The following is a 57,671-nucleotide window of genomic DNA, read 5'->3' on the forward strand; positions in this document are numbered from 1 at the left end:
CTTAGAGAAACAGTATCCTGTACCTGGGAAGGGGGGGACAACGTGAATGATATAAAAAGAGAAATTTCTTATTTTACTGAGGAAATCTATGAAGAGATTATAAAAATTCGCCATGCTTTGCATGAACACCCAGAGTTAAGTTATGAAGAATTTGAAACGGCTGAACTTGTTGAAAGAACTTTAAGTAATTGGCAGATTCCTTCGCGGCGTCTCGCTGGATCTACAGCTGTTCTGGCTGAAATCAAAGGGGAACTTCATAGTGAGAAGTGTATTGGTCTACGGGCTGATATGGATGCCCTACCAATTGAAGAAGAAGCGTCTGTGCCTTATCGATCGAAACGACGCGGTGTCATGCATGCTTGTGGACACGATATTCATACAGCCAATTTATTGGGTACTGCCTATGTGCTAACAAAAATGAAACCATTCTTTGGCGGTACTGTAAAACTGGTATTTCAACCTGCTGAAGAAGTAGGTGGCGGGGCGAAGGAAATTTTGTCTTCGGGAGTACTCGAAAATCCCCCCGTTCAAGCTTTTCTAGCGGCTCATGTATTGGAAACCATACCGGTCGGTCAAATTCAGATTAAGGACCAAGAAGTTATGATGGCAGCTAGTTCGTTTACTATTACTTTAAGCGGGCGTGGCGGTCATGCTTCGGCGCCGCATGAGACCGAGGACATTATTTTAGCTTCAGCCAGAGTGATTCTTGATTTACAGTCGATAGCCGGTAAAAAAATTAACCATATTGAGCCGGCTTTAATTACGGTAGGTAGTATTCATGGTGGAACTCGCGGCAATATCATTCCCGAAAAAGTCGTGTTGCAAGGGACTATTCGTACACAAAAAGATGGTTTGCGGTTGGTGATCCACGAGGAAATCCGCAAGGTTCTTGCAGCGCAAAAACTGGTTAGCGGCGTAGAAGCTGAGGTCGATTTTCGTTTGGGCTCGGGAGCTGTTTATAATGATATTCCATTGACACAGCTATTTATTAAAGCCAGTGAACTGATGATTGGCGAAGAAAATGTATTACGAGCTAAGCTGCCGGAAAATGGTTCGGAAAATTTTTATCAGTTTTCCCGAACCGTACCATCCGTATTTTTCCGGCTGGGAATTCATGATGCAAGGTTAGGACCTAGTGCTGCAGCGCATAGTCCGCGGTTTACAGCAGCTGACGCTTCTTTAAAAACGGGGATTTCTGTAATGACAGCTGCCGTTCTTACCTTTTTAGCCGAGAAAGGAGCTTGTGATGGGTGATTTATTGGAGTTTTCTTTTATGGCGGAAACCTTTTTTGACATGCTGCATTTCGTGCCCGTAACTCTCTTTTTAACTTTTTCCAGTATGGTTTTAGCCATCGGAATGGGATTGTTCAGTGCTCTAGTCATTGTGAAGGAGATTCCGGTTTTGCGCCAGCTTGTAGCTATTTATATCCTGCTGGGCAGAGCGACGCCTACGATGGTTATGCTTTATCTTGTATATTTCGGGTTGCCTATTTTTCTGATGGCTTTTACAAACCAAACAGGAATTGATACAGGATTTCAGCATATTCCGCCGATGATTTTTGCGATTGTAGCTTTAACGCTTCATACAGGCGCCTACTTAGCAGAAATATTTCGCAGTGCTTTTTTATCGGTGGAAAAAGGTCAGATGGAAGCTGCTTTAGCTGTTGGCATGACGTGGTTTCAAGGGTTTTATCGTATTATTTTAAGGCAAGCGGCGTTGTTTGCCCTGCCGCTTATGGCTAATGAGTTTTTAGGGTTATTAAAAAATACGTCTGTTGTGTTTACGATTACCGTGATTGAGCTTTTGGGCGGAGCGAAAATTGCTTGTGCCGAAAATTATCGTTATCTGGAAACTTACTTGGTCGTCGCTCTTATTTATTGGGGAATTAGTCTTGGCTTTGAACGGTGTTTTTTATTGCTTGAAAAAAGAATTGGATTTTTTCGGAGAGGAGCCGAGTTATGATTGAATTTAAAGATATTCATAAAAGCTTTGGACAAAATGAGGTTCTAAAAGGTGTAAGCTGCGTAATTCCAACAGAATCGGTTACGGTTATTTTGGGGCAGAGCGGTTCAGGTAAAACAACTTTACTGCGTTCTTTGAACTTCTTAGAGCGGGCTGACAAGGGCGAAATTACGATAGATGACCTAACTGTCAATGTGGCTCAAGCGACGAAACAAGAAATCCAGGCGCTCCGCCGTAAGACAGCCATGGTTTTTCAGATGTATAATTTATTTAAAAATAAAACGGCCCTAGAAAACATTACGGAAGGGCTGCTTGTTGTCAAGAAAATGCCTAAAGGGGAAGCTGTGGCCCGTGGCGAAGCTTTTTTAGAAAAGGTTGGCCTCAAAGATAAAGCTAAAGCATTTCCCCATGAGTTATCAGGCGGTCAACAGCAGCGTATCGGCATTGCTAGGGCTCTTGCTTTAGAGCCTGATGTAATTCTGTTTGATGAACCGACATCGGCCCTCGATCCTGAAAGAGTTGGTGAAGTTTTGGAAGTCATGAAACAGGCGGTACGCGAAGTAAAGAGTACTTTTGTTGTTGTGACTCACGAAATCAATTTTGCCAGAGAAGTAGCCGATCAGATTATTTTCATGGATGGGGGGCGTATTCTCGAACAGGGATCGCCGCAGCAACTTTTAAACGAACCGAAGGAAGAAAGAACTAAGAGGTTTTTATCACGCTATATTTCTTTTACTGAATATAATATTTAATTTGATAGGAGAGAGCAACCAATGACGCAAAAGAAGAATATTGAATCTTTAAGCTGTACTGATTGCAGTGTTTATAACTGCCGCACACGGGACAGTCAGTTTCCGCAGTTTTGCTTAACAACAAAAGACAATGAAGACCATGCAATTGCGGCTGATATAGCTGAAATTAAAGAACGTCTGCAAGGTGATGAACAAGATGCGGTTATAGCTAGAGCTTCGGCTCAAGTCGAAGGACTTTTTTATGGCAAATTGACGCGGGTTGAGGAAATTATGGAGTTTGCCCGCCGGATTGGCGCACAAAAGATTGGTATTGCCACTTGCGCTGGTTTGATTGAAGAAGCTAAGATCTTTGCTAATATTTTGGAAGCCAAGGGCTTTGAACATTATAGCGCCATTTGTAAGGTCGGTTCTGTCGATAAAACGGAAATCGGGATTAAAGAAGAAGAGAAAATTCGCCCCGGCAGCCATGAATCCATGTGTAACCCCATTTTGCAAGCGCGAATTTTAAATTATCATAAAACGGATCTCAATGTGGTTGTCGGTTTATGTGTCGGTCACGATTCGTTATTTATCAAGTATTCCGAGGCGTCGGTTACGACGCTTGTGACGAAAGACCGTATTACCGGCCATAATCCGGTAGCTGCGTTATACACAGCGCATTCGTACTATAAAAAATTGCTACAGAAAAAAGAATAGGGGAGAAACAGGATGGAACTAACTACTGAATGCTTTGATTTTGATCAGCTATTGCAAAGAAAAGGGACTGGCAGTAGAAAGTGGGACGATATAGGTAGAGTGTTTGGCAGCGATGATATTTTGCCGCTATGGATTGCCGACATGGATTTTGCTACACCGCCGGGGATTGTTGCGGCTGTGGCCGAGCGGGCAAAACATCCTTTTTACGCTTACAATGGCTATGACGCTTCTTTTTATGAAGCGGTTGTCAAATGGGTACAAAAAAGGCATCAATGGAATATTTCCGCTGACTGGATTGTCCAGTCGCCTGGTGTTGTTCCAGCTATTGTTGTATCAATCTTGGCTCTGTCAGAGCCAGGGGATGGCGTGATTATTCAACCGCCGGTTTATCCACCATTTTTTGCTTCGATTCAAGATAATGACAGAAAAATTGTAGAAAATCCTTTGCAACTAAAAGCTGGGCGCTACGAAATGGATCTGGCTGATTTAGAAGTTAAGTTGGCCGATCCTAAGAATAAGCTTTTGTTATTGTGCAGCCCCCATAATCCAGTCGGGCGCGTGTGGACAGAGTCGGAACTACAGGCGGTATATGCGCTTAGTGAAAAATATGAGGTTACTGTACTCGCTGATGAAATTCATAATGATTTAGTGTATAAAGGACGTCGCCATTATTCTTTTGCTAATTTAGGCGAAAGTGTTAATAAAGCCAGTGTAACCTTTATGGCGGCAAGTAAAACCTTTAATATCGCCGGTCTCAATACGGCCTATATGATTGTTCCGTGTTCGCGGCGGCGGGCTTTGATTGAAAAAGAGTTAAATAACCTGCATTTAAGTAGAAATAATCTCTTTGGCGTTTTAGCTACAAGGGCTGCTTATGAAACAAGTGAAGGCTGGCTGGAAAGCGTTCTTTGCTACTTAGAGCAGAATGCTGATTATGTAGTAGCATATCTTGCTGAAAACTTGCCTAAAGTGAAGATCACAAAACCAGAAGGTACTTATCTTGCTTGGCTTGATTTTCGCGCCTATTTTACTGATCAAAAAGAGTTAGACCGCTTTTTGGTGTCAACAGCGAAGGTGGGGTTGAATTCTGGCAGCGCTTTTGGGACGCAAGGAATTGGTTTTGCTAGACTGAATCTTGCTACACAGCGCAGTGTGTTACAAGAAGCTTTGACAAGAATAAAAGCAGGTCTTGAAAGTCTGTGAAAATATCAAACGAGAAAAGGCCTGTCAAGAGAAAGACATTGACAACCTAGTTTGTCCAGTATATACTTTAAATAAAGATAATACATTACCCCAAAGGGGAGTAGCTTTCAGGGAAACCTGAAGTAAAGTCGTCATTACGTGGCGTTAGCCACCGGCTTTACTGACATGAGTATGTTTAGCCAGACCTTTGCCGTAAGGCAAAAGTCTGGCTTTTTGTATTGTTTAAATTTATTTTAGGAGGACATGGCTATGGATGTAATGTTTTTTTCAAGCGAATGGCTGCTGGCTCTTGGCGGCATTATTTTAATTGATGTGTTGCTTGGTGGCGATAATGCTGTTTTGATTGCTATGGCAAGTAAAAACTTGTCAGAGGAACAACGCAAGAAGGTTATTTTGTGGGGCAGTGTTGGCGCCATTTTTGCTCGTATTTTCCTTGTCTTTGTCGCTTCTTTTTTGCTGGAAATTCCCTATCTCCAGTTTTTAGGCGGTTTGGCTTTGCTGTGGATTGCGGTTCACTTAGCTGGGAAGACCGATAAAAAAGTACCAGAAGGTACGGCAAAAGTGCAAGGTGTTATAGCGGCGATTAAAGCTATACTGATCGCTGATGTGATTATGAGTCTTGATAACGTGCTGGCCTTGGCTGCAATGGCGCAGGCAGCGCCTCACGGCAAATATCTCTTAATCATTTTCGGCATTCTGGCCAGCATTCCGATGATTGTATTTGGATCTCAACTGCTTATGAAACTTATGGACCGCTACCCAGTTATTATTTATGTGGGTGCTGCGATTCTTGGCTATGCAGCGGCTGAAATGATTTTAGGCGATAAGCGGGTGGGCGTACTTTTAGCGCATTACCATATTATGCTCAAAGTAGGGCTGACGGCTTTTGTAGTTGCCTTTGGTTACTGGCGTAAGACGCAGAGCATGAAGCTAGCTGCTAGCGAAAGAGGCTGATTGTTTCGTTGAAGTATTGCTGTAGGTTAGGGAGCTCCGAGGGCGGAGCTCCTTTTCTTATACTCTTTTTTAGTATATAATGGGTAGACAAAGGAGCGGTGAGAGACAGAATGGATACAATGATACTAGGGCTGTTAGGGGCCAACTTGCTTCTCTTACTATTTCTTATTTTTCTCGTCATGACAAGCGGTTCGAGCCGAGCGCAGCGACAGATGCAGCAACGACTTCAAGAATTAGCCATGCGGTTTGAGACTTATAGTAAGCTGGAAAATGATGAGAAAGTTCTGTTGCGGCAGGAGCGGGAAGCTCAGCATAAGGGCCTGCGTGAAGAAGTTGGCAGTAATTTTGAGCGGATTAGCACTCTAATGAGTGCGCAGCTATCTGGTATTGCTGAGAGTCAGTCACGGCAGATGGAACGTGTTGTCGGAGGAATGAATGAACTGCTTAAAACAAACTATGAGCAGCAGGAGCGGATTCGCTCGACTTTAGAAATACAGATGAAGGAATTACAAAATTCCAACGAGCAAAAGCTGGATTTGATGCGTCAGACTGTGGATGAAAAGCTACAAGCTACTTTAGCAACCCGACTTGATGCTTCGTTTAAACAAGTTGGCGATCAATTGCAGCTTCTTTATAAAAGCATGGGGGAAATGCAGTCTTTAGCCAGTGGTGTCAATGATTTAAGCCGAGTATTGAATAATGTAAAGGCTCGAGGAACTTGGGGCGAGGTACAACTAGGCAATTTATTGGAACAGACTATGTCCGCCGAGCAGTATGCTAAAAATGTGGCAACGAAGAAAAATAGTGATGCTCGTGTGGAGTTTGCCATTAAACTTCCTGGTAAAGCTGACGGTGATGAAGCTATCTGGCTGCCCATTGATGCTAAATTTAGCCAAGAAGATTATTTAAAGCTGGTGGAGGCCTCAGAAAGAGCGGATGCAGTTGCTGTGGAAGAAGCCGCCAAAGCGTTGGAAAATCGTGTAAAGCTTGATGCTAAGACGATCCATGACAAGTACGTTTCGCCACCAGATACGACGGATTTTGCAATTATGTTTTTGCCAACGGAAGGGCTTTATGCGGAGGTCTTGCGTCGCCCCGGGCTTGCAGAATACTGCCAAACCCATTATCGGGTAATGCTGGCTGGTCCGACTACCTTGACGGCGCTTTTAAACAGTTTGCGTTTAGGTTTTGCTACTCTAGCGATAGAGAAAAAATCGAGCGAGGTCTGGAAGCTGCTAAGGGCGATTAAGTCTCAGTACGGAATCTTCAATGATTTGTTGAATAAATCGCTAAAGAAGTTAAATGAGGCGCAGACAACCGTGGAAAATGTCAAGAGCCGCTCGGAACTGATTAATCGTAAACTCAGTAAAATAGAGGAACTTGATACGAGAGACGGCGAATTATTACTAGGATTAGATGAGGCGCCCAAAGTAGAGGAGAGAAACCATGGCTAAACGAAAAGAGACGAAAGCGGTCGCCAGCGATATAAAAAGTACGGCTTTATCAGAAGAATCTTTAGATCGGATTGAAGCGGCCATTGAAGATATTGAATTTGGCTCGCTGACGTTGATTGTACAGGATGGCCGTGTAATTCAAATGGATAAACTAGATAAGATCCGCTTACACTCCTAAGGAGGGGCAGTAATATGAAAGAAGTAAAACCAAAGGTACGCAATGAGAAGCTTAGGGAGAAAATTTGCGAGGCTGTAGCGAGTATGCAGTTCGGACAGATTGTAATTGTCGTAAAGGCTGGCAAGGTTGTGCAGGTAGAACGGACAGAAAAGCAACGCTATGCTTCCTGGGAAAACCTTTATGGCGATGGAATTTAATTGACAAAGCGATTGTTTCATAGTATGATAAGTAAAAATACATAATAAGAATAGCTGATCAGAAGACTGAAGGCTAAGGAATTATCTACTTGATGAGTAGGTCTATCCTTAGCCTTTTATTTATTACGAAAGCCGTTGATCGCAAGCTGTTTTTCTTATGTAAACTCATGAAATGTAAAGTTTAAATTTTAGGAGGTTGTTTCTTATGTCAAAAATTGCTCAGAATATTACAGAACTGATTGGGAATACGCCCTTATTAGAATTGAAAAATTATGACGCTGAAAAAGGTCTTGCTGGACGGATTCTAGCTAAATTGGAATACTTTAATCCGCTAAGCAGCGTGAAAGACCGCATCGCTTTAGCCATGATTGAAACAGCGGAACAAAGCGGCAAATTAAAACCAGGCGCGACGATTGTAGAACCGACTAGCGGCAACACCGGAATTGGTTTAGCCTTCGTGGGTGCGGCAAAAGGGTATAAAGTGATTTTAACTATGCCTGATACCATGAGTGTGGAACGGCGCAACTTGTTAAAAGCATTAGGCGCGCAGCTTGTTTTAACTCCCGGCGCAGAAGGCATGAAAGGCGCTATTAATAAAGCTTTGGAATTGGGTGAATCCATTGAAGGCTCCTATATTCCGCAACAGTTTGAAAATCCGGCAAATCCAGAAATTCACCGCAAAACGACAGGCAAAGAAATTTTAGCTGATACAGATGGTCAGTTAGACTTTTTCGTGGCTGGTGTTGGTACGGGCGGTACAATTACCGGTGTAGGCGAAGTATTAAAAGAACAGAATCCCCAGATTAAAGTTGTTGCCGTAGAACCTTTTGACAGCCAAGTATTAGCAGGTAATAAACCGGGGCCGCATAAAATTCAAGGTATTGGCGCTGGCTTTGTGCCGAGTGTAATGAACCTCAAGATCGTAGATCAAATTGTTCCGATTAAAACGGAAGAGGCTTTCCAGGCAGCGCGTGACCTTGCTAAGACGGAAGGCGTTCTTGTTGGAATTTCTAGCGCCGCCGCTCTCTTTGCGGCAACCCAGTTGGCAAAAGAAGAAGCCAATCGCGGCAAAACGATTGTAGTTTTGTTGCCAGATACGGGCGAACGCTACTTGTCAACGCCGCTGTTTGGTACCGAAACTTTATAAGCTATGATTCAGTGAATTTTAATAGTTTTAATTTTAACCGCGCCTTGCTTTTTGAGGCGCGGTTTTCTAAAAACATGATTTGCATAATGTGGAACATAGATACATCGACGGCTCCAAGGAAAATCCTTGGAGTTTTTTTATCTTTGCTGCCCAAGTTGATATCAATGTGAGGATCATACTTTTTCTCATTAGTGCCGAATTAAGCAGCCTTTATTCTTATATTTCTAATGATATAATTTAATTATGTAGTTGGGGCGTTTTTTTACAGTGCTTCTCCTTGCAATATAAGACAAAAATGAAACAGCATTTTAAAGATAGTTTTCAAAAAGATAAGGGAGCTTTATATAGTTATGAAAAGTCATAATCATAATACTGAGGATACCATTATTGTTGTTCTCCATGAAGTTTACGGAGTCAATAAACATATAATTGATGTATGTGAAAAGCTGCAAAGTTATGGGGTTGATACTATTGCACCTAATCTTCTTAATGGTAGAGAAGCATATGCTACAGAGGAAGAGCAGGCAGCATATAATTACTTTATGAGCAGTATTGGTTTTGAAGAGGCATTTAAAGAAGTAAATAGGGTTCTTACTAGTGTTAGGCCTTATTATAAAAATGTATATGTGTTAGGCTATAGCATTGGTGCAACGCTTGCATGGCTGGCAGCGCAAACGGGTTTGTGCGATTTATGTATTGCTTTTTATGGTTCGAGAATTCGTGATTATCTTAGAGTGCAGCCTAAATGTGATATGGTATTATTTTTTCCTGAAATAGAGAAATCATTTGTTGTTGATGATCTGCTTGTATGTTTACGCACCATCAAAAATGTTCAAGCGGAAAAGCTAGCTGGTCAGCATGGTTTTGCTAATCCGTTTTCTAAAAGCTACCATAAAGAATCGGCAGATAAAGCATGGACGAGAATCGAACAAATTTTGGCGGATCTCGTAGCGGAAAAATAAATACAGGAGCGAATGGACAAACAGCGAAGCTTAGATGCCCATGGTTCCTAAAATTAGAAATTGGCAGATATGTAAAATAGAGAAAATGACAAATGGGAAAATGCTGATTTTATTAAACTTCAGTAAAAAGGTAGAGAGCAAATAGAAAAAAATCATACTTTCTAAACCGCGTCATGAGGGGGAGCGAGTCTCTCTGGTGCACCAACTATATACAAAAACGGCAAGGCTTTGGAGAATTCCGGCCTTGCCGTTTTGCGCGTTCAGCAGACCCTTACTGGCCTGGTTTTTTGCTAGTGAGTCTTACTTTACTTTGTAAAAGTCTAGAATATAATCAATAAATACTTTAATTGCCTTATGTTTAGGGTTATTCTTTTTATACAATAAATAACACTGCAGATTAAACGGCTCTGCCAATTCATAATAACCATTAAAAATCCCCATGGCATTCAATAATCGCTCGGATAAAAGGGCTCCCATTTCATTTTGTTCACAATAATTCATAATGGCATAAGGCGTTGACAGCCATGCTCTAACCATGGGGGAAAAGTGATGCATCTGAAAATAATTTTCTACAAATGAATTCATTAAATAGTGCGGTGAATACTGTACTAATGGGTATGACGCTATCGACTCTACGGAAATATTCTGGTGCGCAGTCTTAATGTTAGGTGCATAAAAGACCATTTTATCATTACAGAAGAAAACTTTTTCGAATTTCCCCATATTGTTTTCCGGCAAAAGAAAGGTCGATACAATATCAAGCTTACCTTCAGCTAAGTATCTAAACAGCTCATGCGCTTCTAAATTATATACATTCATTGTGATATTTAGATTATGCTGCTGAAAGTACGCCAAATGCTGATTCATTAAAACATCACCAAGTGCGATTAAGGCGCCAATTGCCAACGTGACCTTGGTACCGCTCAATTTTTTCATATCATACATACAGTCAAATAGTTCACCCATTATTTTCTGTACTTGTACTAAAAATAGTTCGCCAGCTTCGGTTAAATCACTGCCCTTGTTCGAGCGGGTGATAAGTTGAATGCCCACAAGCTCTTCCAGTTTTTTTATTTGGGAACTAAAGGCGGATTGGGTAATATTGGCCTGCTTTGCGGCAGCGGTAAAATTTCTAACTTTGCCGTAAATAATAAAATTCTCCAATTGTTGAATGCTAGGTAATTCTGCCATGATTTCCCCCTATTGGCACAAAGCTGCTAGTCGTGTCATCTGCTTATTGGTAATGAATTCGGCTTGTCTATGATAAATCCTTGCTGCGCGTTAAAACATCGGTAATAGCAAAAAAGGACTATCGCATGTATCGATCTGATCATGCGATAGTCCCTTAATCATCAAATAGAACTTTTTTGTTTTACCCTAAACGAGAATACGTTAATGGCAAATTATTATTTAACCCTTTAGAAAATAGAAATTGATGAATATCCAGTCCATCTACGCGAAATGCCGCTGCACAGCCTTTTAAATACAAGCGCCACATCCGGACAAACCGTTCACCAAATTGGTTTTGTATTTCTTCCGTGTGCTCAGAGAACCTAGCATACCAGTGATCTAACGTTAATGCGTAGTGTAGCCGCAAGCTTTCGGTATGCAGTAAGTGAAAATCTCTTTCTGGAAATTGCTGCAAAATTTCTCGTACAGATGGTACATAACCACCAGGAAAGATATATTTTTTTATCCAGCTATTTTCTTGTGATTCTTCAAAAGAAGTAATTGAGTGCAGTAAAGATAGGCCGCCGTCCACTAATAGACGATTGACTTTATTAAGATACAAGGGAATATTTTCTTTTCCTACATGTTCAAACATCCCAACACTAACGATTTTATCAAACTGGTATCTTGTTTCATCAAGATCTAAATAGTTCACCAGCTCCACTTTGACTAGTTTTTCCAGCCCAAGCTGGTTGATTCGTTCTTGTACTTTGCAGTATTGTTCTTCGCTAAGTGTAATACCGAGCGCATTCACTTGATACAGCTGCGCTGCCTTAATAATTAGCCAGCCCCAGCCACAACCAATATCTAAGAGTTTTTCACCGGGTTTTAAATTTATTTTTTTTAATATATGTTCGATTTTTTGCATTTGCGCCTGCTCTAAAGAATCCGTACTCTGTTTAAAATACGCGCACGAATAGCTCATGCTCTTATCAAGCCATAAAGAAAAAAAGTCATTGCCTAAATCATAGTGGTGTGCAATATTCTGTTTTGCCTGTGTACGCTCTACCATTTTTCCAGCCAGGCGTAAGCCCTTGGCCATGACCTTGTTCTTTGGAGTAAATAACGACGAATTTTTCAGCAAGCGTAATAATTCATCAAAATCCCCTTCATAATCCCAAACGCCATCCATGTAGGCCTCGCCAAACGTCATCGCTGGATCATGAAGCGAACTTAGATTATCAAGTGGCCGATTAAATTGTATGGTAACTTTCGGCAGGACATCACCATAAATCGTTTCTTCACCATCCCAAAACCGCAACCGTATCCCACCATGCTCTAACTTTTCAAATAAGTTTTTTATTGCATGCTTTTCAAAAAATGCAATGCCTGCTGCTTTCATTGCGAATCACCCCGAAACTTATAATCCTATCTTAACCAATTCGCCACAATACCTGCGAGCTTGTGGCGTTATTTGGTGCTTGTGTTTCCACATTATAGCTTTAAAAATTTACTTTGTATAACAGAATAAAACGATTACTATTATAAATTTATATTATAGCGACAAGCTAATGGTCTCTGTATTTAAAACTCAACATATACTTATGTGATTATGAGTGTTGATATGATACAATAAAAGGCGACTGGAGGGGAAAAGATGACTGAGGAAGTTGTTGACTGCCGTTATTGCTGTCACTATTATATTACTTACGATAAGCATTTTCCCTACGGCTGCCGGGCTTTTCGCTTTAAAACGCGCAATAAGCCTTGCATCGAAGTAAAGCTTTCTTCCGGCGAAGACTGTCTGCATTTTACGAAAAAATAACAACTATTTTTATCAAAAAGATAAAAAATACTTGCTTATAGCTAGACAAAATGCTTATTTGTGGTATAATCATTGATAAGAAAAATATTTTTTGGTCAATGGCGACCCCCTTGTATTGATGCAAGGGGGATTTCTGTCTTTTTAGTTTGATAAAATTTTGAAGAGGTGAAGGAAATGCTTAAAGATTTACTCTATGTAATCAAACCAAGCCAGTACAGTAATGAAGATTTAGTTGCACTTCTGAAGAATCATCCGGAAATTCAATTTGCATCTCTTGTTGGTGTCGACCTTGCCGGTAATGACACTGACGAAAAAATTCCTATGTCAACTTTCCAAAAAGATATTGCTGACTTTTTTGCAGGCACGGCTGTACAGACTGACGGTTCTTCCGTGGTACTTACAGGCATTGCTACTTTAAATAATGCGAAAGTTGATATGATCGCTGACCGTGATGTAAACTGGTTTGTTGATTACAACTTTGAACACATTGATGAAGAAACAGGCAAACCGATTGGTACGCTTCGCATTCCTTCCTTCTTAGTGCATGAAGGCAAACGTGTTGATTCTCGTTCTATTTTAGCTCTTTCCATGGAATACGTAAGAGAAGGCATGATGGATCTTTTCAAAAAATATCCTAATGTTGCAGGCTTAAGCCATGTTAACTTGGCTGATATTGAGGAAATTGTATTCACCGCTGGTACTGAACTTGAATTTTGGGTAAAAACTCCGGCTAACCGCGCTGATGTACAGGAAATGTCGGCTTCTCAGGTTATGCAGGAACAATATTGGCAGAGAACTCGTGGTGAAGTCCGCACTGCTTTAGAGCAAGCGATGGATATGTTGGCTAAATATGGTATGGAACCAGAAATGGGCCATAAAGAAGTTGGCGGCATTAAAGCTAAAATTGATGAAACGGGCCATCTGGCTTATGTTTTAGAACAGCTTGAAATCGACTGGAAATTCTCTACGGCGCTTCAGGCAGCTGACAATGAACTGCAAGCTCGTATTATTGTAAAAGAAGTATTCCGTGAAAACGGTTTGGAAGTTACATTCAAAGCAAAACCAATCATTGGCGTTGCTGGTAGTGGGGAACATACTCACCTTGGCATTGGTGCAAAACTGAAATCCGGTAAATTCGTAAATCTCTACGCTCCGGAAGATATGAAAAAAGACTTCCTCAGCGCAGTTGGTTATGGCGCTATCATGGGTATCTTGAAAAACTACGAAGTAATCAATCCTTTCGTTTCCTCCACAAACGATTCCTTGAACCGTTTGAAACCTGGTTTCGAAGCACCTGTTTGCATCGTAACTTCTTTGGGTCACAGCCCGGCTGTTCCTTCGCGTAACCGTACAATTCTTGCTGGTCTTGTTCGTACTGATAATCCGTTGGCAACTCGCTTTGAAGTTCGCGCCCCAAATCCTTACACGAACTCCTATGTAGCAATGGCTGCATTCTATCTGAGTATGTTTGACGGCATTAAAGCTTGTGTAACAAGTGGCAAAACGACAGAAGGAATTTTGGCGGAACTTTCCAAAGATGCTGGCACCGAAGGCTTCTATCTGGAAAAAGACCGTGCATATCGCAGCGAACATGACGTATTCGAAGATTATACGCCAGAAGAAAGAGATCGTCTCTTTAGCAAACCGCCTGCTACTGTATGGGAAAATCTCGAAGCTTTGAAACAGTATCCTGATAAAGTAGCTGTATTGAAACAAGGCGATATTTTATCTCAGGCAATTATTGATGCGTTTGTTGCTGGCGCATTGACTCGTTGGAAGACCGAAATTCTGAACCGCATTATTCCGGAATATTTGACGCTAATCCAATCCTTTACCTGTCTTCATACAGCTGAGACTGCAAATGATATGGACCTTTACTACTGGGAACAAATTAAAACGATGCGTACCAGCTTGGCGAAAGACAGCTTAGCTCAGAAATGCCTCTTTACTCGTATGAAAGAAGCTATGGCTGACGGCGATTATCAGACTGCTTCTGATTTGCAGATTGAGATTGGAGCTTTGATTGAAGAATTAAAAGATCTTTACGCTTCTTATAAAGCAAACCAACTGTAAGTTGACGCTTTTTAATTAAAAATGAGTAATAAAAAAGAAGCCTGCGGGCTTCTTTTTTTTGTATCTGTACGTTTTTTTAGGGAGGAATAAATAAGAATTTTAGACATAAAAAAACCTGATACATAAGTATCAGGCATTATTTTCATTGGAGCGGAAAACGAGATTCGAACTCGCGACCCTCGCCTTGGCAAGGCGATGCTCTACCACTGAGCTACTTCCGCATCACATCAACAAAAAGTATTATAACATAGTGAACTATAGATGGCAATAGTTTTTTTGATTTTTATTCTGTGTTTTTAAAAATTATAGAAGTTTTTTTGCTGCTGCCAAGGCGGCATCATAGTCAGGATGATTTGTCATTTCTGGTACGACTTCGCTATAGCGGACAACGCCGTCTTTATCAATGATCGTAACGGCACGAGCAAGCAGGCGCAGTTCTTCAACAACGAGGCCATATTGTAAGCCAAAGCTGAGATCACGGTGATCCGAGAGGGTTTTCACATTGTCGATGCCTTTATCGCCGCAATAGCGAGCTTGTGCGAAGGGAAGATCGTTGCTGATTGTGATGATAACTGCATCGGAAAGTTTTCCAGCTTCTTCATTAAAACGGCGGGTCTGCATATCGCAAACTGGCGTATCAATGGAAGGGACGCTGCTAATGATAACAACTTTGCCTTTAAAAGCACTCAACGAAACGGGGGAAAGATCTGGTGCTAAGGCCGTAAAGTCAGGTGCTTTTGCGCCGACAGCTACAGGCGTGCCAACAAGGGTTAAGGGATTTTTTGCAAATGTAATAATTCCTGTACGTTTTTCCATTATGAAAACCTCCAGAATTGTATTTTATATCCATATTTCATAGTTTAGCATAATAATAGGAATGTGTAAACGATAATTGTTATTAAGGCGAAGTTTTTGCTTGGAGACTATTTTGTAATCAAAGCAGTGTTTTTCTTAGGCGATAAAAGAGGATTCCTTTTAGAATCGCCTAATTGTTTTTATATGGATAAAAATATGAAATATACAAAAGCCTTTCATTTGCTGCAACCGTTCTATCGCTCTAAGTGGCTGCCTTATTCCTTTGGCTTACTACTGCTAATCGGTGTTGATATTTTGCAACTGGCTATACCGCGGTTTATTGGCAAAAGTATCGATACATTTCTTACGAACTCAGGGGAACTTTCAGTCTATATTATGTGGCTTACAGTGACAGCTCTACTGATGTTTGTGGGGCGTTATTGCTACAGGCAGCTGCTTTTAGGGACAACGCGGCGATTGGAGGCCTATCTGCGTCAGAGGATTTTCCTCCACGGACTGTGTTTGCCTTTAGCGTATTATGATCAAAAGGGTCCTGGCAATATTATGGCGCTTATGACGAATGATATTACAGCGATTCGTGTCGCTCTGGGACTTGGCAGTATCTTGTTTGTCGATGCCGTTATTATGGGGTTTGCTTCGTTTGTCGTAATGGCAAAAGTAATACATTTTGAACTTTCGCTATGGTCGATTTTACCTCTACCTGTGATTTTATGTATTGCTACGTATATGGGAAAGTCAGTGCATCAACGTTTTCGTCGTGTGCAAGAATCTTTTAGTGACATAACAGACTTTTCACAAGAAATTTTCGCAGGCTTTAAAGTCGTAAAAGGCTTTGCTGTTGAAAAAAATATGACCGAACGGTTTGCTGACAAGAATCGTTCGTTTGTTGCCGCCAGTATGAGCTTAACAAATATTCAGGCAGCCTATGTGCCTGTTACGCATGTTCTGCCTTTTGTCTGTTTTGCTATCGCCTTGTATTTTGGCGGACGTCTAATTATGGCGGGTGAGCTCACTGTCGGTGATTTGACAGCCTTTATTGGGTATCTTGGACTTATTATCTGGCCAGTTATGGGCTTGGGATTTTTGATTAATATGGCGCAACGCGGGTTGGCTTCCATGGAAAGAATTAGTGATTTTTTAGATCAGCCAGTCTATGAAGCAGAAGAAAAGTGCCTCTTAGAGGCTTTGGGCCAGATGGAAACGGAACCACCATTACCAACCAGTTCTGGCGCAAGTGAGAATCGTTCGGCGCCCATTCTTACCTTGCAAAATGTAAGCTTTGCCTATGAACAGTCGCCGCATCTTATTTTGAAAAATGTAAATCTTACGATCCTGCCTGGTGAGAAGGTAGGAATAGTTGGTCGGACTGGTGCGGGAAAGTCCACCTTATTTCGACTGCTGCTTCGCCTTTACGAGCCGCCAGCAGAAACCATATTTTTGGGCGACAAAGAAATTCATAGTTATTCCTTTAGTGATCTTAGAAATTTTTTTGCTTATGTACCACAAGACAATAGCCTCTTTTCTAAAACGATCGGCGAAAATATTGCTTTTGATCGAGAACATGGTAAAGCTGATATTTTGCGCGCTGCCGAGTTAGCTGTCGTTACGGAGGATATTGACAGCAAGCCAGAAGGCGTCGATACAGAGCTTGGTGAAAGAGGAAAGCAGCTTTCAGGCGGACAGCAGCAGCGAGTGGCAATTGCTAGAGCTATTATTAAGGATGCGCCTTTCTTACTTTTAGATGACGCTTTTTCAGCGCTTGACTATGAACACGAGGCCAGACTGCTGAAAAATATGAACTTGTTTACAGCGGGCAGGACTACATTGATTGTTTCGCAGCGGATTGCTGCTGTAAGACGCTGTGACCGTATTGTAGTTTTGGACCAAGGTGAAATTAAAGAGCAAGGAACGCACGAAGAACTTGTGGCGCGGCGCGGTCTTTACTATGAAATTTATGAGCAGCAGCTGTTAACGGAAGAACTCGCTGTCGGGGATGGTGAAAGTCTGTGAAGACCTTTAGCGATCGAAAAATGATTGCCATTTTGTCGCGTTTTGCCGCGCCCTTTACTGGCTGGATTATTTTAGCTGTTTTGTTGATTTTGGCGGGAACAGCCTTAGAACTTTACCGCCCTTACTTACTGAAATTAGCGATTGATAGTCAAATTACGAGTCTGAATTTGGCTGGTTTACAGGAAACCGCACTGCTTTATGGTTTGACAATTGTTGGTAGTGTGGTTCTTTCCTATGGTGAAAACTATATTTTGCAGTATATTGGTCAGCTTATTATTTATCAGATTAGGCAAAAAGTATTCTGTCATCTGATTTATGAGAAGTTTAGTGAACTAGAACGACAAAAGGTGGGGCAACTTGTAACACGAGTTACAAATGATACCGATGCCATTCGTGACCTCTATACGGATGTTATTGTTGCGTTTATCAGCGATATATTGATTTTAGCTGGTATCTTAATTGCTATGTTCTGGATGAATTGGCAGCTTGCTAGTGTAGCTGTGATTGCCCTGCCAATTATGGCTGTGTTGGCGCTAACTTATCAAAAGTATGCTAGGGCCGCCTATCGCCAGGTACGAGCGAAAACCGGAGCGTTAAATGGTTTTTTGCAGGAATATAGCGCCAATATTATGATCGTGAAGGCTTTTGCCCGCTTCCGACGCACGAAGCAGGAATTTGAGTCTGTTAGTGAAGACTATGTACAGGCTGGATTGCAGGAAGTTCGTACGTTTGCCTTGTTTCGTCCGCTAGTTGATCTCATTTATACGGCTGTTGTCTTATGTGTGTTGGCTTATGGCGGCTTCCTCCATAAGAAAGGTCCTCTGGAAGTGGGAGTTCTTGTTGCTTTTTTACGCTATGTGGAAATGTTTTTCTGGCCGATAAAAGATATTGCGGAAAAATATAATCTGTTGCAATCGGCGTTAGCGGCGGCAGAGCGAGTTGCGGCTTTGCTTGAAGGGGATAAACCGGCAGAAAATCATGAAGATGAGTCTCCGGATTGCTATTTTCAAGGACGCATTCGTTTTGAAAATGTATGGTTCGCTTATGAGGGCGAAGAGTGGGTGTTAAAAGATGTGAGCTTTTCACTGGAAGCAGGAGAGTTTGTCGGTATTGCCGGGTTTTCCGGTTCCGGCAAATCAACTTTAGTTAACTTGCTGGCTCGCTTTTATGAACCGCAGCGAGGCGCTATTTACTTGGATGAGGTGGATATTCGCCATATTCCCTTGGCAGTGCTCAGAAGAACGATTGGTATTGTCTTTCAAGAAGTTCGGTTATTTAAAGGAACTGTTTATGAAAATCTTGCGCTATATGATAATGCGATTTCCCGCGAGGCAGCTGTCGAAGCGGCGAAACAGGCCAATGCCCATGCCTTTATTGCACGACTGCCCGATTCTTATGAAACGTTGATTGGTTATCAAGGCGCGTTGTTATCAGCAGGCCAGCGACAGCTTATATCGCTAGCAAGGGTTTTATTGCGGCCAATTCAAATTTTAGCTCTTGATGAAGCGACATCAAGTATTGATAGTGAAACAGAAAAACTAGTCCAAGAAGCTTTTGCGCGGTTGTCTAAGGAACGGACGATGCTCGTAGTGGCGCATCGACTATCTACGATTGAACAAGCTGATAAAATCCTCGTTATGGACCAAGGGGAGATTGTAGAATCCGGCTCGCATCAAGAATTGTTGCAACTAGAAGGTTTTTATGCACGGCTCCATCAAAGTCAGCTTCATGCGCTTAAAGAAGCGCTTTAGCTATGGTAGAATAAATAAAAGTGGTAGAAAGGGGCGATAGGTATGAACCTAGGAAAATGGCATCAATATTATGTAAAAGAGAAACTGACAACGCTTATTGCTATTACTACCGTTATATTAGCCGTAGTAGCTACTCTGGCATCGTTCAAAGCGGCTGGGTATGGTAATAAAATGGTTCTCATGCAAAATCAAGCGTCAGATCAGTGGAATTTTTATCAAGCTAAGGGAATTAAAGAGACGGAATATCAGACACAACGTGATATGATGCTGTTAGTGTTGGGGCAATTTTCGAATGAAGCACTGCAGCAAAAAATAGCTGAATATGATAAGACAGTTCAGCGTTATTCAAAAGAAAAAGACGAGATCATGGCTGATGCCAAAAAGTTTGAACAAGAGCGCGATCAGGCCAAAGTTTTTAACAGTATGTTTGGACAAGCTTTGATTTTTTTGCAAGTCGGAATTTTATTAACATCACTGGCGTCCATCAATAAGACGGCTGCTTATTGGTATATGGGCGGCGCGTTTGGCTTAATCGGTATCTTTTATTTTGCTTATACTATGTTTCTCAGTTTATAATAAAAGAAAGGCATTAATGCAAGGAGGCGCTTATATGGATAAAGCTTGGGTAGAAGAACGCATAGAGGCTTTGGCTGGTTTTAGTGAACCGGGAGAAGGCGTGACTCGTCTGGCTTATACACAGCACGATCAAGCAGCTAGCGCGTATATTATAAAAGAAATGCAGAATTTAGGATTAACGATTCGCCGTGACGCTGCCGGTAATATTATTGGCCGGCTAGAAGGGAGCGATGCAACGGCTCCAGTCGTAGCTACAGGATCCCATATTGATACTGTCCCAGCAGGCGGAAAGTATGATGGCGTAGCGGGGGTTGTTGCTTCGCTGTTGGCCGTGAAGAAACTTCAGGCGAAAGGTCAACTTACCCATCCAGTAGAAGTGATTGTCTTTGCTTGTGAAGAAGCCGGACGCTTTGGGTTTGCCACAATTGGCAGTAAAGTAATGACTGGATCTCTGCCGATACATACTTGGAAAAAGGCTGTAGATAAGCAAGGTATTACTTTGCCAGAGGCTCTCGCTACACAAGGGCTTTCTATTGAGAATCTAGGCAGTGCTGCCCGAAGCCGTGATGAATTTAAATGCTTTTTAGAGCTTCACATTGAACAGGGCGCTATCTTAGAAACGGCCAAGGAAAAGATTGGTCTTGTTACGGCCATTGCAGCACCAACGCGTCTTAAAGTAACCATCGAGGGGCAAGCGGCCCATTCTGGGGCGACACCTATGGAATGTCGTCGTGATGCCTTAGTTAGTGCGGCGAAAATTATATTAGCTGTGCGGGAAATTGCGTTAGAACAGTCTTATTGCGGGACGGTTGGAACAGTAGGGATGGCAACGGTTTTACCTGGTGCAATGAATATTGTGCCAGGAAAAGTGGAACTGGGAATTGATATTCGCGGCGTTGATTCGGAAAGTATTCTTACTTCAATTCAGGATTTGAAAGATTTTATCAGCAACTTGGCAGAAGAAGAGGAGACGCCTGTGGCGATTGATGTGCTTACGTCTGATCGACCTGTACAGCTTGACAAAAAAATGATTGGTCTGTTAGAGGGAATCTGCCGCCGCAAAAAAGCGGCCTATCGTCAAATGCACAGCGGCGCTGGTCATGATGCCATGCATATGGCAAAACTTACGCCGACCGCTATGATTTTTATTCCCTGCAAAGAAGGGATCAGCCATAATCCGGCAGAATACGCCGCAACCGAAGATATCTTATATGGCGTAGAGATTTTGACAGAAGCGCTATATGAACAAGCGAAATAGTTTGAACAGCTAAAAAACAAGCACTCCTTTTACACATGAGAAATATTACCGTCTAGTATTTATGTAAACTCAATGGTATGATGGTATTAAATTTGTGTGAAAGGAGTGCCTGAATGAAACGAACTATACATGTTATTTTAGTTACTGCTATGGTCTATTGTTCTACTTCTGTGCTGGCCCTAGAGCAGGCTCAGGCAAGCGCTCCAGCGGATCAGCTTGTGGCTTTATTGGCTGGGCAGGCTTCCAATCAGACCGTGCAGAGCATTGAACAGATCCTAAATTTAAAACAAAAGCTGGAGCAAGGTAAAAAGGCAGATATTCTTACGACTCTCGCGCAAACTGTTGCGGCAAGTCAAATCCCGAGCGGCCAAGCGGCTGCTGCTTTACCTCAGGTAGTAAGCGGCAATAAAGTGAGCGAGGTCTTGCAGCAATCGGTCCAAACCGAACTTATTAAGGAAGTCAGTAGCGTTTTAGCTCCTTATAAAGATAGTATTCAAGCTTTGACACAGCTTTTTGGGCAAACCAAACTGGAGCCGTCTATTGCAACAGGATCGTCTACTTCAGCACCTGTTGGCGCGCCGAGCGATTACAGTAAGGTTCTTTCGGTGATGACTACGGCCTATGGTCCCGGTACGCTTGATAATGGGCATTGGGGAAATTATGATTATTTTGGCAATCCTTTGCATCAGGGAATCGTTGCTGTCGACCCTGCGGTCATTCCGATGGGAACCAAACTTTGGATTCCAGGCTATGGCTATGGAATTGCCAATGACCAGGGAAGTGCAATCAAGGGCAACCATATTGACTTATTTTTCCCGAATCGTCAGGATGCCTTAGATTATGGCATCAAAAATGTACAAATTTATGTATTGAAGTAGTCGGTATTTATACCGGCTTCTTTTTTTATGGGGATATGGCATTGTCTTTTGGCATATGATCTTTTGAATAGCAATTTCAAGGGGGCATCCAAGTGAGGGCAATGACAGTTCGTTTGACAAGACCGACTCTATTTTATGGAACGGTTTTATTACTGCTAGTAACCTTTGCGCTAGGGATTGTAAGCTATGACTATTTCGATGAGCTAGATTTTACCTTGGAAGATCAGACAGGGCCGATCGAACCAAGCGGTTCCGTCAGTTTAGTAATTAAAGTGGCGGAACGGATTTTAGAAGTTTATGATAATGGCCAGCTTATCAAAAAATACCGCATTGCTGTGGGGAAAAGCTCCACGCCGACGCCGATTGGCGAATGGGTTGTTGTTTGGAAGGATTATAATTGGGGCAGCGGTTTCGGGACACGTTGGATGGGACTGAATGTACCTTGGGGTACCTATGGCATTCACGGAACGAATCAACCCTGGTCTATCGGTCAATTCACGAGCCACGGCTGCATTCGTATGCGCAATAAAGATGTGGAAGAGCTTTTTGAAAAAGTCCCGATTGGCACAACTGTACGGATTGAAGATCGACGCAAAAAAGTCAACCGTGTTCTAAAATATCAAATGACAGGCCCTGATGTGGCAATTTTGCAACTTAAATTGCAAAGTATGGGCTATCTATTATCACGAGCCGACGGGATTTTTGGACGGTCTACAGAAGACGCTGTCAAACAATATCAAGAAGCTAACGGTTTTCTTTCTAATGGAATTGTGGATAAAAATTTAGCAGAAAAACTAGGTATTTAGGAAAAAAATGGGATTCCAATAGCGGGAAAATTGACTAATTTACAATTTTATAGTAAAATAATAAAAGCCGAATCTTATTTTAAAAAATAAGTACGGGGGAACCGATATAGATAGGGGTGAATCCGCGTATATGCGGTAGGGCGTTCTGACTATTCTCTTTTGCCCGAATCCGACAGCTAACCCCGGAGGCAGCAGCCCCAGTTAGTTTTTATGCATGGCAATGCACGACAGCTAACTTCGGAGGCTAGACGCTTTTGAAGTTTTTTCATTTTTTTAGATGGAAATACTTTGGAGGGCGCAAAAAGAGAGGTGAATCGATGAGAAACGCTTTAGTGGTACTATGGGTATTCCTGGTCCTTTTCGTTTCGTCGACAGTAACTTTCGCCGCTCCTGGCGATACGCCGCTTATACGGGGAATGCGGGGCAATGATGTGCATTATGCGCAAAAGTTACTTGCCGAAACCGGTTACTACACGGGAGAGATTGATGGGGTTTTTGGCGGCATGACGCTTCACGCAGTGATTGCTTTTCAGCGCAGTGTCAACTTACCGGCAAATGGAGTCATCAATCGTGATACGATTCTTTATTTACAACGTGCAGGTACAGATATTAGCCGATATAACCGATCGATAGTAATGAATGCTACAGGCTATTCAGCTTATGATCCCGGAAACGGAAGCTACACCTCGCAGGGGCATTTACTGCGGCGAGGCCTTGTAGCAGTGGATCCGAATGTGATTCCGCTGGGAACTCGTCTTTATATACCAGGATATGGTTTTGCTGTGGCTGATGATACAGGCGGCAGCATAAGAGGTAATTTTATTGATTTGGCTTTTGATAGTCATGGTGAAGCTCTTTCCTTTGGAAGGCAGATTGTGACTGTATACATTTGTGACTGACAGGCATTTTGCCTGTTTCTTTTTTTATCATTTCACCATTTTATAAGGAGGATTCCCTTTGAACGCGTATATGGACCGCTTGAAAGAAAACTTGGAATTTATTTATGATCGAAACCCCTTTGTACAGTTGTTAGAGATGCGGCTTGTTCAACTGGAAAGTGGTAAAGCGGTCTTGACCATGCCTGTCGTAATGGATAAACATACGAATCTGCATGGAATTGCTCATGGTGGAGCATTGGCGTCGCTAGCAGATACAGCAATGGGTGTTGCCTGCGGTACCCTTGGTAGTAAAGTCGTTACTGTCGATATGAATATTAACTTAATGCAGGGAGCTAGGCCAGGGGGGACTATTTCGGCAAAGGCGGAAGTGCTCCATCATGGGAAAAGCACCATTGTAGTAGACGCTGGTATTTTTAGCGAAGAAGGCAAGCTGTTAGCGAAAAGCCGCGGAACTTTTTTTGTCGTAGGCAGATTCATTGAGGAGGATGAACTGGATTGAAGGAAATTGTGATTCCTACCGACACTGGGGAACTCGCTGGAATTTGGCACGAAGCTTCGGCGAAAACTGAGAAAGTATTTATCATTTCTCACGGTTTTAACGGGTCGATTGATGGGACAAGTCGGGCTGAACTATTAGCGGAAGCCGTTGCTCAGCTCGGGTTTCATGTGCTTCGCTATAAATTCACGCCTTGTCAAAAGTTGTCTTGTCAAATTGAGGAACTCGGATATGCCGCTTTGTATGCACGGCAGAATCTTGGGTCTAAACTATATCTTTTAGGCCGCAGCATGGGCGGCAGCGCTTCGTTAGCTTTTGCTCATCAAGATCAAGCGATTGAAGCGTTGTGTCTGTGGGCAACGCCAGGCGATCTACCGGAAACCTTTCGCCTTGCTTTAGGTGATGACTACAATAAATTAGCAGCGGGTGAAAATATTACAGTAAGCGATGATACCGGCTCACTTACCTTGACGCCTGATTTTATACAGGATTTTGTCAATTATCCTTTATTTCGTTATGTGCAAGAATTGGGAGAGGTACCTGTACTTGTGCTGCATGGAGATCAAGATCAAGTCGTACCAGTCCAGCAGGCTCATAAAATGTACGAAACGGCCTTAGAGCCGAAAAAGTTGGTTATTATTCGCTCTGGTGATCATCAGTTTAAAGAAGTAGCCGACCAAGCTAGAGTTGCTGTGGTCCAGTGGTTGAAAGGGTTAGAATAAGCTGAATAGAAAGTTTACCAAGCTTCTATACTATTTCGTAAGAAATGGTAGGAGTGTGGACGCTTTATGATACTTGCGTTTTTATCAGGCATTCTAATGGCGGTGCAGGGATCGTTAAATGCAGCTTTAGGTAAAGTCGTTGGTCTGTTAGAGGCGGCTTTCATTGTTCATGCTACTGGTCTTATCGTGCTAAGTGTAGCTCTTTTTGGCCTTCGTCTTGGTAAGGGAGCTTTTTCTCTGCCTAATGTACCTTGGTACTTATACTTGGGTGGTTTGCTTGGGGTACTTATTGTTTATCTTGTGGCTGCAAGTATTCCGAACGTTGGTGTAGGAACGGCAACGACGGCGATTATAGTCGGGCAAGTTTTGACCGCTTTAGTGATCGATCATTTTGGACTATTTGGGTTAGAAGAAAATCACTTTGTGATCCGCCAAGGAGTCGGCCTGGTTTTACTTGCCATAGGCGGTAAACTTTTGTTACAATAAAGCATATTGGCTTATTTACATATTCCGTATGATTACGATTTAGGAGGTTTCCTATGAATTTTGAGCTTTCGTCAGATCAAACAGCCTTACTGCGTATGGTGCAGGATGTTGTTGCTCAAGAAATTATTCCTTACGCCCGGGAAATGGACGAAAAAGCAGAACTGAGACCTGAACTGATTCAGACACTGAATGACGCTGGTTTATTAAATTTAACAGTTCCAGAAGAGTTTGATGGACCTGGTCTTGATGCGCTTACGATTGCAATGCTTTATGAAGAACTCGGTCGGGGCGATGCTGGTGTGGCAACATCAATCGCTGCTAATGCCTTAGCGTCATATCCAGTTTTAATTCATGGTAATGATGAGCAGAAAAAATACTTCTTTGATTTTTTAAATTCGGGAAGACTTGCTGCTTTTGCTTTAACAGAACCTGGAGCAGGCTCTGACGCCGGTAGTGTAGCAACATCTGCTACCAAAGATGGCGATGATTATATTTTAAATGGTACGAAGTGTTTTATTACTAACGGCGGCATTGCTGATATTTTTGTTATTTTTGCGAATGCCCGTAAATCAGCAGGGATTCGTGGACTTACTGCTTTTATTGTTGACCGCGATACGCCTGGTTTTTCCGTTGGCAAGCACGAAGAAAAAATGGGAATTCGTTCTTCCAATACATGTGAACTGATTCTTGATAATGTTAGAGTACCTGCTTCCCGCCGTTTAGGTAAGGAAGGTCAGGGCTTTAAAATTGCGATGAAAACGTTAGATGCTGCTCGTCCGTTTGTAGGCGCTGTGTCTGTAGGGATTGCTCAAGCTGCTCTCGATTTTGCTGTGAAATATGCTAGAGAACGGCAACAGTTCGGTAAAGCTATTGCATCTTTTCAATTAGTACAAGCTATGGTTGCCGATATGGCTATGCAGCTTGAAGGCGCTAGATTAATGGTGTATAAAGCTTGCTGGTTAAAAGATCAAAATATGCCTTTTTCGAAAGAAGCGGCGATGGCAAAATGTTTTGCCGCCGATGCAGCGATGAAGATTACGACAGATGCCGTACAAATTGTTGGCGGGTATGGCTATTCTAAAGAATATCCTGTAGAACGCTATATGCGTGATGCTAAAATCATGCAGATTTATGAAGGCACAAACCAGATTCAACGTCTTGTTATTGCCAACCAAATTTTATACTAAGCTTATAAGAAACCCTTGCTGAGGCAGGGGTTTTTCTTTTATAAAATTTACATAAAAAATACTTGCTTTTTATGAGGTAGATCCTTTATAATATAAAAGTGTTCTGACACAAGTAAATATTATGGGATTATAGCTCAGTTGGTTAGAGTACCACGTTGACATCGTGGGGGTCACTGGTTCGAGTCCAGTTAATCCCACCAACAAAGAAGAGACTTTCAGATTTTTATCTGAAAGTCTCTTTGCTTTACACGACTATTTTCTATAAATTATATTTTTGTAAATTTTAGTAGTAAAGTAAAAATTAGTATACCTTTATGTTATAATAAAGGCAAAATTTATTACTTTGCGAGGTGCAAATATGGCAGGCATATCAGAGTTTGATGCATTAGTGAAATCAGCAGAAATGATACAAAAAATCATTCCTTTAGATTGCGGTCTTATGGTTTGTGATTCTGGTGGAATGATTGTTAAATTTGTTCCGGCAGAAACCTTTGATATGCAGGTAAAAGAAGGGACTAGCATTGCTAAAGGCGGATCTATGGGAGAGTGCATGAGCACAGGGAAGCCTATCACTAAGATTGTTCCGAAAGAACTTTATGGTGTGCCAATTAAGTCAATCTCTTTTCCCATTTTAGAAGCTGGAAAACTCGTCGGAGGCTTTGCTCTCGGCATTAGCTTAAAAACTCAACAAGGCTTAATGGAAGCGGCGGGAACAATTGCTGAGACGTCAGAACAAATGACAGCAACAACGGAAGAACTTGCTGCTACGGCTACTCATTTGTCGCAAGGCTTAGCCGCGATTGGACAGATTGGCGAAAAAGTAGTGACAGAAGTGAAAAATACCGATGAAATTTTGCGGTTTGTCAGTGAAGTAGCAGCAAATTCGAATTTACTTGGCTTAAATGCCGCCATTGAGGCTGCTAGAGCTGGCGAATATGGCCGTGGTTTTGCTGTCGTAGCGGAAGAAATTCGCAAGATGGCTGTAAATAGCGCAGATGCTGTTAAGGATATTAAAGTCATATTAAATAAAATTAAAGCAGAAGGCGAAAATTTGAAGCATACGGTCGATCAAAATGTGACGGTGGCGGAACGGCAGGCAGCGGCAACAGAGGAAATTGCCGCCTCCATGCAATCGCTAACCTCATCAGCTACTCAGGTCGAGCAGGTAGCTCGTCAGTTATAATTTATTCAAAGAAAAGGCTTCCGATCTTCGGAGGCCTTTTTATTTTGTTCTATATCTAGTCATTTTCCATAAGTTGTATTTCTGCAAATTTTAGCAGTAAAGTAAAATTTAGTATGCCTTTATGTTATAATGAAGTAGAAATCTATTACTCTATGAGGTGGAAAAATGGCAGGCATATCAGAGTTTGACGCATTAGTGGGAGCAGCGGAAATGATGCAAAAAATCATTCCTTTAGACTGCTGTGTTATGGTTTGTAATTCCGAAGGTGTTATTGTAAAATTTGTTCCAGCAGAAACCTTTGATATGCAGGTAAAAGAAGGGACTGGCGCTGCTAAAGGCGGAGCTTTGGGCGATTGCATGAATACAGGGAGACCTGTTAGCAAGATTGTTCCGAAAGACCTTTATGGAGTGCCGATTAAAGCAACGGCTTTTCCAATTCTTGAAGCCGGAAAGTTAGTTGGGGGCATTGCTCTTGGCATTAGCTTAAAAAATCAGCAAGGTTTAATGGAAGTAGCGGAAACCATTGCTTCGACGTCAGAACAAATGACAGCAACAACGCAAGAACTTGCTGCGACGGCCACTCATTTGTCGCAAGGCTTGGCAACGATTGGACAGATCGGTGAAAAAGTAGCGACAGAAGTAAAAAATACTGATGAAATTTTACGATTTGTTAGCGATGTAGCAGCAAATTCGAATTTACTTGGCTTAAATGCCGCCATTGAGGCTGCTAGAGCTGGTGAACACGGCCGAGGCTTTGCCGTCGTAGCAGAGGAAATTCGTAAGATGGCTGTAAATAGTGCTGATGCCGTTAAGGATATTAAAGTGATATTAAATAAAATTAAAGCAGAAGGCGAAAATTTGAAACATACAGTTGATCAAAATGTGACAGTGGCGGAACGCCAGGCAGCTGCGACGGAAGAAATTGCCGCGTCGATGCAATCGCTAGCCTCATCGGCTACTCAGGTTGAACAGGTAGCTCGTCAATTGTAATTTATTACAGCAGGGGAGATCAGTATGGCAGTTACGCTTGAAGGAAAATTAGTGATCGCAATTTCTTCGCGCGCCCTTTTTGACCTTGATGAAAGCAATCGGGTCTTTGAAGAGAAGGGCGAAGAGGCCTATGCTAAATTTCAAATGGATCGCGAGAATGAATTACTTGCCTGCGGCGTAGCTTTTCCGCTGATTGAACGACTGTTAGCCTTGAAAGACCCGCAGACAGGCCAAAATATGGTTGAAATTATTTTGCTTTCGAAAAATGATCCGAATACAGGTCTTAGGGTATTTAATTCCATTGAAACGCGCTCATTAGATATTACCCGTGCCGCTTTTACGCGGGGGCGCCCGCCTTACAAGTATTTAAAGGCTTTTAAAGCCGATCTGTTTTTATCAGCGAATTCAGAGGACGTAAAGCTGGCTTTGCAAAACGGTTATGCCAGTGCGACAATTTTTTCCGGCGGCTATTTACAGCAAAAAGAAAAAAACGGCGCTGACGATGGGGAAATTCGTATCGCTTTTGATGGTGACGCCGTAATTTTTAGTGATGAAGCGGAACGTGTCAATGTGGAGCAGGGGTTGGAAGAGTTTAAAAAAAGCGAAGCGGAAAAATCAGAAATTCCGTTAGCGCCAGGTCCGTTTAAAGCCTTTCTAGCGGCTTTGAATCGTCTGCAGGCTGCTTATAAGCCGTTTCATAAGCGACCGATTCGAACGGCTCTCGTAACAGCGCGGAGTGCGCCTGCTCATAAGCGGGCGATTAAAACGTTGCGTGCCTGGGGAATTAGTGTTGATGAGGCTTTTTTCCTTGGCGGTCTTGATAAGGCTGATATATTAGAAAGTTTTGCACCACATATTTTCTTTGATGATCAACATACTTACTGTGTGAATGCAGCTCGTGTCGTACCGACAGGCCATGTGCCGAGCGGTGTTACAAATCATGAATGAATGTAGCAGAAAAACTTCTCTTATATAGGGAAGTTTTTTTGTTTTTGAGTATTTTTTACAATGGCGCATATACTAGCAATAGGACATCACTGTTTTCCCTGTGACCAAAGTAAGCTATACAGGTGGTTTTTTAGTTGGAGGGATGACGATGTGCCCCTATCAAGATCAATGTTGGGAACAGTGTCCGGCGCAGCTTTATAAGGCGTCGTTTGAATCTTGTGCGAGATTTAAATTAGCCAGTGTTATTGGGATTGATAAGGTGCCTGTGACGATGAAGGCAATGGATTATGCTTTCATTGCGCCTTATATCCGCTCTTTTAGCGGCAACGAATAGTAGGATGGCAATAAACCGGCAGAGAGATCTCTCTTTGCCGGTTTATTCTTTCAGGGGTATTAAGTTATGTTTACGCAATTTTTTTAATACAGCCGTATGGGATAAGCCTAGTGCGAGGCCGAGCTGTCGAGAAGTATGATGTTCCTTCAGGGCAAGTTGTAACACTTCTTTTTCTGTTTCGTCAAGCTGGGCTTTTAGCAGCTTGTTTTTTTTCTTTGCTTGATTTGCTGCTGCATATACCGGTGGAAGTGTATGGTGGAGAATAATATGATCAGATAAGATAATATTTCCTGTCACAATGTTGATCGCTCGTTCTATTACATTTTCTAATTCTCGGATGTTGCCGGGCCAATTATAAGCAAGAAGCTTTTGGAGAGCTGTTTCGCTAATGGTGTCTACTTGTTTTTGCAGACGAGTTGAAAAACGATCTAAAAATACTTGCGCTAACTGAGGAATGTCTTCAGGGCGGGCGCGAAGCGGTGGAATAAATAAAGGAATTACATTTAAACGGTAATAAAGGTCTTCACGAAATTGGTTTTTTTGAATCATTTCTTCTAAATTCCGGTTGGTGGCCGCTAAAATTCGTACATTTACTGAATTTTCGCGAGGGCTTCCTAGTCGGCGGACTTTTTTATCTTGAAGTACACGGAGTAACTTTGCCTGAAGATGGGTGGATATTTCCCCAATTTCATCAAGAAATAAGGTTCCATCTTGGGCTAATTCAAACAGCCCTTGTTTGCCGCCTTTACTGGCGCCAGTGAAAGCGCCTTCCTCATAACCGAATAATTCGCTTTCTAAGAGCGTATCAGGAATAGCGGCGCAGTTGACGGGAATAAAAATTTTATGGCTGCGCGGTGAAGCGGCATGAAGAGCTCTGGCAAAGAGCTCCTTGCCTGTGCCTGTTTCGCCGCGGATCAGTACAGTCGAATCGCTGCGAGCATAGGTTTTTGCTAAGGTAATGACTTGCTGCATTTCTGTGCTGCTATAGGTAATTTCCTCGAAGGTCAAGGGGAGCTGCGCGGTCACGGTTTGGACGAGGGCTCGAACATCACTGATATCTTTTAAAATAGCTACAGCGCCAATAATACGCCCTGACTGATCGAAAATGGGTCGACCGCTTGTTAGATAATGACTGTTGGTTTTTTCTAAGATGACTTCCTGATTGTTGTAAACATGGCCGGAGCGAAGTGCCGCAAAAATGGCCATATCTTCTGGTAGAAAGTTGCTTAAGGGGTGACCGATTACTTTGTGGGCTGGTACACGGAGAATGCGTTCGGCGGCTGGGTTATATTGGGTAACGCGTCCCTGCTGATCAATACTTAAAATGCCATCGCCAATGGCCGTAAGGACGGCGCGTATTTCTTCCGCTTTTAGTTGGTGCGGCATAAGATCAATTTCGCTGACTGTTAAAATACCCTCGATTTCTTGTAGTCTGGCCATGATTTTCTCTTTTTCGTCAGGATTTGTGATATCCACCTCTAAATAAATTGTTTTTAATTCAACTTCCATGGAAATGATATTGATATGCTCTTTGGCGAGACAACGCGATAAATCAAGAATCAAGCCGACACGGTCGATATTTGGCAGCTTTAAGCGCAAGGATATCACTCTTTTCTTTTACGTTAAGGTGCTAATTGGCTAAATCATAGCAAAAGTCCTTTTTGGAAACTAAAAATTCCAGTGGAATTTTTTAGTTCCGGAGTCTGGAAACTTTTCCTTACAAAGGCTTTTTTTATCTATTAGAAACGGCTACTTTTTTTGGCATGGTTTTTGCAAATATTTAATATAGGTAGATGGGGAGCTTGACGTTTTAATCATAAGGGAGGTTTTACGATGATCATTGGAGTAGCAAAAGAAATCAAGAATAATGAAAATCGCGTGGGCTTGACGCCAGCAGGAGCGGTAGCGCTGCGGGAAGCTGGCCACAAAGTATTAGTGGAAGTAAGTGCAGGAGTCGGCAGCGGGTTTGCCGACGAAGAATATGTAAAAGCTGGCGCTGTTATTTATAAGAATAAACAGCAGCTTTTTGATGATGCGGAAATGATTATTAAAGTTAAGGAACCTTTAGCACCGGAATATGAGCTCTTTCATGAAGGGCAGATCCTTTATACGTACCTTCATTTGGCGCCAGAACCAGAATTGACGCGAGCATTATTGGCAAAAAAAGTTGCTGGAGTCGCCTATGAGACCATTGAGGGAGCTAATCGTACGCTGCCGCTGTTATCACCAATGAGCGAAATTGCTGGACGGATGTCGATTCAAGTCGGTGCGCAATTTTTAGAAAAACACTATGGCGGTAAAGGGCTTTTATTAGGCGGGGTAGCTGGTGTGGCCCCTGGCCAAGTTGTGATTATCGGCGGCGGGATTGTTGGTACGAATGCGGCAAAAATTGCCGTTGGTATGGGAGCTAAAGTAACAATCATTGATCGCTCGCTAGATCGCCTCCGCTATCTTGATGATATTTTCGGCAGTCGAGTTGTTACTGTTATGTCAAATAGCTATAACATTGCTCAGTGGGTGAAACAGGCTGATCTTCTCGTTGGGGCCGTATTGATTCCTGGTGCTAAAGCGCCGAAACTCGTTAGCGAAGAAATGGTTCAGACAATGGCCGAAGGATCTGTGATTGTTGATGTGGCAATTGATCAAGGCGGATCGATTGCTACAATTGACAGGGTGACGACCCATAGCGAGCCCGTATATAGTAAACATGGCGTTTTACATTATTCTGTGGCGAATATGCCGGGCGCTGTGGCCAGAACATCGACTTTAGCTTTGACAAATGCTACCTTACCTTTTGCTTTATCTATTGCTGGTAAAGGATTAGAGCAGGCGCTAAAAGCGGATGCTTTTTTAGCGAAAGGACTCAATGTTTATCAAGGAAAAGTCACCTATGAAGCAGTGGCTAAGGGGTTGAATCTCCCTTATTTTTCGTTGGCAGAAGTTCTTGGTTAACTTGGTTAAGGTAGTGTCTTCATGATGTAGAAATTTTGATAAAGAGCTGTCAGCCTAGTATTGCCGCGTCTTTTAAGGCATTCTAGCTGACAGTTTTTCTTGTTTGTAGAATCTTGTATAATAAAGAGGTTTTTTCCTAGATATAGCGAAAAATAGCTTTAGAGGAGGGGCTTGTATGTCGCCATTTCGCTATATTGTTGTCAATACATCGGTTGTGCGAAAACTTTATATTGGTTTTGCTGGTGTTATTTTTTCGATTGTAGTTATGATCGGTTATGCCTATCACAATAGTCAAGAAGAGTCGAAAATACTTGACTGCAATCGACATACTTATCAAATTATGCAGCGCACTGATGGGCTGTTGGTGAGCCTAATCAATATGGAAACAGGAATTCGCGGCTACATAGTGACGGAGGAACCGCTTTTTTTAAGCCCTTATCAACAAGGAAAAGCTGAATTTGAAGAGCATTTAATGGATATAAAAAATCTTGTGATAGACGACCCTTTGTTGCAGAGTCGTATTGCAAAACTAGAAAGACTGGAAACAGAGTGGAATCAGAAAATACTTTTGCCAGGTAAAGTACCTGATAATGATATAATGTTTGAGCGGAAGCGGCAGATGGATGAAATGCGCGCCATTTTGCAATCCATTACGGCTGATCAACGGCAAGTACTAGCTGATCGATCTTTGATTTTGGAAGAAAGTAAGAATCGCTTGCGACAGATGTTAATTGCTGGAGGTTTTTTAAGTCTGGGGCTGCTTGCTGTTATTATTCCAGCTTTAGTGCTGGACCTAAAGGCGAGAAAGCGCAAGGAAGACACGTTAAAAGAGTTAAATGAAGGTTTAGAACGAAAAGTCTATGAGCGAACCATTGCTTTATCTGATATGAATGCCATGCTTGAAGAAGAAGTGAGTGAACGTCAGGCAGCAGAGGACTTGCTTTTGGAAAATCATCAAGCGCTCCTGGTGAGTGAAAATCGCTACCGTGGTCTCTTCGATCATATGAAAAAGGCGTTTATCTATTGTAAGCTTTTGTTAGATCGCGATGGAGCAGTGATTGACGGAGAGATTCTCGATGTAAACCATTCTTTTATTGAACAATTTTGTCGCCTCGTGCCAGGCTTTTCTTGGAGCGGACGAAAAATTTCCGAGGTATCTTGCAATGAACTGAAGCTGGTTTTTGATTGCTTGAAAGAGTATGGTTCGCAAGTTTTGCAGCCGACAAGTTTGAGTTTTGAGCGGATTTTGGAAGTGGGTGACAAATGCTATCAAATTTCCGCCTATAGCCCTGAACCTTATTATGTGGCTACTTTAATTACTGATATTACGGAGCAAAGGCGGATAACGGCGGAAGTGGAAGAAAATCGCCGCCGCTATGAGGCGCTTATGATGCAATCGTCGGAAGCGGTTCTTGTTGTAGATTTTAATTCCAAGATCATTACGGAAGCCAATAATGCTTCACTCCGTGTATTTGGTTATGAGCGGGAAGAACTTTTGTCAATGCCTCTATCTGATTTACTTATGATTAGTGAAGATTCTCTCCAAAGTCTTGTGGCTATGTTAGCTCGTTTTGGCGGACTCCCTGCTGCGATTCGCTCATGCCGTCGTAAAGATGGCAGTAAAATTCAGTTGGAGCGGGTTGCTTCTTTAGTTGAATATAGTGGGAAACGCCTTATTTTGATCTCTTATCGCGATGTAACAGAACAGCAAAAATTGCAAGCGATTCTACAGGGAGAATTAGAGCTGGCGGGAACTATGCAAAAATCGTTGTTGCCAGCAGAATCTAACAATGAGCTAGTAGCGATTCGAACCGTTTTTCAACCGCTTCATTTTGTTAGCGGCGATTATTATGGGTATAAATGGTCGCGATCAAAGCAGCAATTGCATGGTTATATCATTGATGTGACAGGACACGGAATTGCTACGGCGCTTCATACTGCGTCAATCAGCAGTTTGTTAAATGAAACGATGGAAAAAGAGCAGGGATGGACGCCGACTGCTTTTTTGGAACTGAATCGGTATTGTCTAGAATACTTCCCGGAAAATGCTTTTGTAGCCATGATTGCCTTTACTTTTGATTTTGCCAAACAAACCCTCACTTATATCACAGGGGGAATCAATTATATTATTGCTTGTACGCAATCGGATATCGGGTTAATGCCTTTACGTGGCTTGTATCTTGGGATTACTAATGATCCTGATTTTGAATTTGTCACAATTCCTTTGCAGCATGGTGATCTGTTCTATTTTATGACTGATGGAATTTATGAACGACTGCCAGATTCCTTTTTTAACGGCATATGCCAGTTTTCTGAAACGGTTGAAGCTTTAAAACGACTGAGTCAGGATGGACAACGTTTTGATGATTGCTCCGCTTTATGTATTGAAGTTAGAGCTTGGCCTGAGAAAAAGCAGTATTTTAATTTTTCTAACGATGAGTATACGGCCTTGCGTCGCGATCAAGTGAAAAAAAGTCTATATAAGTTGGCGGGAAACGAGGGGCCTAAGCTCGAAATTGTGCTTGGTGAAGCGCTCAATAATGCGCTGGCCTATGGTACAAAAGTAAAAGTTACGATCCAGAAGATTGGCCAGCGTCTCGTGATACGAGTGAAAGATGATGGCCCTGGTTTTCTTGGTAATGCAGCAATAGAATCACTTGGCAATCAGTCCAGCCCAGAGCTGTTTGAAACAAAACTAGATGCGGAATGTGGCCGTGGTTTAGGAATTATGGCGGCTTGGACCGATAAAGTACTTTATAGTCAACGCGGTAATGAAGTGTTGATTATTAAAAATTTGACTTAGAGTGAATTTATTTACACACCTCTCGATCCTATGATACAATTCTTGTGATGATTGTCTAAGTTTTGTTAGGAGTTGAGTGAGTGGAACAGTTCTTTTCATCGGTAACTTATTTTATTGATATTTGGGGTTATTGGGCTATTTTTCTTGGAATGGCTTTGGAAAGTGCCAATATTCCGATACCCAGCGAGTTAATTTTTGGTTTTGCCGGATATTTGGTCTATTTAGGTCGATTAGAGTTTTGGCCTGCTACCATATACGGTGTTTTAGGCGGTTTGGCTGGCTCGATTGTTTCTTACGGTATTGGCTATTATGGCGGACGGCCTTTTGTGTTTCGCTATGGAAAATACTTTTTCGTTACACCGAAGCGTTTGGACCAAGCGCAACGCTGGTTTGACCGTTATGGTCTGGCTGCAGTATTTTTTGCTAGACTGATGCCTGTAGTAAGAACCTTTATTTCATTACCAGCCGGGTTTGCCCAGGTTCCCTTTGTCAAATTTGTTATTTATACGGTAGTCGGTTCTTTTCCTTGGACAGTGGCGCTCATTTATATTGGTAAGATGCTTGGCTACAATTGGGAAATTATGAATCGCTATGGTCATCAAGCCAGTGTAATTACAGCAATTGCCCTTGTCGCGATTGCCGCTTTCTGGTATTTTAAAAAGAAATCAGCATAATAGGACGTTTTTAGGGGCCATTTAAATGGTTCCTTTTTTCTTATTCAGCACATCCTTTTGAAAAAGGAGGTACAGCCGATGGGCTTTGCAGATGTTTCTGTTATTTCGCCAGCCCAAATACCATCAGAGGCTTTAACTATAGTTGAAAGCTTGTCAGAGGCTGGTTTTGCTGCCTATATTGTCGGTGGCGCTGTACGTGATCTTTTGCTTGGCATTGTGCCAAAGGATTTTGATGTGGCTACAAATGCTCAGCCGGAGGAAGTGCTGACGCTTTGCCGTCGCAAGGGCTGGCGGATTGTTGAAAAACTTGGGGCGAATTTCGGTGTTGTTGCTTTGGTATTTGAACATAAAACGTGGGAAGTTGCTACTTTTCGCACAGAGTGCTACGGCGACGATGCCCATCGTCCGGAAACTGTAAGGTATACAGAATCACTACAAGAGGATTTAGCAAGGCGTGATTTTACAATCAATGCTATGGCTCTTACTAGGACCGGCAAAATTATTGACTATTTTGGCGGTCGAAACGATTTGGACTTGGCACTACTGCGAACGGTAGGAGATCCCGTAAAACGGTTTCAAGAAGATGCCTTGCGCCTGTTTCGCGCCTGTCGGTTTGCGGCACAATTAGGTTTTCGCCTTGAAGATAAAACGTATGAGGCTATGACTCGTTGTTTAGAACGTGTGAAAGGGTTATCATTAGAGCGCGTGAAGGCGGAGATCAATAAGCTGTTGCTATCTGGTCAGGTCGCAGTGGGACTTGATTATTTGGTTCATTCCGGCTTGGCTCAGTGTACTTGCCAAGTCAAGCGGCAAGGTCAAGTCTATGAGATTGCGCTGTTGCCTGAATTAAGAGATTTGTTGGGAGTCCCACAGAATCCGGCATTCCATTCTTTTGATGTATGGTATCATACGGTGGCAGCTGTCGTTGCTTCATCCACCGATATTACGGTACGCTGGGCGGCCTTGCTTCATGATGTTGCCAAAGGAAGCGTTGGCGTGAGAAGCATCACAGCTGAAGGGCGAATTACGGATTATGGTCACGATAAAGCGGGGGCTACTATAGCGAAAGCTATTTTGACTAGATTGGAGTTTGCACCTAAATTTGTCGTCCGTATTTCTTGGCTGGTAGAGAAGCATATGCGGTTTCATGTGATTTTTTATCGTACTGTTGTCGAAAATGATTCTCGCAGTTTAGTGCATTGGCTTCGAGAGGAGGCACGCAGCGGACGGTTTCGTGATCAAGCTGAGTTGAAGCAAGCTTTTGTAGAATTAGCGCAACTTTGCTTTGCTGATGCGATAGCGACAGGAAAGAGCAGCAAGGATCAGGCCAGTTTTTCCAAGCATTTTTTGACGGTTCTAGAAGAGGTTACTTGTAAGATGCCTGTTCATACGAGTGATTTGGTTATACGTGGTAAAGAGATTTGCAAATGGGCGCCTGAGCCGCAGTCAATCGGTTCTTGCTTAAAAATATTGCTGCAGCGTGTTCAAGACGGTGAGCTTGTGAACGAAAAAAATGTGTTGTTAGCGGCTGCGGAAAAATGGCTGTTAAAACAAAAATTGAAAAATAATTAAAAAATAGTTAAAAAGTGGTTAAAAAAAGCTTAAGTTTTTTTCTGGGACTTCGATACTATTAAAAAGGGATTTATTACCTAGCCAAGGAGGGCGATAGGAATGGATGCTTTAGTAAGAGTATTGCCGATTCAGAAAGTGGAATTTCAAAAGCCGAATCTTCCTCATAACCTAGAAAGTGGCAAAAAGAAGAAAACAGAACGCTTTGAGGATATTTTGGTACAGCAGCTTGCTGCGTTATCAGGAAAATAAAATTTTTTAAACCGCTGCAAGGTTTCTTTGCGGCGGTTTTTTTGTTAAAATCGAAGAGAATAAGAAGATATATTTAATGATAAAATAGAAAGTCAATGGAGAAAGGAGCGCTTATATGTATTCTTTTAAGTTGCTTGAAGGTGAAAAGGTTGTAAAAAAGGGACTGGGCAACCTCACGATAGAAGATTCCGTCCTAAACGGTGCTATGTACTTAACAACAGAGCGGCTAGTATTTGTCGGATATTTATTGGAAAATGCTGAGAATAAATTTTCTACAGATTTGTCATTGTATCATATTGCCGAACTACAAAAAGAAAAAACTTTTTATATTATTCCTAATGTATTAGTAATTCGTAGTATTCAAGATGTAGTATGGCGCGTAGGGATAGGAAAACGCGATTCCTGGTATGATGCTATTGAAGCGGCGATTCAGCAGACCGAACAACAAGCTTAAAGTAGAAAGACCCTTCTTCCTTCGTATGCATTCGTGGCAAAAGACATATAATAATAGCAGCGAAGGAGGTGGCAGAGGTGAAATTACTGACAATTGGGCTTCGTCATTCTGATGATAGTGATCGAAGCTTAAATGTCGAAATTGAGGCAGTCTGTGCTAATTTAGCCTATAAAGGTTATAAGGTAGCTGTCCATAATGAGGTGAAAGGAAGCTATCAATTTATTAGCTGTCATGTCAACGAAGGGGAATTGTCTTTTCGTAACTATGAACGGGTAAAGCGGCTCGTGAAACAAGAAATTACGGCGCTTTTGGCTAGATATATCGTAACAGTTGCTGAACAGCCGCTATTGCAGCGAATGATTGAACGACGCTATGAGTATTTTAGCAGTTCTGAACGGCAAAGTTTGTTGCAAAAAGTGTTAAAGCGCATTGAAGTCCCCACGACTGCCGATACCAGCTATCCCTCTACAGTTCGGTTTCAATATATTGCTGATAAAATGACTGAGTACTTAGAGTATGGTCATGATTTAATTCTAGAAGGGTTTATGCATTTTCGTCTGAAGTCTTACTACGAAAAGCTGGCTCAGGTCATTGACCGCACGGTGGACGATTTTATGATGGAATTGGAATATCAGGAGTTTATTCGCGTACTGAGGTACTTTGTAGAATCCCAACAGCCGAAACACGAAGAGATTCATGTCATTGTCCTAGAAAATCAGCATTTTCAGATTTTAAATGAAGCGGGCGAAAGTTTAGAAGAAACATTTTTGGATATGGTTGGCGACACGGGCGCCATGAACGATCAAGATGCTTTAATTAGTGCATTGGTGACACTCGCGCCATACACCGTTATGGTTCACTTTGCCGGAGCTTTGGCTAATTTTGAAATTATTAGTACGATTCAAAGTGTTTTTGAGGGAAGAGTGATTTTATGTGATGGCTGCAGTTTATGTCGTCCTAGTAGGGGAAATCATTGACTTTTGCGGCTACGCGTTTTATAATAATTACTAAATTAGAATTTACAGTATAAAGCTACGAATAGTAATGACGAGGACATGATCACAGAAAGCGCCGCGTGCAGAGAGAGATGGCTTGGCTGAAACCATCTTCGCAGGACTTCTTGGCGATTACCACCTCTAAACTGCTTCTTGGAACCCAACGAGTATAAGAAGCCGAGTGATTTTCGTTACAAAATCGAAGAGCCTGCGTTTTGGTACGCAGAATCAGGGTGGAACCACGGGCAACAACTCTCGTCCCTACAGGGATAGAGGGTTTTTTTGTTTTGTCTGAAGGTCTCTGAGGGTATTTGATTAGGAGGTAGAAAAACAATGATTGAACTCATTTTGAAAGATGGACAAGCGAGAGAATTTGAAGCAGGTACAACCGTATTAGCGGCTGCCCAATCGATTAGCCGCGGCTTGGGAAAAGCAGTTCTTGTAGCCAAGCTTGATGGTGAGACTGTGGACTTAATGCATAAGTTAGATAAAGGCGGCAAGATTGAGTTTTTTACCTTTGAAGACCAGGCAGGCAAGGATGCACTCCGTCATAGTGGCTCACATCTTTTAGCACAAGCGGTAAAACACCTGTTTCCTGATGTAAAACTTGGTATTGGACCAGCTATTGCTAATGGCTTTTATTATGATTTTGATACAACTCATACCTTTACGCCCGAAGATCTTGCCAAAATTCAGGCTGAGATGGAGAAGATTGTTAAAGAAAACTTAGCAATCGAGCGGCAAGTCGTAAGCCGTAAAGAAGCGATTCAAATTTTTAAAGAGCTTGGCGAAACCTATAAATTAGAACTAATCAATGATTTACCGCCTGATGTACAGATTTCACTGTATCGTCAAGGGGATTTTGTGGATCTTTGCGCTGGCCCCCATGTGCCTTCTACAGGCCGATTGAAAGCGGTAAAGCTGCAGAGCTTGGCTGGTGCTTACTGGCGCGGTGATGAAAAACGTAAAATGTTGCAGCGTATTTATGGTACTGTTTTTGAAAAGAAAGCAGAACTTGACGCCTATCTGACAATGCTCGAAGAAGCCGCCAAACGGGATCATCGTAAACTTGGCAAGGAACTTGATTTATTCAGTATTCAAGAAGAGGGTCCGGGCTTTCCGTTCTTACATCCCAATGGCATGATTATTCGCAACGAATTGGAAACTTTCTGGCGTGAGATTCATAATGAATATGATTATCAGGAAATTAAAACGCCGATCATCTTAAATCAGGCGCTTTGGCAGCAGTCCGGTCACTGGGATCACTATCGGGAAAATATGTACTTTACGCAGATTGATGGGGAAGGCTATGCCGTAAAACCCATGAACTGCCCTGGTGGTATTCTTGTATATCGGACGCAGCATCATAGTTATCGTGACTTGCCGCTTCGCACTTGTGAACTCGGTCTGGTTCATCGCCATGAGCTTTCCGGCGCTTTGCACGGCTTGATGCGCGTAAGAAGCTTTACGCAAGATGATGCTCATATCTTTATGTTGCCGTCGCAGATTAAAGAAGAAATTCAAAAAGTCATTGATCTCTTCAATACTGTTTATAGCGTTTTCGGCCTTACTTATCATGCGGAACTTAGTACACGGCCGGAAGATTCTATGGGATCTGATGAAGTATGGGAAGTGGCAACGAACGCACTGCGTGATGCCTTAGAAGATCGGAAAATGACCTATAAGGTGAATGAAGGCGATGGCGCTTTCTATGGTCCGAAAATTGATTTCCATCTTACTGATTCCATCGGCAGAACTTGGCAATGTGGTACGATTCAGTTAGATATGCAGATGCCGGAAAAATTTGATCTAACTTATATCGGCGAAGATGGGCAAAAACATCGTCCGGTTATGATCCATCGCGTTGCTTACGGCAGTATGGAACGTTTTATGGGAATTTTGATTGAACATTATGCTGGGGCTTTCCCTTTATGGCTCTCACCAGTACAGGTCAAGATCCTGCCTATTACGGATCGTCAGGCTGCTTATGCGAAAGAATTGGCGGCAAAGATGAAGAAAGCAGGTATTCGCACTGCTGTTGATGTCCGTAGTGAAAAGATTGGCTATAAAATCAGGGAAGCGCAATTGCAGAAAACGCCTTATATGCTAGTTCTTGGTGATAAGGAAATGGAAAGTGGTCTAGTTGCTGTCAGAAAACGGGGCGAAGGCGATATTGGCACCCAGGAAGTCGATACGTTTATTCAAACCCTTCAGGCTGATATTGCGGCTAAGAAAGCTTGGTAACAAATTCAATAAAATTGTTGACAGTGTAAAATAAGAGTGGTAAACTAAATAAGTCAAAACGAGAATAACTAAGCAGAGGCCATCCGCTTCTCACCTTACAACGAGCTGTTCGTAAGGTAGTTGATTTCATAGATGAATGTCGTCGTGGAACGGGTGGGTTATGCCGCCCGTTTTTTATTTGAATTGAAAGAGGTGAATGGTGATTAGCAAAGATACTTTGAGGGTGAATGAGGAGATTCGAGTCAGAGAAGTTCGTGTTGTAAGTAGTACTGGCGATCAGTTAGGAATTATGCTTACGAGAGAGGCTGTCCGTCTTGCTTCCGAACAACAGTTGGATCTTGTAGAAGTAGCACCGACTGCGAAACCGCCGGTCTGCCGTATTATGGATTTTGGTAAATTTAAATATGAGCAGCAAAAGCGCGATAAAGAAACAAAGAAAAAGCAGAAGACTGTTACCGTAAAAGAAGTAAAACTTCGCCCAGGCATTGAAGATCATGATTTTGAAGTCAAACTAAAAAATGCGCAGCGCTTTTTAGCTGACGGAGATAAAGTGAAAGTGACGATCATGTTCCGTGGTCGTGAACTTTCTCACCCTGAACTCGGCCGTCAATTGCTTGTCAAAATGGCCGGTATATTAAAAGAGACGGTCAATGTGGAGCGTGACCCGAAACTTGAAGGGAAAAATATGATTATGATTCTTGCTCCAAAGCAACATAATTAACCTAAGGGGGATTCTCAGTATGCCTAAGATGAAAACACGGAGAAGTGCAGCCAAACGGTTTAAAGTAACCGGAACTGGCGAATTTAAACGTGCTAAAGCTTTTAAAAGCCACATTTTGGAGAAAAAGTCTCCATCTCGGAAACGCAATTTGCGTAAAGCTACGCTTATTAGCAAATCCGATCATAACCGCGTAGTAAAAATGTTGCCGTACGCATAATAAACTTATAATCGAAATGGGGGATCGCAGATGCCGAGAGTAAAAAAAGGCGTGACTGCACATCGTCGTCATAAAAAGATTTTAAAATTAGCAAAAGGTTTTAGAGGTTCTAAGAGCAAACTGTTCAAAAAAGCAAATGAAACAGTAATGAAAGCTCTTTACTATGCTCGCCGTGACCGTCGCGCGAAAAAAGGTGATTTCCGCAAATTGTGGATTGCTCGTATCAATGCAGCAGCCCGCATGAACGGTATTTCTTATAGCCAAATGATCAGCGGACTTAAAAAAGCTGGTGTAGAAGTAAACCGTAAAATGCTTGCTGATTTAGCTGTAAACGACATGACTGCTTTTGCTCAGCTTGTTGCTACCGCTAAAGAAAATCGGTAAGACTTAGCAGAATAAAAGGAAAAGGGCTTGCTTAGCAAGCCCTTTTTTGTCGCAAGATTTTACTTAACGCCGTAAACACCGGCGCGTTCATAAGCACGTTTTAACAGAGAATCTCGATTTACGATCAGACGAACATGTTTTCCATGGCCGATTTCACCGATTTCATCATGAGCTGTGATAATGAAAGACAGTTTATTGTCTTCCAACTTGTTTAAGGTAGCTCGTACGGTAATATTCATTCCTAAAACAGTAGGAGCTTGGTGGATAAATTCCATGGACTGTCCCACGGTGACCAATCCATCAGGGAGTAGGGGATCAACAGCTTGGGTAGCTGCTTCAATCATCATGGCGACATAAGCAGGAGTTGCAAGGAGATTTTGGAGTTCGTGCGAACCGTAGTTCGCAGCTACATCGGCAGCATCAACCGTTTTTTGTACTTCATAATAGATTCCAGTTTGAAGTGTATTGGGTACATGAACCATAGTAACACCCTCCTTATACTTTTTTAGTCCAAACCATGTAAAGAAGATACTTCTTCTTACTTTTATGCTAATATAGTCTGAAAAATTTGTCAATCTTTTGTTTTTTTTAGGATGGATTAACCTATTTTTAAAGGAGGCATGAGGTCTATGCGTGAGAAAATACAAAGCCCTCAAAATCAAAATATAAAACTTGCTGCTTCGTTGAAACAAAAAAAATATCGGGAAGAAACGGGTCTTTTTCTTGTGGAAGGCGTTCGCTTAGTGGAAGAGGTTTTAGCTTCTGACTGGTTTTGTGAGAGTATTTTTGTTGCCGATAGCTTTGGCGGACAAGAGCGTAGCGCCGCTTTGCTGAAGCAGGCTGAAGAATGTAGTCATGTTTATGAAGTTTCGGAAGCCTTGCTGGCTAAAATCAGCGATACCCGTGAACCCCAGGGAATTGTGGCAATAGTCAAACAGAAAGAGCAAGCTTTGCCGAAGGCTGGAGCGAATCCCTTTTGGGTGCTTGCCGATGGCATACAAGATCCGGGGAATTTAGGAACTCTGATTCGGACGGCTGATGCAGCAGGGTGTGACGGCGTTCTCTTAATTCAGAGCGTAGATGTTTATAATCCGAAAGTCGTGAGGGCGTCGATGGGATCGTTATTTCATCTTCCGGTATTATCAGCGGAAGCAGATTTGATTTTGCAATGGCTGCAAGCAGAAAAAATTTCCTTATATGGCACATCTGTAGAAAATGCCGTTTCCTATTATAATGTAGATTGGCGCCCTAGTTGCTGTATTGCTTTTGGAAATGAAGGGCAGGGAATGAGTTCTTTCGTAAAAGAATATTGCGACGGTTTTGTCCATATTCCTTTGATTGGCAAAGCGGAATCTTTAAATGTGTCCATTTCAGCAGCGGTAATTTTGTATGAAGCCCTCAGGCAGCGCCGCTTCTCGTCTTGAACTTTGCTTTTTCCTATGCTATACTGATAACGAATCGTATTTATTCCTAAAGCTAGCAAGGAAGGTGTGGTTACACATGATCCCCGCTGAAGTCTTTTGGAGCGTCTTTAAACAGACAGGTTCTATCGTAGCTTATTTATGGTATCGAAAAATGCGGCTTCAATAGTTTTATATGCGATGATAAAGAGAGTAGGAAGCTTGTGCTTGTACAGGGAGGAATTTGCCGTAGATTGAAAGCAATTCTCAAGCAGGCTGTCTGAAGTTCACTTTGGAGCATTTTGGCTGAACTGAGATTAGGCCAGACGCGGTTTCGGCGTTATTGAAAGCAAAGAGGTAATTTGGGTGGTACCGCGGAAGTCAGACTTTCGCCCCTTGGTGGGGTGAAGGCTTTTTTTTTACCCTAATTTATTTTTGGAGGTATTATATGGAACAGCAATTGCAAAATTTGCGACAAGAGGCTTTAGCAGCGATTCATTCTGCGGATAGTCTCGAATTGTTGCAGGATCTACGTGTGAAATACTTAGGGAAAAAGGGCAGTCTTACATCAATGTTGCGCGGCCTTGGCTCTTTAAGTGCTGAATTGCGGCCGAAGATGGGACAAGTAGTCAATGAGATTCGCACCGAATTAGAAGGAATTCTCGATCAAAAAACAGCCGAATTGAAGAATGCGGCGCTGGCAGCGCGGCTGACCTCAGAAAAGATTGATGTAACACTGCCAGGGCGCAAGGCGCTACAAGGGCATTTACATCCATTAACGCTTACACTTACGCGGATTAAAGATATTTTCATGAAAATGGGCTTTCAAATTGCTGAAGGTCCGGAAGTCGAGCAGGATTATTATAATTTTGAAATGCTCAATTTTCCCAAGGAACACCCAGCACGGGACATGCAAGATTCTTTTTATATAACCGAAAGTATTTTGCTGCGGACTCACACTTCACCAGTACAAGCCCGCACGCTGCAATCGAAGGAACCGAATTCGCCTGTGCGAATTATAGCTCCAGGCAAAGTATATCGCAGTGACTATGATGCGACTCATTCGCCCATGTTCCATCAGGTAGAAGGGCTTGTTGTTGATAAAAATATTCGGTTCTCTGATTTAAAAGGAACCTTAGAGCTCTTTATTCATGAGATTTTCGGTAATTCTGTAGCTGTACGGTTTCGTCCCAGCTTTTTTCCGTTTACCGAACCTAGTGCTGAGGTAGATATTTCTTGTGTAATGTGCGGCGGTAAGGGCTGCCGGGTATGCTCGGGAACGGGCTGGCTAGAAATCCTAGGATCAGGTATGGTTCATCCTAATGTACTTACATTAAATAATTATGATCCGGCTGTTGTCAGTGGTTTTGCCTTTGGCATGGGGGTAGAACGAATTGCCATGCTTTTGTATGGAATTGACGATATGAGACTCTTCTTTGAAAATGATGTGCGCTTTTTAGGACAGTATTAAGAGAAAGTAACAGGAGGAAGATTATGCAGGCTTCGATTAAATGGCTTAAAGAATATGTCGATTTTACGGTTGATCCTGATGTGCTAGGAGAACAGCTTACTATGGCGGGAATTCCGGTAGAAGCAGTTCAACACTTAGGAGAGAATCTTACAAACGTAGTAACAGGCAAGGTACTTGATATTTATCCTCATCCTGACGCCGACAAGCTCAGTATTTGTAAAATAGATGTGAAAACTGAGATTCTTACTATTATCACAGGCGCTAAAAACGTAACAAAAGGCGCTGTAGTTCCCGTAGCAAAAATTGGGGCAAAATTGCCTAATGGCATGAAAATCAAAGAAAGTAAGCTTCGTGGGCTGCCTTCTTATGGCATGCTTTGTTCAGCCAAAGAAATGGCTCTTGATGAAAAAACCCTACTGCCCGAAGAAAAAGATGGAATCTTTCTGTTAAGTTCTGATACGCCTATTGGCGAAGATATTCGCACGGTCTTAGGTCTCGATGATGTGATTTTGGAATTTGAATTAACACCAAACCGAGCAGATTGTTTCAGCATGATTGGTTTAGCTAGAGAGATAGCTGTTCTTACGGGCGGTACTTTGAAAAAGCCGTTGTTAAATGTAAAAGAAACTGGGGCGGGTAAGGCAAGTGATAAGATTTCCATTACGATTGCCGATCCATCTATTTGTTCCCGCTTTGCTGCTAGGGTTTTGGAAGATGTGAAGGTAGGTCCGTCACCGGAATGGCTCAAAATGCGTCTTCGTTCCGCAGGAATTCGTTCCATCAGCAATATTGTCGATGTAACAAATTTTGTTATGTTGGAATTTGGCCAGCCTATGCATGCCTATGACCATGCTATGCTATCGAAACAGCAGATTACAGTACGTTTGGCAAACCAGGGTGAAACGATTACGACTCTTGATGATACGAAACGAGAATTAACGGACGAAATGATTGTTATTGCCGATGCCTTGCAGCCTGTAGGCGTTGCTGGTGTTATGGGTGGATTACTGAGTGAAGTGACGAATCAGAGCCGTACAATTGTGCTGGAAGCAGCCGCGTTTCATAGTGCTAGAATTCGTAAGACAGCTAGAAAACTGGGACTTCGTTCCGAAGCATCAGGTCGTTTTGAACGAGGGGTTGATGTAAGCGCTGTTACGGCGGCACTCGACCGAGCGGCTCAACTTCTTGTTGATATGGGGGCGGCTAAAGTATGTACTGGCATTGTCGATATCTACCCGAATGTTACTATGCCAAGTAAGTTTAGCTTTACAGGCAAGCAAATTAATGACTATCTTGGCACTGATTTTCTCGTAGGCGATATGGTAGATCTTTTGCAAAAGCTTGACTTTGCCGTTGTCGGTCCTGATAGCGATGGCGATATTACTGTTACGGTTCCTTCCTGGCGTTCTGATGTGACGGGGATGGCTGATATTGCCGAGGAAGTAGCACGTCTCAAGGGATATGACCAAGTTCCTGCTACGACGCCACAAGGGACTGTGGTACAAGGTGGGCAAAGCTATGAGGCTTTGATCGCAGATAAAGTAAAAAATTCGTTGACAGCGAACGGTTTCAGCGAAATTATTACTTATAGTTTCATTCATCCTGGCGCTTTTGACAAAATTGGTTTGGACGCTGCTGATCCGCTGCGAAATACGGTACCGTTATTAAATCCGATCGTGGAAGAATTCTCTGATTTACGAACTACTTTGTTGCCGAATCTTTTGGAAACCGTAGCGCGTAATGTGTCTCGCAAGAATCTTGATGTAAAGATTTTTGAGTTAGGCGCGATTTATTTGCCGCAGGCAGAACAAGATGTTTTGCCGGAAGAACCGCAGCGTTTAGCAGGGGCCCTAACGGGGAAACGACAACTTACAGCTTGGAATCAAGGGAAAGAAGAAGTCGATTTTTATGATGCCAAGGGCGTTGTTGAAACGATTTTTGCCAGTTTAGGAATTCAAGATTTTTCTTTTGAGGCAGCACAAACTGCTTCCTTTCATCCCGGAAAATGCGCCGCTATTTTATATGCCGGAGAGATTATTGGCTATGTAGGAGAAATTCATCCTACAGTGCAACAGGCCTATGGTCTTAACCGGAAAGTCTATGTATTTGATTTGAACTTTACGGCTTTAAGTCAAGAGGATGTTATGAAAGCTTTACTGGGTATGGGTGAAGTTAAGAAATATTCTCCCTTGCCGAAATTTCCGGCTATTTCACGTGACTTGGCGCTTGTATTGCCTGAGTCTACAGAAGCAAAGAGTGTTCTTGATGTGATAGGCAAAACAAAGAGTCCTTTACTGGAAGATGTTAGCCTTTTTGACGTGTACACTGGCGAGCAAGTGGAACAGGGAGCCAAGAGCCTAGCTTTTTCCCTGGTATATCGTAGCAATGAAAGAACCCTTACTGATGCTGAGGTAGAACCAGAATACAATAAACTTGTTGCGGCGCTTAAGGAAACCTTACAAGCGAAAACAAGAATATAGTCACAAGTGTTCATTCCTAAAACACATTTTCCTCTTTACCTTTCCATGTGATTGTGTTAAACTGTTACCTGTAGCGGACGAAGCTGGCCTTTGTCCGCTCTGTCGATACGATCAAGAAGAATCAATCTGTACTTATTGGAGGTAAGGGAGACGCGTATGAACATTTTGCGGACAAAGAGTATTGACGTACTAAAAGAAGGGGCGGCGGCAAATGGGCTGAAAAAGAGCTTAACCGCTTTTGATCTTGTTCTTTTAGGTATTGGCTGTATTATTGGGACCGGTATTTTTGTACTTACCGGGGTTGCAGCGGCAAAGTACGCCGGACCAGGAATCATGCTTTCTTTTGTTTTATCGGGCCTCGCTTGTGCTTTTGCGGCTCTGGCTTATGCAGAATTGGCAGCTATTGTGCCAATTGCTGGTAGCGCCTACACCTATTCCTATGCGGCGCTTGGTGAAATTATTGCCTGGATTGTTGGTTGGAATCTGGTTCTAGAATATTCTGTTGGCTCTAGTGCTGTGGCTGCGGGATGGTCTGGTTATGTAGTAGGTCTTTTGAAGTCTGGCGGCATTGAGTTGCCGAAAGCCTTTACAGCTGTACCGGCTGATGGTGGTATCGTAAATCTGCCAGCGATGATTATTGCTATTTTTCTTAGTTTATTACTTGTGCGCGGTACGAAAGAAAGTGCAACTTTAAACAGAATTCTTGTTGGTGTGAAGCTTATTGCTGTATTCTTATTTCTTCTATTAGCCGGTCCTCATGTAAATACGGCAAACTGGTCACCCTTTATGCCTTTCGGTTTTGCTGGCGTAGCTGGTGGCGCTGCTATTATTTTCTTTGCTTATATCGGTTTTGATGCTGTAGCTACAGCAGCAGAAGAATGTAAGAATCCAAATCGTGATCTGCCAATTGGAATTATTGGTTCTTTAATTGTTTGCACCGTGCTTTACATTGCGGTAGCGGCAGTTTTAACCGGTGTTGTTCCTTATAGTGAACTTAATAATGCAGAGCCTGTTGCCTATGCACTACGCGCAATTGGCTATAATTTGGGATCTGCTTTAGTGGGAACTGGCGCAATCTGTGGGATTACTACAGTATTGTTAGTCTTGATGTATGGACAGACGCGCGTTTTCTTCGCGATGTCACGTGACGGTTTAATTCCTGCTTCCATTTGCAAAGTTCATCCTAAATATGGTACGCCTCATATCATTACCATGGTTGCCGGTGTCGTCGTTGCTTTGATTGCTGGTTTTACGCCAATCGGTATTATTGCTGAGCTTACCAATATCGGCACTCTCTTTGCCTTTGTTGTTGCCGCTATCGGTGTGTGGGTATTGCGGCATGTACGGCCTGATTTAGAGCGTCCTTTCCGTTGCCCGGCTGTTTCGATTGTGGCTCCATTAGCTGTTTTCTCCTGCGGTTATTTAATGTATAATTTGCCGGCGGAGACCTGGGAACGGTTCTTTATCTGGAGCGCCATTGGCTTTGTCGTATATTTTGGCTATAGCTATCGTAACAGTACTTTAAATAAGGGTGCTATCGCGACGAATGAAGAGTAAGTTGAGAAAAAGTGGGGAGCGGCATTTTGCTGGCTCCTCTTTTTTTCCTTGAAAACGGGGGCAGGAAAAGGCTTTTTCCTAGTCGAATATACTTTAGAATATTTGTTACAATAAGGGTGAGTATATGGACGGAAAAACAAATAAAACGTCTGTTCTATTATTAGGGCGGGCTTATCACATTAAAGGCGATATCGATCCGACTAGGCTAAAAATGATTACAGAAATGCTTGATGATCGCATGCGTAAACTGGCCCAGAGCAATTATCGTCTTTCGACTGAAATGGTAGCTGTTTTAACAGCGCTGAATACGCTTGATGAATATTTGCGTTTAAAGGAAGATTATGAAGAGCTTATGGAACTGATCAAAGAAGACCGTTAAAGACTCGCATAGCTTCGTCATAGCAGGGAATACTAATTCCGACAGGAGTGGTAGCATGGACTATGATGAACTTGGAGTGTATTTTCTGCGGATCGTAATTCTCTTTACTTGTTCTTTGATTGTAGTACGGCTTATGGGAAATCGTGCTGTTGGCCAATTGTCTCCCTTTGATTTTGTCATTATGGTTGGAATCGGCGATATGCTTACAACCATTGCGATGGAGACTAACAAAAGTGTTTTTGCTGGAATTGAAGGTTTGGTGTCTTTTTTGCTCTTGCAACAACTTCTAGCACGGCTTGCTTTAAAGAGCAAGCGGCTGCGGAAATGGTTTGAAGGAGCTCCTGTTGTTCTTATTGACAAAGGGAAGATTCAACAAGCGAATTTAGTGAAAACGCAATTTAATTATGATGATCTTCGCCAGGAACTTCATAAGCAAGGAATGGATTTTACGAATCTACCTGTAATTAAGACGGCAAGAATTGAAAGTTGTGGCACTTTTAGTGTGATTAAAGATCCTGAGTGTGAGCCGCTAACGAAGCGAGATTTAGAAGTGTACTTGCAAAATATTATGGAAAACCCACTTAGCCCATTTGGTGCTAAGTGGAGGAAATTTGAAAACACGCTAGATGAAGTCCATGATTTTGTGACAAAGAAGGGGGCGCACTAAAAGTGGGCTCTCTCTTTCTATAGAAAAGAGGGGATGGTAGTGAAGCTCTTATTTTTATTTATTGATGGGCTGGGAATAGGTAAGAGCGATCCAGCGATAAATCCTCTGGTTCGGTTTGCTCCTAGCTTTTTTTCTGCTTGGTTGAAGCAGCCCTTAACGGAGGAACTGCGGCCTATTATTAGTGATACGGTTTGTTTACTGCCGCTTGATGCGACGTTGGGAGTAGCAGGTTTGCCGCAAAGCGCTACAGGTCAAACAACTTTATTTACCGGTATTAATGCCGCTAAAGCTATGGGGCATCATGTGCAAGCCTTTCCGGGGCCACAGCTTAAAAAGCTAATTTTTGCCGAAGGGCTGTTAGCTAAACTCGTTCAAGCCGGTTATCGAGTGAAGGGGGCAAATGCTTATCTTTCTAATTATGAAAATTTAATTGCCAGCCGAAAATATCGACATTCTGCAACGACTTTGACGCTGCTAGGCGCTGGATTGCCGCTGGCATCCGTTGAGGAACTGAGACAAGGAAAAGCCGTATATCAAGATATAACGAATGAAATGGCAGCTGCCTTAGAATCGGATGTCCCTATTATATCACCTTGTCAGGCTGGGAAAAATTTGGCGCAGATTACGCAGCAGCATCATTTTACACTTTATGAATATTTTCAAACAGATCGTTATGGTCATAAACAAGATTGGCAGATGGCTGAGAAAATAGTAAGATATATAGATGAACTATTATGGGGATTTTGGCGAGAAGCGGCAGGCGATTGTACCCTGTTGCTTGTCAGTGACCACGGAAACTTTGAAGATTTGTCGGTGAAAACCCATACAATAAACAAAGTTCCTTTGCTGCTTATGGGGCCTGCCAGTCGAAAGCTGGCAGAACAGATAACTGATTTTTCGTCAGTGGCACAGGCAATTTTTTCTGTAATGCAAGGAGAGAGAGAAAATGGTTGAATTATTAGCTCCTGTAGGGAGTTGGGAAGCTTTAGTCGCTGCCGTAGAAAGCGGTGCGCAAGCGGTGTATTTAGGTGGAAAGATGTTTGGCGCTCGTCATTATGCACCGAACTTTGATGAAGAAGAAATGCGATCAGCTGTACGCTATGCTCATTTACGCGGTGTAGCTGTGCATGTTACTGTGAATATTTTGATTGATACAGGTGAATTAGAAGAATTGGCTGATTACTTGCGTATGCTTTATGATGTCGGGGTTGATGCAATTATCGTACAAGATCTTGCTGTAGCAAGGATCGCTAAGGAAGTTGTCCCCCATTTAGCGCTGCATGGTAGTACGCAAATGACAGTTCACAATTTAGCGGGTGTTGAGTTTCTAGCAAGCAATGGTTTTTCCCGCGTCGTTTTATCCCGTGAAGTTTCTTTGGAGGACATTCGGCATATTTGTAAGCATAGTCCTGTAGAAATCGAAACGTTTATTCATGGCGCTTTATGTGTCTGTTATTCCGGTCAATGTCTCATGAGCAGCCTCATCGGCGGGCGCAGCGGCAATCGCGGCAAATGTGCCCAGCCTTGTCGACTCCCCTATGAACTTGTTGATGCCAATGGGCAAAATGTGTTAGCCGGAAAAGATGCTGGCGAGTATTTATTAAGTCCTAAGGATTTAAATACATTAGAGTTATTACCAGAGCTCATTGATGCTGGCGTAGCCTCATTTAAAATTGAAGGCCGTATGAAACGGCCGGAGTATGTAGCGGTTGTTGTTGATACATATCGACGGGCCATTGACAGCGTCATTGCAGGACAAAACTACTCCGCTGGGGAAGAAGAGCAACGTGAATTGGCTCAGGTTTTTAACCGCGATTTTACGACGGCTTATCTAAAAAAGAAGCTCGGAAGAACCATGATGAGCGACCGTCGGCCTAATAATAGAGGAACGCGAGCGGGGCGTGTCGTCGAATATGATAGGAGTCAGCAAGAGGCGTTGATTCAGCTTGATGAGAGACTGACCATGGGCGATGTTCTTGACGTATGGGTAAAAGTTGGCGGCAGGGTGAATGTAACGGTAGACAAAATTATTTTAGACGGACAAGCTGTCGAAGCAGCGCCGGCTAAGTCACTTGTAACGATCAATATGCCTGCCACGGTTCGCAGCAGCGACCGGATTTTCAAAACTTTTGACGTCAAATTAATGGAGCGAGCTAGAGCCTTTTTTGCCAAACCGGAGGCTTTGCCGAAAAAAGCTCTTTATGGAACGGTACGGGCTGCAGTGGGAGAGCCGCTAAAGATCATGCTAACAGATGAAGATGGCTATAGCGGGGAAGCTGTAACAAACTTTATCGGCCAAGCGGCACGCAATCGTCCCTTAACGGAGGAGACGATTTTTAAACAAGTGGAACGTCTTGGTAATACCATGTTTTCGCTGCAGGAACTGACTTGTGATATTCAAGGCGAAGTGATGGTTCCTGTCAGTGAAATCAATGAAGCTAGGCGAAAAGCCATTGAAGCGTTAGAACAAGAACGGCTAAATGTATTTCAACGAGAACCGCTTGCAGCAGCCGTGAAAAGTGTTCCTTCGCTCTATTTACCAGCGCAGCCAAGCAAGAAAAAGATCCCACTATTAACGGTCAATGTAGATCGTGTGGCGAAGGTAAAAGCAGCTCTGTCTGGGGGCGCCGATCATATTCTCTTTGGCGGCGAGTGTTATGGACATCAAGGCCTAACCGCCGATGACTACCGTTCGGCCATCAAGCTTGTTCGCGAAGCCGGTAAGAAAATTACCTTTAATACGCCGCGGATTATCAAAGAGTGGCAGATCGCTGCTTTTAAAGCACAGCTGTTCTTATTTGATGACCTGGCTCCTGATGCTGTCGCTGTTAATAATCTCGGAACAGTAGAGCTGCTACGGTCTCATAAATTTAGTCTTATGGCTGATTATGGGTTAAATGTATTTAATAAATTGTCGCTTGATTTTTGGCAAAGTCAAGGCATCGAAGTCGTCACTTTATCGCCGGAACTTAGCTTTAGCCAGATTGAGAAGTTAGCCAGACAAAAAGCAACAGCTATCGAATGTCTGGTTTATGGTCCTTTGGAAATGATGGTTTCCGAGTATTGCGTAATTGGCAGTTTTTTGGGCGGCTTAGGCAAAGAACAGTGCCGTCAAGCCTGCTTAAATGGAAAGTATTATTTAAAGGATCGCATGAATGCTCTGTTTCCGGTAGAAACAGATCAATTTTGCCGGATGCATGTTTTAAATTCAAAAGAACTCAGTATGTTGCCCCACTTGCCGCAGTTTACTTTTGCTGGTGTGGATCGTGTGCGGCTTGAAGCGAAGACCTTAGCGCCAGATGCGATAGAAAAAGTTACGAAACTCTATCGGCAGGTTTTAGACCAAGGCGAAAGTCACCCTGCTTTTCTTAATGGGCAGATAGAATCACTCGAACCGAAAGAATTTACACGGGGGCATTATTTTAGAGGTGTCTTGTAAGGAGTGTCATATGAATCAAGATATATTACGAATTTTGGAGTTTCCTAAAATTCAGGCCATGCTGCTGCAGAGAACACATTTTTCCTGGGGAAAAGAATTGGCGCAGCAGACTTTGCCAGCTTTTGATTTTGCAACAGTTGAGGAACGGCTTAACGAAACCGAGGAAGCGCGAACGATCATAGTAAGCGAACCATCGGTGCCTTTTGGGGGAATTCTAGATATTCGCAGCGCCGTTCGGCGAGCTGGATTGGGCTCAGTGCTTGATCCAGAAGAAATCATGGCTGTAGGCAATACTTTATCAGGGTTACGTCGCCTGAAAGCCTTTTTGGAACGGCTTGAGCTGCCAGTGAAGGCATTGCTTACCTACCGTGATGAACTCATTCCCTTGCGACCGCTTGAACAGAAAATTGAAGCCGTTCTTGATGAGCAGGCGAGAATTCGGGATGAAGCCAGTAGTGAACTGAGTCGAATTCGCCGCGAAATGCGGGCAAGGCAAAGTCAGGTGAAAAGTCGCCTTGATGCTATTTTGCGTTCCGCTGAATACCAAAAATATTTTCAAGACGCCATTGTTACTGTCAGGGGAGATCGTTATGTAATTCCAGTAAAACAGGAATATCGTCATCATTTCCCCGGGATTGTTCATGATCAGTCAGGTAGCGGTGCTACCGTATTTATTGAGCCCATGGCGCTTGTGACGATTAATAATGAAATCAAACAGCTCTTAGCTGCTGAAAAGCATGAGATCGAACGGATTTTAACACTATTATCAGGCGAGATCGGGCGCTATAGTGATTCGATTTATCAGAGCGCTCAAGCCGCAGCCGCTCTTGACGCGATTTTTGCGAGAGCGTTGTTAAGCCTTGATATGAAGGCCTATCGACCACAATTAAATAGCGAAGGCTATATTAATTTGGTCAATGCCCGTCATCCTTTAATTGATGGGGATAGTGTCGTGCCAATCAGCGTGCGGTTAGGGAAGGAATTCCAAACGCTGTTAATTACAGGGCCTAACACTGGCGGGAAGACGGTTACCTTAAAATTAGTCGGACTATTTGCTTTGATGACGCAAGCCGGTCTTTTTATTCCGGCTATGGCCGAATCAGCTATGCCGGTTTTTCCGCAAATCTTTGTTGACATTGGCGATGAACAAAGTATTGAACAAAGTCTAAGTACTTTTTCCGGGCATATGACTCATTTAGTTAAGATTCTTGATGAGGTAAGGCCAGGCGATCTTGTTTTAATTGATGAAATTGGTGCAGGCACAGACCCTGATGAGGGTGCTGCTTTAGCCATGTCGATATTAGAGCGACTTCATAAGCTTGACTGCCGGACTATTGTTACGACCCATTATAGTGAATTAAAAACTTTTGCCTTTTCCCGCGAGGGAATTGAAAATGCTAGTGTAGAGTTCGATATTGAGACGCTTAGGCCAACTTATCGATTGATTATTGGACGGGCTGGAAGCTCTAACGCTTTTGCAATTTCCGCCAGACTGGGCTTAAGTGAGGTTTTAATTGACCGGGCTAAAGCGCTTATTACGCAGAGCCATGCTGACTTTGAGTCTGTTTTGGCCAAGCTTGAGCAAAAAACAGTAGAATATGAGCAGCGAAATGAAGAATTGGCTGCGTTAGAACGGGAGATTAATACTTTAAAGCATACGCTGGATCAAGAGAGGACAGCTTTGGCAGTACGTCGCAAAGATACGCTCGATAAGAGTAAGAAAGAAGCGGCAGCTATTTTACGGCAAGCCCGTCGTACTGCTGAGGAAGTAATTGAAGAAATTAAAAAGCAGTTCTCGGAAAAAGAGCAGCATGCTAGGCAGAAAAATATTCATAAGTCGCGGCAAAAGTTAGCGGAAGGACTAGGTCTCGTCAATGATTTTAGCAGTGATGAAACTGATTTGCCGCCCTTGGATTCTGCCGCTTTGGCTGTAGGGATGACTGTGAAAGTTTTATCGCTTAACCAAAAAGGTGTTATTTTAGCAATTAATGGAAATGATCTTTTACTGCAAGTAGGTATTCTCAAAATGAATGTTCCTTTGGCGGACTGTCGCATGACCAATCAACCGGCGAGAGAAAGTCGGACGCTGCGCCGCGTGAAACCGCCGAAGGTAAGTCTTGCTGTACAAGCAGCAGCACGGCAAATTGATGTGCGCGGTACTACGGTGGAAGAAGCGCAAGAGGTCATTGATAAATTTATTGATGATGCTATTATGGCTGGACTTGGTGAAGTTCTTGTCATTCATGGCAAAGGAACAGGGGCTCTGCGTAAAGGCTTGAGAGAATATTTGAAGCAGCATCCATCGGTAAAGAAAATTGATGTAGCTGAACTTAATGAAGGCGGCGATGGGGCTACTGCTGTTAAACTGAAATAAAGCGGTGGCTGATGTCGTAACAATAAAAGAATTGTTCAATAAAAAACCAGAGCGGAAATTTTCCACTCTGGTTTTTTATTGTTCAGTAGTAGAGGCAGCAGAGTCAGATTGATTATCGGGGGCTTCTTTTTTGGCGGGCTTTTCTTCTTTTTTAGGTCGGTCTTCACTGCCGCCGAGACTATTTAAGAGACCAAAAATAGCAGCCATATTCGTAGGCGTCATTTTAGCTTTCAGTTGTGGATTACTGAGTAGCGGCAAAAGTGTGCCAAGTAGATCAGGGTTATTACCTAATCCGGCGGCGCCGCTTGTGTTGGAAGCAGGGGAACCGCCTGATGCAGACACTGTTTTTAGTAAGTCAGTTAATGTTTTTTGTAGCGGCGCTGCTGTACTTCCCCCTGGATCTAAGAGCGGTTCTTCTTTTGCCGACAGTCTTTCGCTTTTTGCTGTGCGGCCCAATATAATACAAAGTAAGCAGGAAAGGGCTAATAGTTCTACTAAGGGGGACGAGTCTTTTGGATCGGCAGCGGCAATATCAAGGATTTTTTCAATGAGCGGCAAGAAAAAGGGGATTCCTGTCGGCATGATAAACACCTCTTTTAAAAGAGTCCGGGGATTTTAGGAATATTTAAATCGGAAGAAAGTTGACCTACAGCAGATTGACTGATTTCTCTTGATTTTTCCGCAGCATTATTGATGGTAGCGACAAGCAGATCTTGCAATAACGG

56 protein-coding genes, 2 tRNA genes, 2 riboswitches and 3 other annotated features (2 of these 63 only partly in view) are annotated in these 57,671 nt (G+C 42.7%); of the genes, 50 read left to right on the plus strand and 8 right to left on the minus strand.

Annotation, left to right across the window (positions count from 1 at the left end):
* From AC0NJP_RS15310 to AC0NJP_RS15365, 12 genes are all read left to right on the plus strand, one after another.
* Window positions 1-46 carry the end of an amino acid ABC transporter permease gene (locus AC0NJP_RS15310; RefSeq protein WP_474040524.1) on the plus strand. 656 nt of this gene lie to the left of the window's left edge, so only the last 46 of its 702 coding nucleotides appear in the window; its start codon lies beyond the left edge, outside the window; its stop codon occupies window positions 44-46.
* A complete protein-coding gene (locus tag AC0NJP_RS15315) occupies window positions 43-1,254 on the plus strand; it encodes a M20 metallopeptidase family protein (RefSeq protein WP_474040523.1) in 1,212 nt (403 codons plus the stop codon). The genes AC0NJP_RS15310 and AC0NJP_RS15315 overlap by 4 nt, the downstream gene beginning before the upstream one ends.
* Window positions 1,247-1,963: an amino acid ABC transporter permease gene (locus tag AC0NJP_RS15320; protein WP_474040522.1), complete on the plus strand. Its 717-nt coding sequence runs from the start codon at window positions 1,247-1,249 to the stop codon at window positions 1,961-1,963. Before AC0NJP_RS15315 ends, AC0NJP_RS15320 begins: the two co-directional genes overlap by 8 nt.
* Entirely contained in the window at window positions 1,960-2,715 is a 756-nt protein-coding gene (locus AC0NJP_RS15325; protein ID WP_474040521.1) for an amino acid ABC transporter ATP-binding protein, read from the plus strand. The genes AC0NJP_RS15320 and AC0NJP_RS15325 overlap by 4 nt, the downstream gene beginning before the upstream one ends.
* A gap of 21 nt (window positions 2,716-2,736) precedes the next feature.
* Window positions 2,737-3,411, plus strand: a complete 675-nt coding sequence (locus tag AC0NJP_RS15330) for a DUF1847 domain-containing protein (protein WP_474700343.1) — start codon at window positions 2,737-2,739, stop codon at window positions 3,409-3,411.
* Window positions 3,412-3,423: 12 nt separating this feature from the next.
* A complete protein-coding gene (locus AC0NJP_RS15335) occupies window positions 3,424-4,614 on the plus strand; it encodes a MalY/PatB family protein (protein ID WP_474040519.1) in 1,191 nt (396 codons plus the stop codon).
* 83 nt (window positions 4,615-4,697) lie between these two features.
* Window positions 4,698-4,878: riboswitch (yybP-ykoY riboswitch) on the plus strand.
* Entirely contained in the window at window positions 4,864-5,568 is a 705-nt protein-coding gene (locus AC0NJP_RS15340; RefSeq protein ID WP_474040518.1) for a TerC family protein, read from the plus strand. Its footprint overlaps the riboswitch before it by 15 nt.
* A 110-nt stretch (window positions 5,569-5,678) precedes the next feature.
* Window positions 5,679-7,022: a DNA recombination protein RmuC gene (locus AC0NJP_RS15345; RefSeq protein ID WP_474040517.1), complete on the plus strand. Its 1,344-nt coding sequence runs from the start codon at window positions 5,679-5,681 to the stop codon at window positions 7,020-7,022.
* A complete protein-coding gene (locus AC0NJP_RS15350; protein WP_474040516.1) occupies window positions 7,015-7,200 on the plus strand; it encodes a YezD family protein in 186 nt (61 codons plus the stop codon). Before AC0NJP_RS15345 ends, AC0NJP_RS15350 begins: the two co-directional genes overlap by 8 nt.
* 14 nt (window positions 7,201-7,214) lie before the next feature.
* Window positions 7,215-7,397 carry a DUF2292 domain-containing protein gene (locus tag AC0NJP_RS15355; RefSeq protein WP_474040515.1) on the plus strand — a complete coding sequence of 61 codons (183 nt, stop codon included), beginning with the start codon at window positions 7,215-7,217 and terminating at the stop codon, window positions 7,395-7,397.
* Window positions 7,398-7,602: 205 nt separating this feature from the next.
* Complete coding sequence (gene cysK, locus AC0NJP_RS15360) at window positions 7,603-8,544, plus strand: cysteine synthase A (RefSeq protein WP_474040514.1); 942 nt, start codon at window positions 7,603-7,605, stop codon at window positions 8,542-8,544.
* 350 nt (window positions 8,545-8,894) lie between these two features.
* Window positions 8,895-9,506, plus strand: a complete 612-nt coding sequence (locus AC0NJP_RS15365; protein WP_474040513.1) for a dienelactone hydrolase family protein — start codon at window positions 8,895-8,897, stop codon at window positions 9,504-9,506.
* Between the two features lie 300 nt (window positions 9,507-9,806).
* Here AC0NJP_RS15365 and AC0NJP_RS15370 read toward each other — a convergent pair whose 3' ends face one another.
* Both AC0NJP_RS15370 and AC0NJP_RS15375 read right to left on the minus strand, forming a co-directional pair.
* The gene (locus tag AC0NJP_RS15370) at window positions 9,807-10,697 is read right to left on the minus strand and encodes a LysR family transcriptional regulator (protein ID WP_474040512.1); all 891 of its coding nucleotides are present in this window, start codon (window positions 10,695-10,697) and stop codon (window positions 9,807-9,809) included.
* A gap of 181 nt (window positions 10,698-10,878) precedes the next feature.
* Window positions 10,879-12,078, minus strand: coding sequence for a class I SAM-dependent methyltransferase (locus AC0NJP_RS15375; RefSeq protein WP_474040511.1), 1,200 nt, complete (start codon window positions 12,076-12,078; stop codon window positions 10,879-10,881).
* A 255-nt stretch (window positions 12,079-12,333) separates the two neighbouring features.
* On the opposite strand from AC0NJP_RS15375, the gene AC0NJP_RS15380 reads away from it, so the two are divergent.
* Window positions 12,334-12,501, plus strand: a complete 168-nt coding sequence (locus AC0NJP_RS15380) for a uracil-DNA glycosylase (protein WP_474040510.1) — start codon at window positions 12,334-12,336, stop codon at window positions 12,499-12,501.
* A gap of 174 nt (window positions 12,502-12,675) precedes the next feature.
* Window positions 12,676-14,574 (plus strand): glutamine synthetase, encoded by a 1,899-nt coding sequence (locus AC0NJP_RS15385; RefSeq protein ID WP_474040509.1) that lies wholly within the window; start codon window positions 12,676-12,678, stop codon window positions 14,572-14,574.
* 146 nt (window positions 14,575-14,720) lie between these two features.
* Here AC0NJP_RS15385 and AC0NJP_RS15390 read toward each other — a convergent pair.
* Window positions 14,721-14,795 (minus strand) — tRNA-Gly (locus AC0NJP_RS15390).
* An 82-nt stretch (window positions 14,796-14,877) separates the two neighbouring features.
* Window positions 14,878-15,390 carry a thiol peroxidase gene (tpx, locus tag AC0NJP_RS15395; RefSeq protein ID WP_474040508.1) on the minus strand — a complete coding sequence of 171 codons (513 nt, stop codon included), beginning with the start codon at window positions 15,388-15,390 and terminating at the stop codon, window positions 14,878-14,880.
* A gap of 195 nt (window positions 15,391-15,585) precedes the next feature.
* On the opposite strand from tpx, the gene AC0NJP_RS15400 reads away from it, so the two are divergent.
* The 16 genes from AC0NJP_RS15400 to AC0NJP_RS15475 all read left to right on the plus strand — a co-directional run bounded on the left by AC0NJP_RS15400 (window position 15,586) and on the right by AC0NJP_RS15475 (window position 29,914).
* The gene (locus AC0NJP_RS15400) at window positions 15,586-17,400 is read left to right on the plus strand and encodes an ABC transporter ATP-binding protein (protein WP_474040507.1); all 1,815 of its coding nucleotides are present in this window, start codon (window positions 15,586-15,588) and stop codon (window positions 17,398-17,400) included.
* Entirely contained in the window at window positions 17,397-19,151 is a 1,755-nt protein-coding gene (locus AC0NJP_RS15405) for an ABC transporter ATP-binding protein (protein ID WP_474040506.1), read from the plus strand. Before AC0NJP_RS15400 ends, AC0NJP_RS15405 begins: the two co-directional genes overlap by 4 nt.
* A gap of 42 nt (window positions 19,152-19,193) precedes the next feature.
* Window positions 19,194-19,727, plus strand: coding sequence for a DUF4337 domain-containing protein (locus AC0NJP_RS15410; protein ID WP_474040505.1), 534 nt, complete (start codon window positions 19,194-19,196; stop codon window positions 19,725-19,727).
* A 34-nt stretch (window positions 19,728-19,761) separates the two neighbouring features.
* A complete protein-coding gene (locus tag AC0NJP_RS15415; protein ID WP_474040504.1) occupies window positions 19,762-20,985 on the plus strand; it encodes a M20 family metallo-hydrolase in 1,224 nt (407 codons plus the stop codon).
* A 113-nt stretch (window positions 20,986-21,098) separates the two neighbouring features.
* On the plus strand, window positions 21,099-21,863 hold the full coding sequence (locus AC0NJP_RS15420) for a 3D domain-containing protein (protein ID WP_474040503.1): 765 nt from the start codon (window positions 21,099-21,101) through the stop codon (window positions 21,861-21,863).
* Window positions 21,864-21,964: 101 nt separating this feature from the next.
* Window positions 21,965-22,669 carry a L,D-transpeptidase family protein gene (locus tag AC0NJP_RS15425; protein WP_474040719.1) on the plus strand — a complete coding sequence of 235 codons (705 nt, stop codon included), beginning with the start codon at window positions 21,965-21,967 and terminating at the stop codon, window positions 22,667-22,669.
* Between the two features lie 55 nt (window positions 22,670-22,724).
* Window positions 22,725-22,875, plus strand: a riboswitch (cyclic di-AMP (ydaO/yuaA leader).
* A gap of 111 nt (window positions 22,876-22,986) precedes the next feature.
* Entirely contained in the window at window positions 22,987-23,568 is a 582-nt protein-coding gene (locus AC0NJP_RS15430; protein ID WP_474040502.1) for a 3D domain-containing protein, read from the plus strand.
* A 58-nt stretch (window positions 23,569-23,626) separates the two neighbouring features.
* Window positions 23,627-24,067 carry a PaaI family thioesterase gene (locus AC0NJP_RS15435; RefSeq protein WP_474040501.1) on the plus strand — a complete coding sequence of 147 codons (441 nt, stop codon included), beginning with the start codon at window positions 23,627-23,629 and terminating at the stop codon, window positions 24,065-24,067.
* The gene (locus AC0NJP_RS15440) at window positions 24,064-24,786 is read left to right on the plus strand and encodes an alpha/beta hydrolase (protein ID WP_474700344.1); all 723 of its coding nucleotides are present in this window, start codon (window positions 24,064-24,066) and stop codon (window positions 24,784-24,786) included. The genes AC0NJP_RS15435 and AC0NJP_RS15440 overlap by 4 nt, the downstream gene beginning before the upstream one ends.
* A 66-nt stretch (window positions 24,787-24,852) precedes the next feature.
* Complete coding sequence (locus tag AC0NJP_RS15445; protein ID WP_474040499.1) at window positions 24,853-25,272, plus strand: DMT family transporter; 420 nt, start codon at window positions 24,853-24,855, stop codon at window positions 25,270-25,272.
* A gap of 53 nt (window positions 25,273-25,325) precedes the next feature.
* On the plus strand, window positions 25,326-26,459 hold the full coding sequence (locus tag AC0NJP_RS15450; RefSeq protein WP_474040498.1) for an acyl-CoA dehydrogenase family protein: 1,134 nt from the start codon (window positions 25,326-25,328) through the stop codon (window positions 26,457-26,459).
* 123 nt (window positions 26,460-26,582) lie between these two features.
* A tRNA-Val gene (locus AC0NJP_RS15455) sits at window positions 26,583-26,659 on the plus strand.
* A 158-nt stretch (window positions 26,660-26,817) separates the two neighbouring features.
* Window positions 26,818-27,642: a methyl-accepting chemotaxis protein gene (locus AC0NJP_RS15460; protein ID WP_474700345.1), complete on the plus strand. Its 825-nt coding sequence runs from the start codon at window positions 26,818-26,820 to the stop codon at window positions 27,640-27,642.
* Between the two features lie 165 nt (window positions 27,643-27,807).
* Window positions 27,808-28,632: a methyl-accepting chemotaxis protein gene (locus AC0NJP_RS15465; protein WP_474040496.1), complete on the plus strand. Its 825-nt coding sequence runs from the start codon at window positions 27,808-27,810 to the stop codon at window positions 28,630-28,632.
* A 24-nt stretch (window positions 28,633-28,656) separates the two neighbouring features.
* Window positions 28,657-29,580: a 5'-nucleotidase gene (locus tag AC0NJP_RS15470; RefSeq protein WP_474040495.1), complete on the plus strand. Its 924-nt coding sequence runs from the start codon at window positions 28,657-28,659 to the stop codon at window positions 29,578-29,580.
* 148 nt (window positions 29,581-29,728) lie between these two features.
* Window positions 29,729-29,914: a hypothetical protein gene (locus tag AC0NJP_RS15475; RefSeq protein ID WP_474040494.1), complete on the plus strand. Its 186-nt coding sequence runs from the start codon at window positions 29,729-29,731 to the stop codon at window positions 29,912-29,914.
* A gap of 42 nt (window positions 29,915-29,956) precedes the next feature.
* Here AC0NJP_RS15475 and AC0NJP_RS15480 read toward each other — a convergent pair whose 3' ends face one another.
* A complete protein-coding gene (locus tag AC0NJP_RS15480; RefSeq protein WP_474700346.1) occupies window positions 29,957-31,522 on the minus strand; it encodes a sigma 54-interacting transcriptional regulator in 1,566 nt (521 codons plus the stop codon).
* A gap of 225 nt (window positions 31,523-31,747) precedes the next feature.
* Here AC0NJP_RS15480 and ald point away from each other — a divergent pair, with 225 nt between their 5' ends.
* The 11 genes from ald (at window position 31,748) to rplT (ending at window position 43,179) form a co-directional block, all read left to right on the plus strand.
* A complete protein-coding gene (gene ald, locus AC0NJP_RS15485) occupies window positions 31,748-32,866 on the plus strand; it encodes an alanine dehydrogenase (RefSeq protein WP_474700347.1) in 1,119 nt (372 codons plus the stop codon).
* Between the two features lie 175 nt (window positions 32,867-33,041).
* Entirely contained in the window at window positions 33,042-35,669 is a 2,628-nt protein-coding gene (locus AC0NJP_RS15490) for a CHASE3 domain-containing protein (protein WP_474700348.1), read from the plus strand.
* Window positions 35,670-35,749: 80 nt separating this feature from the next.
* A complete protein-coding gene (locus AC0NJP_RS15495) occupies window positions 35,750-36,343 on the plus strand; it encodes a DedA family protein (protein WP_474700349.1) in 594 nt (197 codons plus the stop codon).
* Between the two features lie 78 nt (window positions 36,344-36,421).
* Entirely contained in the window at window positions 36,422-37,915 is a 1,494-nt protein-coding gene (locus AC0NJP_RS15500; RefSeq protein WP_474700350.1) for a CCA tRNA nucleotidyltransferase, read from the plus strand.
* A gap of 99 nt (window positions 37,916-38,014) precedes the next feature.
* Complete coding sequence (locus AC0NJP_RS15505) at window positions 38,015-38,164, plus strand: hypothetical protein (protein WP_474040488.1); 150 nt, start codon at window positions 38,015-38,017, stop codon at window positions 38,162-38,164.
* Between the two features lie 115 nt (window positions 38,165-38,279).
* A complete protein-coding gene (locus tag AC0NJP_RS15510; RefSeq protein WP_474040487.1) occupies window positions 38,280-38,618 on the plus strand; it encodes a GRAM domain-containing protein in 339 nt (112 codons plus the stop codon).
* Window positions 38,619-38,695: 77 nt separating this feature from the next.
* On the plus strand, window positions 38,696-39,595 hold the full coding sequence (gene ytxC / locus AC0NJP_RS15515) for a sporulation protein YtxC (RefSeq protein ID WP_474040486.1): 900 nt from the start codon (window positions 38,696-38,698) through the stop codon (window positions 39,593-39,595).
* Between the two features lie 58 nt (window positions 39,596-39,653).
* Window positions 39,654-39,879, plus strand: a binding site (T-box leader).
* Window positions 39,880-39,946: 67 nt separating this feature from the next.
* Complete coding sequence (gene thrS / locus AC0NJP_RS15520) at window positions 39,947-41,857, plus strand: threonine--tRNA ligase (RefSeq protein ID WP_474700351.1); 1,911 nt, start codon at window positions 39,947-39,949, stop codon at window positions 41,855-41,857.
* A 64-nt stretch (window positions 41,858-41,921) separates the two neighbouring features.
* Window positions 41,922-42,042: a sequence feature (ribosomal protein L20 leader region), on the plus strand.
* Window positions 42,043-42,074: 32 nt separating this feature from the next.
* A complete protein-coding gene (infC, locus tag AC0NJP_RS15525; RefSeq protein WP_474040718.1) occupies window positions 42,075-42,578 on the plus strand; it encodes a translation initiation factor IF-3 in 504 nt (167 codons plus the stop codon).
* Between the two features lie 19 nt (window positions 42,579-42,597).
* Window positions 42,598-42,795 (plus strand): 50S ribosomal protein L35, encoded by a 198-nt coding sequence (gene rpmI / locus AC0NJP_RS15530; protein WP_474040484.1) that lies wholly within the window; start codon window positions 42,598-42,600, stop codon window positions 42,793-42,795.
* Window positions 42,796-42,825: 30 nt separating this feature from the next.
* Window positions 42,826-43,179, plus strand: a complete 354-nt coding sequence (rplT, locus tag AC0NJP_RS15535; RefSeq protein WP_474040483.1) for a 50S ribosomal protein L20 — start codon at window positions 42,826-42,828, stop codon at window positions 43,177-43,179.
* A gap of 59 nt (window positions 43,180-43,238) precedes the next feature.
* On the opposite strand, the gene AC0NJP_RS15540 is transcribed toward rplT, so the two are convergent.
* The gene (locus tag AC0NJP_RS15540) at window positions 43,239-43,661 is read right to left on the minus strand and encodes a thioesterase family protein (protein WP_474040482.1); all 423 of its coding nucleotides are present in this window, start codon (window positions 43,659-43,661) and stop codon (window positions 43,239-43,241) included.
* Between the two features lie 147 nt (window positions 43,662-43,808).
* Here AC0NJP_RS15540 and AC0NJP_RS15545 point away from each other — a divergent pair, with 147 nt between their 5' ends.
* The 9 genes from AC0NJP_RS15545 to AC0NJP_RS15585 all read left to right on the plus strand — a co-directional run bounded on the left by AC0NJP_RS15545 (window position 43,809) and on the right by AC0NJP_RS15585 (window position 56,946).
* The gene (locus tag AC0NJP_RS15545) at window positions 43,809-44,603 is read left to right on the plus strand and encodes a TrmH family RNA methyltransferase (RefSeq protein WP_474700352.1); all 795 of its coding nucleotides are present in this window, start codon (window positions 43,809-43,811) and stop codon (window positions 44,601-44,603) included.
* 168 nt (window positions 44,604-44,771) lie between these two features.
* Window positions 44,772-44,979 (plus strand) — a binding site (T-box leader).
* 48 nt (window positions 44,980-45,027) lie between these two features.
* Window positions 45,028-46,050, plus strand: a complete 1,023-nt coding sequence (pheS, locus tag AC0NJP_RS15550; RefSeq protein WP_474700353.1) for a phenylalanine--tRNA ligase subunit alpha — start codon at window positions 45,028-45,030, stop codon at window positions 46,048-46,050.
* A 23-nt stretch (window positions 46,051-46,073) separates the two neighbouring features.
* Window positions 46,074-48,530, plus strand: coding sequence for a phenylalanine--tRNA ligase subunit beta (gene pheT, locus AC0NJP_RS15555; protein WP_474700354.1), 2,457 nt, complete (start codon window positions 46,074-46,076; stop codon window positions 48,528-48,530).
* Window positions 48,531-48,686: 156 nt separating this feature from the next.
* A complete protein-coding gene (locus AC0NJP_RS15560; RefSeq protein WP_474040478.1) occupies window positions 48,687-50,087 on the plus strand; it encodes an amino acid permease in 1,401 nt (466 codons plus the stop codon).
* A gap of 124 nt (window positions 50,088-50,211) precedes the next feature.
* On the plus strand, window positions 50,212-50,466 hold the full coding sequence (locus tag AC0NJP_RS15565) for a cell division protein ZapA (protein WP_474040477.1): 255 nt from the start codon (window positions 50,212-50,214) through the stop codon (window positions 50,464-50,466).
* A 55-nt stretch (window positions 50,467-50,521) separates the two neighbouring features.
* Window positions 50,522-51,133, plus strand: coding sequence for a DUF421 domain-containing protein (locus tag AC0NJP_RS15570; RefSeq protein ID WP_474700355.1), 612 nt, complete (start codon window positions 50,522-50,524; stop codon window positions 51,131-51,133).
* A 39-nt stretch (window positions 51,134-51,172) separates the two neighbouring features.
* The gene (locus tag AC0NJP_RS15575; RefSeq protein ID WP_474700356.1) at window positions 51,173-52,087 is read left to right on the plus strand and encodes a metalloenzyme; all 915 of its coding nucleotides are present in this window, start codon (window positions 51,173-51,175) and stop codon (window positions 52,085-52,087) included.
* The gene (locus AC0NJP_RS15580) at window positions 52,080-54,572 is read left to right on the plus strand and encodes a U32 family peptidase (RefSeq protein WP_474700357.1); all 2,493 of its coding nucleotides are present in this window, start codon (window positions 52,080-52,082) and stop codon (window positions 54,570-54,572) included. Before AC0NJP_RS15575 ends, AC0NJP_RS15580 begins: the two co-directional genes overlap by 8 nt.
* 10 nt (window positions 54,573-54,582) lie before the next feature.
* Window positions 54,583-56,946, plus strand: coding sequence for an endonuclease MutS2 (locus tag AC0NJP_RS15585; RefSeq protein WP_474700358.1), 2,364 nt, complete (start codon window positions 54,583-54,585; stop codon window positions 56,944-56,946).
* Window positions 56,947-57,021: 75 nt separating this feature from the next.
* On the opposite strand, the gene AC0NJP_RS15590 is transcribed toward AC0NJP_RS15585, so the two are convergent.
* Together AC0NJP_RS15590 and AC0NJP_RS15595 are read right to left on the minus strand one after the other, a co-directional pair.
* Complete coding sequence (locus AC0NJP_RS15590) at window positions 57,022-57,528, minus strand: hypothetical protein (protein WP_474700359.1); 507 nt, start codon at window positions 57,526-57,528, stop codon at window positions 57,022-57,024.
* A 14-nt stretch (window positions 57,529-57,542) separates the two neighbouring features.
* Window positions 57,543-57,671, minus strand: the final stretch of a protein-coding gene (locus AC0NJP_RS15595) for a YbaB/EbfC family nucleoid-associated protein (protein WP_474040471.1). It continues 192 nt past the right edge of the window; only the last 129 of its 321 coding nucleotides appear in the window; its start codon lies off the right edge, out of view; the stop codon is at window positions 57,543-57,545.

Source organism: Pelorhabdus sp. sgz311002, assembly GCF_056134285.1.

Coding starts and splice junctions, on each gene's coding strand:
- AC0NJP_RS15320 (WP_474040522.1), top strand. CDS start 1,247: ATGGGTGATTTATTGGAGTTTTCTTTTATGGCGGAAACCTTTTTTGAC.
- AC0NJP_RS15325 (WP_474040521.1), top strand. CDS start 1,960: ATGATTGAATTTAAAGATATTCATAAAAGCTTTGGACAAAATGAGGTT.
- AC0NJP_RS15330 (WP_474700343.1), top strand. CDS start 2,737: ATGACGCAAAAGAAGAATATTGAATCTTTAAGCTGTACTGATTGCAGT.
- AC0NJP_RS15335 (WP_474040519.1), top strand. CDS start 3,424: ATGGAACTAACTACTGAATGCTTTGATTTTGATCAGCTATTGCAAAGA.
- AC0NJP_RS15340 (WP_474040518.1), top strand. CDS start 4,864: ATGGATGTAATGTTTTTTTCAAGCGAATGGCTGCTGGCTCTTGGCGGC.
- AC0NJP_RS15345 (WP_474040517.1), top strand. CDS start 5,679: ATGGATACAATGATACTAGGGCTGTTAGGGGCCAACTTGCTTCTCTTA.
- AC0NJP_RS15350 (WP_474040516.1), top strand. CDS start 7,015: ATGGCTAAACGAAAAGAGACGAAAGCGGTCGCCAGCGATATAAAAAGT.
- AC0NJP_RS15355 (WP_474040515.1), top strand. CDS start 7,215: ATGAAAGAAGTAAAACCAAAGGTACGCAATGAGAAGCTTAGGGAGAAA.
- cysK (WP_474040514.1), top strand. CDS start 7,603: ATGTCAAAAATTGCTCAGAATATTACAGAACTGATTGGGAATACGCCC.
- AC0NJP_RS15365 (WP_474040513.1), top strand. CDS start 8,895: ATGAAAAGTCATAATCATAATACTGAGGATACCATTATTGTTGTTCTC.
- AC0NJP_RS15370 (WP_474040512.1), bottom strand. CDS start 10,697: ATGGCAGAATTACCTAGCATTCAACAATTGGAGAATTTTATTATTTAC.
- AC0NJP_RS15375 (WP_474040511.1), bottom strand. CDS start 12,078: ATGAAAGCAGCAGGCATTGCATTTTTTGAAAAGCATGCAATAAAAAAC.
- AC0NJP_RS15380 (WP_474040510.1), top strand. CDS start 12,334: ATGACTGAGGAAGTTGTTGACTGCCGTTATTGCTGTCACTATTATATT.
- AC0NJP_RS15385 (WP_474040509.1), top strand. CDS start 12,676: ATGCTTAAAGATTTACTCTATGTAATCAAACCAAGCCAGTACAGTAAT.
- tpx (WP_474040508.1), bottom strand. CDS start 15,390: ATGGAAAAACGTACAGGAATTATTACATTTGCAAAAAATCCCTTAACC.
- AC0NJP_RS15400 (WP_474040507.1), top strand. CDS start 15,586: ATGAAATATACAAAAGCCTTTCATTTGCTGCAACCGTTCTATCGCTCT.
- AC0NJP_RS15410 (WP_474040505.1), top strand. CDS start 19,194: ATGAACCTAGGAAAATGGCATCAATATTATGTAAAAGAGAAACTGACA.
- AC0NJP_RS15415 (WP_474040504.1), top strand. CDS start 19,762: ATGGATAAAGCTTGGGTAGAAGAACGCATAGAGGCTTTGGCTGGTTTT.
- AC0NJP_RS15420 (WP_474040503.1), top strand. CDS start 21,099: ATGAAACGAACTATACATGTTATTTTAGTTACTGCTATGGTCTATTGT.
- AC0NJP_RS15425 (WP_474040719.1), top strand. CDS start 21,965: ATGACAGTTCGTTTGACAAGACCGACTCTATTTTATGGAACGGTTTTA.
- AC0NJP_RS15430 (WP_474040502.1), top strand. CDS start 22,987: ATGAGAAACGCTTTAGTGGTACTATGGGTATTCCTGGTCCTTTTCGTT.
- AC0NJP_RS15445 (WP_474040499.1), top strand. CDS start 24,853: ATGATACTTGCGTTTTTATCAGGCATTCTAATGGCGGTGCAGGGATCG.
- AC0NJP_RS15450 (WP_474040498.1), top strand. CDS start 25,326: ATGAATTTTGAGCTTTCGTCAGATCAAACAGCCTTACTGCGTATGGTG.
- AC0NJP_RS15460 (WP_474700345.1), top strand. CDS start 26,818: ATGGCAGGCATATCAGAGTTTGATGCATTAGTGAAATCAGCAGAAATG.
- AC0NJP_RS15465 (WP_474040496.1), top strand. CDS start 27,808: ATGGCAGGCATATCAGAGTTTGACGCATTAGTGGGAGCAGCGGAAATG.
- AC0NJP_RS15470 (WP_474040495.1), top strand. CDS start 28,657: ATGGCAGTTACGCTTGAAGGAAAATTAGTGATCGCAATTTCTTCGCGC.
- AC0NJP_RS15475 (WP_474040494.1), top strand. CDS start 29,729: ATGTGCCCCTATCAAGATCAATGTTGGGAACAGTGTCCGGCGCAGCTT.
- ald (WP_474700347.1), top strand. CDS start 31,748: ATGATCATTGGAGTAGCAAAAGAAATCAAGAATAATGAAAATCGCGTG.
- AC0NJP_RS15490 (WP_474700348.1), top strand. CDS start 33,042: ATGTCGCCATTTCGCTATATTGTTGTCAATACATCGGTTGTGCGAAAA.
- AC0NJP_RS15500 (WP_474700350.1), top strand. CDS start 36,422: ATGGGCTTTGCAGATGTTTCTGTTATTTCGCCAGCCCAAATACCATCA.
- AC0NJP_RS15505 (WP_474040488.1), top strand. CDS start 38,015: ATGGATGCTTTAGTAAGAGTATTGCCGATTCAGAAAGTGGAATTTCAA.
- AC0NJP_RS15510 (WP_474040487.1), top strand. CDS start 38,280: ATGTATTCTTTTAAGTTGCTTGAAGGTGAAAAGGTTGTAAAAAAGGGA.
- thrS (WP_474700351.1), top strand. CDS start 39,947: ATGATTGAACTCATTTTGAAAGATGGACAAGCGAGAGAATTTGAAGCA.
- rpmI (WP_474040484.1), top strand. CDS start 42,598: ATGCCTAAGATGAAAACACGGAGAAGTGCAGCCAAACGGTTTAAAGTA.
- rplT (WP_474040483.1), top strand. CDS start 42,826: ATGCCGAGAGTAAAAAAAGGCGTGACTGCACATCGTCGTCATAAAAAG.
- AC0NJP_RS15540 (WP_474040482.1), bottom strand. CDS start 43,661: ATGGTTCATGTACCCAATACACTTCAAACTGGAATCTATTATGAAGTA.
- AC0NJP_RS15545 (WP_474700352.1), top strand. CDS start 43,809: ATGCGTGAGAAAATACAAAGCCCTCAAAATCAAAATATAAAACTTGCT.
- pheS (WP_474700353.1), top strand. CDS start 45,028: ATGGAACAGCAATTGCAAAATTTGCGACAAGAGGCTTTAGCAGCGATT.
- pheT (WP_474700354.1), top strand. CDS start 46,074: ATGCAGGCTTCGATTAAATGGCTTAAAGAATATGTCGATTTTACGGTT.
- AC0NJP_RS15560 (WP_474040478.1), top strand. CDS start 48,687: ATGAACATTTTGCGGACAAAGAGTATTGACGTACTAAAAGAAGGGGCG.
- AC0NJP_RS15565 (WP_474040477.1), top strand. CDS start 50,212: ATGGACGGAAAAACAAATAAAACGTCTGTTCTATTATTAGGGCGGGCT.
- AC0NJP_RS15570 (WP_474700355.1), top strand. CDS start 50,522: ATGGACTATGATGAACTTGGAGTGTATTTTCTGCGGATCGTAATTCTC.
- AC0NJP_RS15580 (WP_474700357.1), top strand. CDS start 52,080: ATGGTTGAATTATTAGCTCCTGTAGGGAGTTGGGAAGCTTTAGTCGCT.
- AC0NJP_RS15585 (WP_474700358.1), top strand. CDS start 54,583: ATGAATCAAGATATATTACGAATTTTGGAGTTTCCTAAAATTCAGGCC.
- AC0NJP_RS15590 (WP_474700359.1), bottom strand. CDS start 57,528: ATGCCGACAGGAATCCCCTTTTTCTTGCCGCTCATTGAAAAAATCCTT.